Genomic DNA, 49,270 nt, shown 5'->3' with positions numbered 1-49,270 from the left:
CATGCCGAGGATCGTCGACCCACAGCGGTTCACCGCGCGCCAGACCGCGATCCTCGCTGCGGCCTACCGCTGTTTCGCGGCCGAGGGATATGAGACCACGTCGACGGCGGACATCTGCCGGGCGGCGGACATCTCCTCGGGGACCCTGTTCCACTACTTCCCCACCAAGCTCGACATCCTGGTCACCCTGTTGCGGGTGAGCGCCGCCTGGACCGAGGAGCAACTCCACCTCGCCGCACGGGCCGGGCCTGGGCGACCCGCCTTGGCCACCTACCTCGGCACACTCGACCGCCAGCGGGCTGCCGACCAGACGGCCGGTTTCGCTCGCGCGGTCCAGGGCATGGCGCACGTCCACGACGTGGCGGCCGTCCTCGACGTCGAGCGGGACATGGTCGACCGCTTCCTGCTCGACCACATCACCGAGGCGGTTCGCACCACCGCAGCCCGCTCCGACGCCACACCGGAGCAACTCGTCCGATGGGTGCGCTGGCTCATCGACGGCAGTGCTCTCCACGAGACGTCGGCGTCGCGCGAAACCGGTGTCAGTGTCGCCGTCCGGTCGTTGCTCCTCCTCGGATGACGGCTCAGGCCAGCGGGGTCGTCAGGCCGACGGAGCAGGTCGATCGGGGTCCTGGTCCCAGAGCGGCATCCCGAACTCGTTGACCGGGACGGCGGACTGCGCCGGGTCCGGAAGCCGCTCCCCCGTCGGGCAGGTCATGAAGTGATCGTGCCCGGAGGAACGGTCGAAGGTGTGCTCGGCGAGCGGATGGCCACAGACCGTGCACTGGCGGTCTTCGGTGTCCGACGTCTTCGTCTGCTCGTTCATGCGGGTCATGCTACGCCGACCGTCGGCGTCGACCACCCCGTTGCGCACGGGGCGCCGACCTGCTTCCGCCCCGAGCGCGACCCGTCAGACCTCTCCGAAGCCGGATTCGATGAGCGACGCCAGTGCCCCGATGGCATCCTCCGCATCCGGACCGTCCGCCTGCAGCTCCACGACCGCCCCTTTGACGAGGCCCAGTGACATGATCCCGAGCAGGCTCTTGGCGTCCTTCCCGTTCACGACCACCTTGGCCGCGAACGTGCTCGCCAGCTTCACGAACTCCGCAGCGGGTCGAGCGTGGAGCCCGTCCTTGTTCCGCAGGGTCACGGAGGCTGCGGCGTGGGGCGCCGTCGGGTCGTCGGACCCACCCGCCCGAGTCGCCTCGTCGGCGCCGTGCCGGGCAGGGTCACCGCCGGCTGCCGACCGCGCGGCGTCCACGACCTCGTCGAGCGTCGCGCCGGTCTGCGCGGCCACGGCTGCGGCGACCCCGCCTTCGACGAGCGGGGCGTCGACGATGCGTACCCGGCCTCGGACGTCGTCGTCGAGGAAGTCGAGTGCCGTCTCAGCGGTCAGGATCGCCGACCCCAGATCGCACAGCACCACCACCCCGGCCCCGGAGTCCACGGCTGCGATCCCGGCGGAGACCAGCTCGAAGCTCGTGCCGATCCCTCCGTCATCGGTACCACCGGCCGCGGCGAGGGCCGCGTCGGGCGCCATCTGCCGGGCCAGGGCGATGAGCCCCTCCGCGATCAGCGCGCTGTGCGAGACGAAGACGAGGCCGACGGCTCCCCCGCTCATGCAGCGCCCTCCTCAGCGGCCGCCGCCGCAGCTTGCAGGAGATAGGAGGTGGACTGCGCCCCAGGGTCGCGATGCCCGACGGCCCGTTCACCGAGGTAGCTGGCGCGACCCTTGCGGGCGACGAGCGGCTCGGTCGCCGCGGCGCCACCCCACGCGGCGTCTGCAGCGGCTGCCAGCACCCGTGCCGGCGACTCCCCCGCTGCCGCCGCAGCGGATGCAGCGTCGACGGCGGGCGTCCACGCGTCGACCATGGTCTTGTCGCCGACCTCGGCCTTGCCACGGAGCACGATCCCGTCGCGCGCCGCCGTCAGCAGGGCGACGACGCCATCGGCGTCGAGATCCTCCTGACCGGCCACGGCGATCGACGCCTTGAGCAGCGCGGTGCCGTACAACGGGCCGCTCGCTCCTCCGACGGTCGAGATGAGCGTCGTCGCGGCGAGCTTGAGGATGTCGGCGGGTGTCGCATCGTCAGGCTGCTCGTCGAGCTTCGGCAGGATCGCGGAGAACCCGCGGTCCAGGTTCTCGCCGTGGTCGCCGTCCCCGATGTCACGGTCGAGCCTGATCAGCTCCACGCGATGTTCCGCGACGACCGCCGCACTCCCCCGCATCCAGGCGATCGCCCAGGCTCCGTCCAACCCCATCCGTCTACCGTCCCCACCGGAGCGCCGCGGTCTGCACCGGGGCGTCCCACAATTCGATCAGTTCGTCGTCGAGTTTCAGGAGGGTGATCGACACACCCTGCATCTCGAGGCTGGTCGTGTAGTTCCCCACGAGCGACCGTGCCACCTCGATCCCGCGCTCCGCGAGCGCCTCGGCCACACGGCGGAAGACGATGAGCAACTCGACCTGCGGCGTCCCGCCCATCCCGTTCACCAGGACGAGGGCACGCTCGTCGGGTGCGTACGGAAGGTCCTCGAGGATGGCGGCGAGCAGCCGGTCGACGATCCGGTCGGCGGGCTCCAGGGGGATGCGTTCACGGCCGGGCTCACCGTGGATACCGATCCCGATCTCGATCTCGTCGTCGGCCAGGGTGAAACTCGGCTCGCCCGCGTGCGGGACGACGCACGGGGTGAGTGCCACGCCCATCGTGCGGGTGCGCTCGTTGACCTTCGTCGCGAGGTCGGCGACCTCGTCGAGGCCACCCCCGGCCTCGGCACGTGCGCCGGCGAGCTTCTCCACGAGGACGGTGCCGGCGACACCCCGACGCCCCGCCGTGTAGAGCGAATCCTTCACCGCGACGTCGTCGTCGACGATGACCGAGCGCACTTCGATGCCCTCGGCCAGCGCGAGATCGGCCGCGGTCTCGAAGTTGAGTACGTCGCCCGTGTAGTTCTTGACGATGTGCAGGACGCCGGCACCACCGTCGACGGCCTTCGTGGCGGCGAGGATGGGGTCCGGAGTCGGTGAGGTGAACACCGGGCCGGGTACGGCCGCGTCGAGCATGCCGAATCCGACGAACCCTCCGTGGAGCGGCTCGTGCCCGCTTCCGCCGCCGCTCACGATCCCCACCTTCCCTGCGACCGGCGCGTCCGCTCGGGCGATGAACACCGGGTCGAGCGACACGGTGACGAGGTCGGGGTGCGCGGCGCCGAATCCGGCCACCGCCTCGACGACGACGTCCTTGGGATCATTGATGAGCTTCTTCATTGAATCCTCCTGCAAGATCGGTTCGGGTCCGCCGACCGGGTACGCCGGCATCGGGTCTCAACCTACGCGCTGTGGCCCACCGCCGGTAGGGCCGGAGGACCCGGCCACCGCGCGGATCAGCGCGAGCCGAGCGCGCGGGTGGCGTCCACCCAGGCGTCGAGTGTCGCGGTCGCCGCACCCGAGTCGATGACGGCCGCGGCGGACACGAGCGCTGCGGCGAACCGCTCGAGGATCGGCCGCTGGGCCTGCGACGGATCCTCCGACAATTCGAACGCCACGATCCCGGCCGCCGCGTTCAGCAGGACGATGTCGCGGACTGGACCCTCCTCGCCGGCGAGCGTGGCGCGCACGACACCGGCATTGTGTTGGGCGTCACCGCCGATGAGATCGTCGATCGACGCACGTCGGATGCCGAGTTCCCGGGGATCCAGGTCGTGCTCGGTGACGGCTCCGCGGGTGATCTCCCAGAGGTGGCTGTGTCCAGTCGTCGTCAATTCGTCGAGTCCGTCGTCGCCCCGGAAGACGAGGGCGGTCGCCCCACGCGTCTGGAACACGCCCACGAACAGCGGGATGCGGTCGGCGTGCGCGACGCCGACCGCCGACGCCTCCGGGCGGGCCGGGTTGACGAGCGGACCGAGGAAGTTGAAGACCGTCGGCACGCCGAGCTCCGCGCGGACCGCTCCAGCGTGGCCGAAACCGGGGTGGAACGCCGCCGCGTACGCGAAGGTGATGCCCGTCGACGCCAACACCTCCCCCACCAGGTCCGTCGGCAGGGCGAGGTCGACGCCGAGCGCCGAGAGCACGTCACTCGATCCCGAGGCGGAGCTCGCCGCGCGATTGCCGTGCTTGATGACGGGGATGCCCGTCGCCGCCGCGACGATGGACGCGGTCGTCGAGATGTTGACGGTGCCGAAGCGGTCGCCGCCGGTGCCGACGATGTCGAGGGCCCGGGAGGGGGCGACGAGCGGCTTCGCGTGGTCGAGGATCGCATCGCGGAACCCGACGATCTCGTCGACCGTCTCCCCCTTGCGGCGCAACGCGATCAGGAAGCCGGCCAGCTGGGCGTCCGTCACCTGGCCGGTCATGATCCGTTCCATCGCCCACGTCGACTCCGACACACTGAGATCGGTTCCGGCGAGCAGGTCGCCGATGAGCGTCGGCCAGGTCGTGAGAGGCATGTCGACGATCTTACAAGCGCGACTCGCCGACGCCTCGAGCGGCCGGAGAAGGCGAAGATCACATGAATCCCGCAGCAGAACCGAAGATCCCGGTCAGGAAATAAGGCTAGCCTTACTGATCCGAGCGTGCTCGCCGCCGCCGAAATGCGAAAAACCGCTCCGGCTTTCGGCCATAATGGAGGGGTGACGAGCACCTCAATCAACCTTGCGCCGAGCGCGCCCCGGATCAACCGACCGAACACGGTCGCGGTTGGAACGATCGTCTGGCTGGGCAGCGAGGTCATGTTCTTCGCCGGCCTCTTCGCGATCTACTTCACGCTGCGATCGATGGCTCCCGAACTGTGGGCGGCCGAGGCCGGTCGCCTGAACGTCCCGTACTCGACGATCAACACGATCATCCTCGTGTCCTCGTCGTTCACGTGCCAGTTCGGCGTCTTCGCAGCGGAGCGCATGCAGCCCCGCATGACCGGCTGGAGCCCGCGCAAGTGGGGCATGGTCGAGTGGTTCTTCCTCACCTACGCCCTGGGTGCCGTGTTCGTCGCCGGGCAGATCCTCGAGTACGCGACGCTCGTCAGCGAGGGCATCTCCCTCAGCTCGAACGCGTACGGCTCGGCGTTCTACCTCACGACCGGCTTCCACGGCCTGCACGTGACCGGCGGCCTCATCGCCTTCCTCCTCGTGATCGGCCGTGCCTACGCCGTCAAACGATTCGGCCACAAGGAGGCGACGAGCGCCATCGTCGTCTCGTACTACTGGCACTTCGTCGACGTCGTGTGGATCGGCCTCTACTTCGTCATCTACATCCTGCGCTGACCCGGAATGACTGCCTCCATGAAGACTGACCCCACCCAGACGACGACCACCAAGGCGTCCAAGAAGGCCGCCCGTGCCACGCGCAAGAGCGGCCGCCGCAGCCCGTTCGCCTCGGCGGCACTGCTCGCGATCGGCCTCCTCGTGACCGGAGGCGCCTACGCAGCCGTCAGCGTCAGCACGGCCAGCGCCGAGCCCGTCGCCGCCGCCAAGTCGCAGGCCTCCGTCGACGAGGGCGAGAAGCTCTTCTCCGCGAACTGCGCCACCTGCCACGGCCTCGACATGCAGGGCACGACCGCCGGACCGAGCCTCCTCGGCGTCGGTGCCGCCGCCGTCGACTTCCAGGTCGGCACCGGCCGGATGCCGCTGCAGAACCAGGGCCCGCAGGCCCCGGAGAAGCCCGTGCAGTTCACCGAGGAGCAGATCTCCTCCCTCGCGGCCTACGTCGCCTCGGTCGCCCCCGGCCCGGAGATCCCCGAGGAGCAGTACCTCGACGGCGAGGGCGACGCCTCCAACGGCGCCCAGCTGTTCCGCATCAACTGCGCGATGTGCCACAACGTCGCAGCCGCCGGTGGCGCCCTGACCGAGGGCAAGTACGCTCCCTCGCTCGTCGGCGTCAGCGCCGCCCACATCTACGAGGCCATGATCACCGGCCCGCAGAACATGCCCGTCTTCAACGACATGAACCTCTCCCCCGAGGACAAGCGCGACATCATCACCGCGCTCAAGTTCATGGAGAAGAACCCGTCACCGGGCGGCAACGACCTCGGCTCGCTCGGCCCCGTCTCCGAGGGCCTGTTCCTCTGGATCTTCGGCCTCGGCTCGATCGTGGCCCTCACCGTCTGGATCACCGCGAAGTCGAACTGACCGACGCGGATCGACAACACGTAAGAAGGAGCACCATGGCTCACGACAACTCGAGCGGCTCGGGTCACCCAGCCGCCGACTCGTCTGCCGATCCGTCCGCCCACGGGCAGGAGCTGCAGGTCGCGACCGGTACCGGGGTCATCTCCCGCGATGCCGTCGTCGACCCCGGCCTGCCTCCGCACCGGAAGCGCGTCACGGACCTCGACCCCAAGAAGGACAAGCGGGCCGAGCGCGCCGTCTACACCCTCTTCTACCTGTCGATCGCCGGCAGCGTCTGGGCGGTCGCCGCCTACATGGCGTTCCCGATCGAGCCCGAGGACATCGCCTCGGTCCGTCTGAACAACCTGTTCATCGGTCTCGGCATGGCGTTGGCCCTGCTCGCGATCGGTATCGGTGCCGTGCACTGGGGCAAGGCCCTCATGCACGACGAGGAAGGCATCGACTACCGTCACAAGGTCGGCGGCAACCAGGTCAGCCGCGATCGCGCGGTGGAGATCATGCACCAGGCGAACGTCGAATCCGGCATCGGTCGACGCGCGCTCATCCGCAACAGCCTCATCGGTGCCCTCATCGTCTTCCCGCTCCCGGGCATCGCGCTGTTCCGCGGTCTCGCGCCCTACGACGAAGACCCCGTCGAGCTCATGCAGCACACGATGTGGAAGGAAGGCACGCGCCTCGCCCGTGACCCTTCCGGTACGCCCATCAAGGCGTCCGACGTGACGCTCGGCAGCGCGTTCCACGTGATCCCCGAGAACCTCCACGAGGCCGACCACGTCCTCAACGAGAAGGCGAAGGCGATCGTGCTGCTCATGCGGCTCAAGCCCGAAGACCTCGTCGAGGAGGAGTCCAAGAAGGACTGGTCCTACGACGGCATCGTCGCCTACTCCAAGGTGTGCACGCACGTCGGTTGCCCTGTCGCGCTCTACGAGCAGCAGACGCACCACCTCCTCTGCCCCTGCCACCAGTCGCAGTTCGACGTCACGAACCACTGCGCGGTCATCTTCGGACCGGCCGCCCGGCCGCTTCCGCAGCTGCCGATCACCGTCGACGACGAGGGCTACCTCGTCGCGCGGAGCGACTTCCACGAACCTGTCGGCCCGAGCTTCTGGGAGCGTCATTGAGCACCTCGACCGCAACACGCGCCCCTGAGCAGGCCAAGGCCGCTCCGGCGAAGAGCTCCGGTGGATTCACCGGCGCTGCAGCGAACTACCTCGAAGAGCGGACGTCCATCTCGGTCGCCGTCAAGGAGTTCGGCCGCAAGATCTTCCCCGACCACTGGTCGTTCCTCCTCGGCGAGGTCGCGCTCTACAGCTTCGTCATCATCCTGCTGTCGGGCTCCTTCCTCACCTTCTTCTTCCAGGCATCGATGGCGGAGGTCCACTACGACGGGTCCTTCGTCCCGCTGAAGAACATCGAGATGTCCGTCGCCATGGCGTCGACGCTCGACATCTCCTTCGACATCCGCGGCGGCCTCCTGATGCGTCAGGTGCACCACTGGGCTGCCCTGCTGTTCGTGGCGTCCATCGGCCTGCACATGCTGCGCATCTTCTTCACCGGTGCATTCCGCAAGCCGCGTGAGCTGAACTGGGTGATCGGTTTCGTCCTGTTCATCCTGGCCATGGCCGAGGGCTTCACCGGATACTCGCTGCCCGACGACCTGCTCTCCGGTAACGGTCTGCGGATCATCGACGGCATGGTCAAGGGTCTGCCCATCATCGGTACGTGGACGACCTTCCTGCTGTTCGGTGGAGAGTTCCCGGGCACCGACATCGTCGGCCGCCTCTACACGCTCCACATCCTGCTCCTGCCGGCGCTGGTGCTGCTCTTCATCGCCCTGCACCTGGTGTTCGTCGTCGTGCACAAGCACACGCAGTTCCCGGGCGCCGGTCGCACCGAGCAGAACGTGGTCGGATTCCCCGTCCTCCCCGTCTACGCGGCGAAGGCCGGTGGCTTCTTCTTCATCGTCTTCGGTGTCGTGATGCTCATCGCCTCGCTGTTCACGATCAACCCGATCTGGAACTACGGACCGTACGACCCCTCCCCGGTCTCGGCAGGTACGCAGCCTGACTGGTACATCGGGTTCGCCGACGGTGCGCTCCGGCTGGTTCCGCCACACCTCGAGTTCGTCCTCTGGGATCACACGTTCTCGTTCAACATCATCCTTCCCGTCCTCGTCCTGGGTCTGTTCATCGTCACGGTGTTCATCTACCCGTTCGTCGAGGCGTGGATCACGGGTGACAAGCGCGAGCACCACATCCTCGACCGTCCGCGCAACGCGCCGACCCGCACCGCGATCGGTGCTGCCGGTGTCACGTTCTACGCCGCCCTCTGGGCTGCTGCGAGCTCGGACATCATCGCCACCCACTTCAAGGTGACGATGGAGGGCGTGATCCACACGCTGCAGGCGATCCTCATCCTCGGACCGTTCATCGCCTACTTCATCGCGAAGCGCACCTGCCTGGCGCTGCAGAAGAAGGATCGCGAGATCCTCCTTCACGGCTACGAGACCGGGCGCATCGTCCGCCTCCCCGGTGGCGAGTTCATCGAGGTCCACGAGCCCGTCGACGAGTACGAGCGCTGGCGCCTCGCGAGCTACGACGACCACAAGCCGTTGATGATCCGTCCGAACGCCAAGGGCAAGATCACCGGTGTCCAGAAGGCTCGCGCCGCGATGTCCCGCTGGTTCTTCGAGGATCGGATCGCTCCCGTCACGAACACGGAGATCGAACGTTCCCACGGCGACCACCACTAGGCGGATCCCACTGGAAAGCCCCGCAGTCCTCACGGACTGCGGGGCTTTCGTCGTTCTCCGGCGGGGATCGTGGAACTGTGCTGCGACACGACGCGGCGACAATGGAGGTCCGTGCCGTCCCGCTCCCCCGCTCTCCGGGCGCGGAAGGCCGCTGCGGGCGGTATGAGCACGTCGACAAGCTTCGGAGACCTGTGATCGCTCACCGCGGTCCAGCGCCCTTCCTGCGCGACCGCAGACGATGTGAGCCTGTCGACCGGCTCCGGGTCCGACGTTCCCGTCCCAGGGTGATCGGGACCGTAGAGAGGAGACACCGGACGACGCCTGCCCTTCGACGGGCTCAGGACCGAGGGACGGCCTACGCCAGGTCTGTTCGCGCGCACGCTGAGTCCGCTGAGGGCGGCGTGTGCCTCTCGACAGCTTCAGGGACCGACGGGCGCTCGCCCGGTCTACAAGGCGTGAGGAGGTGTCACCTGAATACGGCTGCCACCGTGAAGTCTCGACGAAGCGAAGGGTGACGCTCATGACCTTCAGGGGCGGTCCCCGCACCTTGCCAGCTGCTTGTTCTCCACGTCTAGGCGCGCACAAGAACACGAAAGAGCCCCCGAGCGGTGGCTCGGGGGCTCTTCGATGACAGCTTGGGGGTCAGCCCAGCGGGAGGATCTTCTTGTAGAACTCCGCCGTCACGTTGTAGCCGAGACGACGGTAGAAGTCGCCGGCTCGAGAGGTGGACATCGTCAGCTGGCGCGCACCGCGCTCGACGGCATAGTGCTCGTTCGCCTCGACGAGGGCCGATCCGATGCCGGCGCCGCGGGCGGTCTCGTCGACGACGAGCTCCTGCAGGTGGGCGGTCAGGCCTGCCGCGTGCAGCAGCCGCGACACCGTCATCAGGGTGTATCCGACAACGCGGTTCGCCTCGTCGACCGCGACGTACAGCACGTTGGTCTCGTCTTCACGAGGGCGCATGACGTTGTTGTACGCGGCTATGAAGTCGTCCGCCGCAGGCGGGATGGACCCGGTGATCAGCTGGCCGGCCAGCGCGAAGACGGCTGAACGGTCGTCGGGCTGACCGCGACGGATGCTGAACGAGGCGACCATCAGCGTGCGAAGTATCCGCGGTAGTACTCGTAGTTCCAACCGACGACCGCGATGACGACCAGCGGGATGCCGATGATCGCGATCCAGAACCCGACCGCCAGACCGAGTACGAGCAGACCACACGCACCGGCGAGGATGATGGGCCACCAGCTCCACGGGCTGAAGTGCCCGATCTCCGGGTCGCCGTCGTCGATGTTCGCCGTCAGCGTGTCCTCGGGGAGCTCGGCGCCCTGGCTCTTGTGCACCCGGCTGAGATAGAAGCCGAGGAAGGCGCTCAGGATCGCGGCGAGAGCCAGGGTGACCGTGCCGACCCATTCGACCCGGCCGTGCAGCGGGTCGACGAGCGACCACACCGTGTAGACCCCACAGAGGAGGGCGCAGAACACCGTCAGGATCGTGAAGAGGATGATATTGGCGCGCATGGCGGCTACTTCACCTTTCCGGCGTCGATGTCGAGCGTGGGTGCGTCAGGTGCGTCCTTCGCGGGACCGACGCCGACCGGGATACCGACCTCGGGGTGGTGGAGGTCGAAGGCCGGGCGCTCCGAGCGGATGCGCGGAATGGAAACGAAGTTGTGACGCGGCGGGGGCGAGCTGGTCGCCCACTCGAGCGATCCACCGTACCCCCACGGGTCGTCCTCGGTGACTCGAGGAGCCTTCCGGATCGTGATGTACACGTTCAGGAAGAAGGGCAGCAGCGAGATGGCGAGGATGAACGAGCCCACGGTCGACAGCTGGTTCATCCAGGTGAAGCCGTCCTCAGGCGAGTACGTCGCGTAGCGGCGCGGGAACCCGATGACGCCCAGCCAGTGCTGGATGAGGAACGTCGTGTGGAAGCCGATGAAGAGCAGCCAGAAGTGCCAGTAGCCGAGCTTCTCGTTGAGCATCTTGCCCGTCCACTTCGGCCACCAGAAGTAGAAGCCGGCGAACATGGCGAACACGACCGTGCCGAACACGACGTAGTGGAAGTGCGCCACGACGAAGTAGGAGTCGGAGACGTGGAAGTCGAGCGGCGGCGAAGCGAGGATGACACCGGTGAGTCCACCGAAGACGAAGGTGATCAGGAAGCCGATCGACCAGAGCATCGGGGTCTCGAAGGTCACCGAACCGCGCCACATCGTGCCCAGCCAGTTGAAGATCTTCACGCCGGTCGGAACCGCGATGAGCATCGTCATGAGGGCGAAGAACGGCAGGAGCACCGATCCGGTGACGTACATGTGGTGTGCCCACACCGTCACGGAGAGGGCCGCGATCGCGATGGTCGCGTAGATCAGGGTCTTGTAGCCGAAGATCGGCTTGCGGCTGAACACCGGGAAGATCTCGGAGACGATGCCGAAGAACGGCAGCGCGATGATGTAGACCTCGGGGTGCCCGAAGAACCAGAACAGGTGCTGCCACAGGATGACGCCGCCGTTGGCCGCGTCGTAGATGTGGGCGTCGAACACGCGGTCCGCGGCAAGGCCGAAGAGGGCCGCTGCGAGCACCGGGAACGCCATCAGAACGAGGATGGACGTCACGAGGACGTTCCACGTGAAGATCGGCATGCGGAACATCGTCATGCCGGGGGCGCGCATCGTGATGATCGTGGTGATGAAGTTGACGCCACCGAGGATGGTGCCGAAGCCGCTGAGCGCCAGTCCGAGGACCCAGAGATTGCCTCCGAGCCCTGGCGAGAACGTCGTACTCGACAGTGGCGCATAGGCGAACCAGCCGAAGGCGGCTGCACCCTGCGGGGTGAGGAAGCCACCGACGGCAATGAGGCTACCGAAGGCGTAGAGCCAGAACGCGAAGGCGTTCAGTCGCGGGAAGGCGACGTCCGGTGCGCCGATCTGCAGCGGCATGAGCGCGTTCGCGAACCCTGCGAAGAGCGGCGTCGCGAACATGAGGAGCATGATCGTGCCGTGCATCGTGAAGAGCTGGTTGTACTGCTCCTTGGTCTCCACGATCGTGCCACCGGGCTCGAAGAGCTGGGCGCGGATGATGAGCGCCATCACGCCGCCGAGGCAGAAGAAGATGAACGAGGCGATCAGGTACATGTACCCGATGGTCTTGTGGTCGGTGGAGGTGATCCACTTGACCAGGATGTTGCCCTTGCGCTCGACCGAGGTGCGTCCGACGACGCTCGCCTGGCCTGCGGGAAGCGTGGTGGAGGTCATTCCCCGTCTCCGTGCTCTTCGAGACCTGCCGGCGCCTTGGTGCCGGGGAGGTTGCTGTTGCGGTCGTATGCCGTGCCGTAGTCGCCGATGTTGCCCGACTCGGCCAGGTCTTCGAGGTGCTTGTCGTACTCGGCCTGCGAGACGACCTTCACGTTGAAGAGCATGAGCGAGTGGTACTCGCCACAGAGCTCGGCGCACTTGCCGGCGTACGTGCCCTCGCGCTCAGGGGTGAAGGACATGTAGTTCGTCTTGCCCGGGATCATGTCCTTCTTGTAGAGGAAGTCGATGACCCAGAAGGAGTGGATGACGTCGCGCGACTGCAGCGCGATCTTCACCGTCTTGCCGACGGGCAGGTACAGCGTCGGGAGTGCGTCCTGGTCGATGACGCCACCGGGCTTCTCATCGGCCTGCACGCCTGCGGTCCAGACGTCCTGGCCGTCGACGGCCTCGTCGTACACGAAGTCCCACGCCCACTGCTTGGCGAAGACCTCGATGGCCACGTCGGGATCCTCGTACTGGGTCTCGATCGCGTTCTGGTCGCGCGCCGTGAAGGCGAAGAAGCCGAGCACCAGGATGAGCGGGACGATCGTGTAGAAGATCTCGATCGGCATGTTGTACCGCAGCTGGACCGGGAGACCGGTCTGCCCCTTGCGGCGTCGGTACACGATGACGGCCCAGATGATGAGCCCCCACGTGATGACGCCGACTGCGAGCAGCACCAGCCATGCCGTCACCCACAGGCCCGCGATGCGGTCCGTGTGGTTCGTGACGGGAGATTCGCCCTCGACGAATCCCGGCAGGTAACCATGCAGTTCCGCCTGCGTACAACCCGCCAGGACTATGGCGAGTGTGGCTGCGACCGGAATGGCAGCCCATCTGAGACGACGAGTCGAGCGCACCTCTGAAACCTTTCGAATACACACCTGTGGATCGCCCCCCAGTCTAGTGGGGATGGGCGGTGAACGCCGGACCATTCGCGTCCGCGGTGCGGGATCGTGACCGGAATGACGAAGGGGAAACCACCCGGGACCGGGCAATTTCCCCTTCAGGAAGAATCTGGCTCAGTGGAAGCTGTCGCCGCAGGCGCAGCTGCCCTCGGCGTTGGGGTTGTCGATGGTGAACCCCTGCTTCTGGATGGTGTCCTCGAAGTCGATCTTGGCGCCGTCGAGGTAGGGGACGCTCATCTTGTCGACGATGACCTCGACGCCGTCGAAGTCGACCGTGGCGTCGCCGTCGAGCATGCGCTCGTCGAAGTACAGCTGGTAGATGAGGCCCGAGCATCCACCCGGCTGCACGGCCACGCGGAGACGGAGGTCGTCGCGACCCTCCTGCTCGAGGAGGCTCTTGACCTTCTGCGCCGCCGTGTCGGACAGGCCGACGCCGTGAGCCGCGTCGATCTTGGTCTCGGTCAGGATGGTGTCGCTCATGATGCTCCTCGCGAGGTCTGGCGGCGCCGGGTCGACGCCTGTGTGAGATTCTACCGCCTGCCGCGACGGACGCACCCCTGGAAGTGCGGCGGCGCGTCCGTCGCGTCTACGCGTCCGAGGACGGACGGGGTGCGGCCGCCAGGCGAGCGAGGAGCACCGCCTCCGTGAGGATCGCCTTCTGGAAGACGCCGAGGTGCAGCGACTCGTTCGGACTGTGGGCGCGCGAGTGCGGGTCCTCGACACCGGTGACGAGGATCTGGGCGTCCGGGAAGACCCGGACCAGGTCGGCGATGAACGGGATCGATCCGCCGACACCCGTCTCCACGGGCTCGACCTCCCAGGCGTCGGCCATGGCGCGCTTCGCCTCGGCGACGGCCCAACCGCTCGTGTCCACGAGGAACGGGCTCCCCTGGTCGACCTCGTCGATCGTCAGCTGCGCGCCGAACGGGCTGTTGGCGAGGAGGTGGGCCTCGAGTGCACGGTAGGCCTCGGCCGGATCCTGCCCGGGGGCGATCCGCGCACTGATGCGAACCGACACCTCCGGGATGAGCGTGTTCGAGGCGTTGGCCACCGACGGTGCGTCGATGCCCGTGACGGTGATCGCGGGCTGCGACCAGATCCGGCTGAGGATCGAGCCGCGTCCGATCGGCGTGACCCCCTCGGACAGACCTGACTCGGCGCGGAGCTGTGCCTCGTCGAACTCCGGGGTGACGGCGTCGTGCGAGGTGAGTCCGGAGACCGCCACCGAACCGTCCGCGTCCCACAGTGTCGCGAGCAGGGTGACCGCGGCCAGCATCGCGTCCGGCACCGCTCCCCCGAGCATCCCGGAGTGGGAGGCGTGGTCGAGGGTCTTCACGCGCAGCCGGAACGTGACGTTGCCGCGCAGACCGATCGTCAGCGCCGGCGTCCGCTCGTCCCAGTTGTCGCTGTCGGCGACGACGATCACGTCCGCAGCGAGGGTGTCGCGGTGCTCCTCCAGGAAGGAACCGAAGGACCGCGAGCCGAACTCCTCCTCGCCCTCGATGAACAGCACGATACCGAGGTCGAGGTCGGAACCGAGGACCTCGGTGACGGCTCGGATCGCGGCGATGTGGGACATGACGCCGGCCTTGTCGTCAGCCGCGCCCCGTCCGTAGATGCGGCCGTCACGGACGGTCGGCTCGAACGGCGGCGAGTCCCACTTGTCGTCGCTTCCGGGGGGCTGGACGTCGTGGTGCGCGTAGAGCAGCACGGTCGGTCGGCCGTTCCGTGGTTCGCGGCGGGCCAGCACGGCGGGCTGCCCGAGCTCCGCTCCGCCGTCGATGGCGGACCGCCGCACCGAGACCTCGTCGAAGACACCGAGACCGCGTGCGAGCTCCGCGACCGCCTCGGCACTCCGCGCCACCTCGGCCGCGTCGAACGCCGACCACGACACCGAGGGGATACGGACGAGCGCCGACAGATCGGCGATCGACGACGGCAACGCACCGGCGACGGATTCGCGCAGTCGATCGAGGACTTCCTGGTCGTTGCGTGGGTCTTGGGTCGATTCCGTCGTGGTACCTGTCGTCATGCGAGTAATCTTAAGGGAATCCCCGAATCAAGGACGTTCCATCGTGGCCAAACAGCAGAGCACCCCGGCATCAGAGCCGATCGTCGAGACCGCAGCGCAGACGGCTGAGCGCCTCGCCCGCGGCGCCAAGGAGGCGAAGGGTCGACCGACCCCGTCCCGGGCGGAACGCGAGGCGCAGAACAAGCGTCCACTCGTCCCCTCCGACCGCAAGGAGGCCTCGAGGGCGGCGAAGGCGCAGCAGGCCGAGGCACGGAGGCGGGCGCAGGCCGGCATGGCCGCCGGCGACGACAAGTTCCTCCCGGCACGCGAGCGCGGCCCGCAGAAGAAGTTCGTCCGCGACTACGTCGACGCCCGGTTCAACATCGGTGAGTTCATGATCCCGGTGATGTTCCTCGTGATCATCCTCACCTTCATGCCGGTGCCCGAGATCCAGGTCTACGGCATGCTCACCCTCTGGGTGTTCTTCATCATCGCGATCGCCGACTGCTTCTTCCTCGGCTTCCGCGTCCGGAAGGCGCTGCGGGCGAAGTTCGGGCAGGACGAGCGGGGCGTGCGCTGGTACGCCGCCATGCGCGCGCTGCAGCTGCGCCCGCTCCGCCTGCCCAAGCCGCAGGTCAAGCGCGGCCAGTTCCCCAACAAGTAGTCCCACGAAACCGAACGCCCGCCGGTCCCAGACCGGCGGGCGTTCGTCGTCGACAGCGCGTGGTACCGCTCAGCGGCCGGTTCGAGCCAGTCGGTCGAGCCCGCGGTTGATGTGCCTCGCCCAGAGCGGCCCGCGGTAGAGGAACGCCGTGTACCCCTGCACCAGCGTGGCTCCCGCGGCCAGACGCTCCCGGACGTCTTCGGCGGTGTCGACGCCTCCGACCGAGATGACGCACAACTCCGGGGGCACGATGGCCCGGATGCGCCGCAGGACGACGAGCGAGCGGGCGGCCAGCGGTGCACCGGATAGTCCACCGGCCCCGGCCGCCTCGACGAGGGTGGGGTCGGTGGTCAGTCCGTCGCGCGAGATGGTCGTGTTCGTCGCGATGACGCCGTCCAGGCCGAGTTCCACGACCAGCTCCGCGATGCGGTCGACCTCCGCATCGCTGAGGTCGGGCGCGATCTTGACGAGCAACGGCGTCGAACCGGCGGCGGCGCGGACGGCCTCGAGCAGCGGCGCGAGCTGGTCGAGCTCCTGGAGGCCGCGGAGCCCAGGGGTGTTCGGCGAGCTGACGTTGACCACGAGGTAGTCGGCCACTGGCGCGAGGAGCGTCGCGCTCCGGACGTAGTCGGCCGTGGCGTCGGCGACGTCCACGACACGGCTCTTGCCGATGTTCACGCCGAGGACGGGTCGGCGGCTCACCCGCGCGGTCCGTTCGAGCCGACGCCTGGCCTGGTCGGCTCCCCCGTTGTTGAAGCCCATGCGGTTGACGACCGCCCGATCGGCGATGAGTCGGAACAGTCGGGGCTTGGGATTACCCGGCTGCGGGATCGCCGTGATCGTGCCCACCTCGACATGGCCGAACCCGAGCAGTCCGAGACCGAGGACGCCCTTGCCGTCCTTGTCGAAGCCGGCGGCGACACCGAACGGAGTCTCGAACCGCAGCCCCAGCGTCTCCACCGACTGGTCGAGTCGCGGCAGCGTCCAGCGCCTGATGGCGGGGCCGAGGCCGGTCGCGGGAAGCGCGCGGATGACGTCGAAAGCCAGGTGGTGTGCGCGTTCGGGATCGAGCTTGGACAGCACCTGGGCGAAGAGGAAGCGGTACACGGCTCAGAGCTCCTCGGACGGGACGGGGGCGGCGCCCGAAGCGTGCTCGACGCGCAGCAGCGCGATCGCGGACTCGAAGTCGTCGAGCGATTCGAAGGCCTGGTACACGCTAGCGAAGCGGAGGTACGCGACCTCGTCCAGCTCCCGCAGCGGTGCGAGGATCGCCAGTCCGATGTCGTTCGCGTCGATCTGCGACGCGCCGGTGGCGCGGATGGACTCCTCCACCCGCTGAGCCAGGACGGCGAGGTCCGAGTCCGTCACCGGGCGACCCTGGCAGGCCTTGCGGACACCGCTCACGACCTTCTCCCGGCTGAAGGGCTCAACCACGCCGGAACGCTTGATCACACCGAGACTCGAGGTCTCCATGGTGCTGAAGCGCCTCCCGCACTCGGGGCACTGCCGACGTCGGCGGATGGCGAGTCCGTCGTCGCTGGTGCGGGAGTCGATCACCCGGGAGTCCGGGTGGCGGCAGAACGGGCAGTACATCAGCGGGCTCCCTCGGGGGCGGTGGGGGCGGTGGTGTCGTCGGCCGCACGGATTTCGGCATCGACGAGCCCGAAGCGGGCCGTCACCGCCTCGCCGTGCGCCGGCAGGTCCTCCGAGCCCGAGAGGGCCACGATGTGGGCCGAGACCTGGCGGAGCGCCGGTTCGTCGTACCGGACGACCTGCTGCGGCCGGAGGAAGGTGAACGCTCCGAGGCCCGAGGAGAACCGCGCCTGGCCGCCCGTGGGGAGGACGTGGTTCGACCCGGCCAGGTAGTCTCCGAGGCTCACCGGGGTGTGATCACCGAGGAAGATCGCGCCGGCGTTCGTGATGGCGCCGAGAAGCGACTCCGGGTCGCGCGTCTGCACCTCGAGGTGCTCCGGCCCGTACGCGTTGCTGAACGCCACGGCCGCCTCCAAGTCGTCGACGAGCACGATCGCCGACTGCGGTCCGCCCAGGGCCTCGACGACGCGCGATCCGTGACGCGTGCCTGCGGCGTACCGCTGCAGCCACTCCTCCACCGCGGTCGCGAGCGGCGCGCTGTCGGTGACGAGCAGTGATGCCGCCGCCTCGTCGTGTTCCGCCTGGCTGACGAGGTCGGCCGCGACGAGCCGGGCATCGGCCCCGGCGTCCGCGATGACCAGGATCTCGGTCGTCCCGGCTTCGGCGTCGATCCCCACCTGCCCCTTCACGAGGCGCTTGGCGGCCGCCACGAAGATGTTGCCCGGGCCGGTCACGACATCGACCGGGTCGAGGGCGAGGTCGGGCACTCCGTAGGCGAACGCACCGATCGCTCCGGCGCCGCCCATGGCGTAGACCTCGGTCACCCCGAGCAGCCCGGCGGCGCCGAGGATCGTCGGGTGGACGCGCCCGCCGAACTCGCGCTGCGGGGGCGAAGCGAGCGCCACGGAGCCGACGCCGGCCTCCTGTGCCGGCACGACGTTCATGACGACGCTCGACGGGTAGACGGCCTTCCCACCCGGGACGTAGAGGCCGACACGGCCGACCGGGGCCCAGCGCTGCACGACAGTCGCGCCGTCGCCGAGCTCGGTCGTGCGCTCCGGCGGGACCTGCGCCCTGGTGGCCGTCCGGACCCGGTCGATGGCCTCGACGAGCGCGGCGCGCACGGCCGGCTCGAGTGCCGTAACGGCGGCGTCGATCTCGGCCTGTGGGACGCGGATCCGCTCGGGGCGTCCCCCGTCGAACCGGTCCGCCTGCGCCGAGAGGGCCTCGGACCCGTCCGCTCGGACGTCGTCGATCAGCGTCTGAGCGGCATGCGCTGCCGCGGTGATGTCGACGACGGGACGGGGCAGCATGTCCAGGAGCTCGGTGCGGCTCGGCCGCACTCCCCTGAGGTCAATGGTGGTGATCATGGCCGTCACAGCCTATCGTCCGCAGCGGACCGTCCCGGCTGCCGCCCGCGCCCGAGCGGGGTCAGCCGAGACAGTTCGGGCCGAGCAGGGACTTCAGCTCGCCGAAGAGTCCGGACGAGAGGCTGACGCGATGGGGCAGCTCGAACACCCGCGCGATCTCGCCTCGGATGAGCTTCAACCGGACCTCGGTCGACCCGGCGTGCCGCGTCAGGACGTCGCTGAGCGTGGTCACCGTCTCGGTCGTCGCCCGGGCGTCCGCCATCGACAGCTGGAGCATGCGGTCGGCACCGGCCTCTGGCAGTTCGGGCGAGAAGATGCTGTACGCGTGGAGGTTCATCCCGTCGTCTCGGACACTGACCCGCCCGCGGACCACCACGATCGAGTCGCCGACGAGTTCGGAGGCGAACTCCTGATACGCCTTGCCCATGAACATGGCGGTCATCTCGCCGCCGAAGTCCTCGACCTGGATCATGCCGTACTGGTTGCCGGAGGCCTTGGCGATCCGATGCTGGACACTCGTGACGAGCCCCGAGATCACGACGGTCTCGCCGTCCATGCCCTCGGAGGTCATGAGGTCGGTGATGGTCGTCGTGGCGTGCTTCGCTAACTCGATCTCGAGTCCGGCCAGCGGGTGGTCCGAGACGTACAGCCCCAGCATCTCCCGCTCGAAGTTGAGTTTGTCGCGCTTGCTCCAGTCGGGACGCGCGGGGACGCTCGCGAGCGGCACCTCGCCGACCTCGGCGAACAGGCTGTCGAAGTCGAAGCCGATGCTCCCGGACGCCTCGGCACGCTTGTCCTTCACGACCGAGTCGACGGCGTCCTCGTGGATCTCGTAGAGCGCACGTCTGCTGTCGCCCATGGAGTCGAACGCGCCGGCCTTGATGAGCGACTCGATGGTCCGCTTGTTCGCCACCGGCAGCGGCACCTTGCGGAGGAAGTCGTGGAAGGAGGTGAACCGGCCCTCGCGCTCGCGCGCCTGCCGGATGAGCTCCACGACGTTCGAACCGACGTTGCGCACGGCACCCAGACCGAACCGGATGTCCTCCCCGACTGCGGCGAAGAACCCGATGGACTCGTTGACGTCGGGTGGCAGGACCTGGATCCCCATGCGGCGGCACTCGTTGAGGTAGAGCGCCATCTTGTCCTTGGAGTCGCCGACACTCGTCAGCAGACCGGCCATGTACTCGGCCGGGTAGTGCGCCTTGAGGTACGCCGTCCAGTAGGAGATGACCCCGTAGGCGGCGGAGTGCGCTTTGTTGAAGGCGTAGTCCGAGAACGGGAGGAGGATCTCCCACAGCTTGTTGACGGCCTCCATCGAGAAGCCGTTCGCGACCATGCCGCCGGAGAAGCCCTCGAACTGCTTGTCCAGTTCGGACTTCTTCTTCTTGCCCATCGCACGACGGAGGATGTCGGCCTGTCCGAGGGAGAAGCCTGCGACCTTCTGCGCGATCGCCATCACCTGCTCCTGATAGATGATCAGGCCGTAGCTCGTCGACAGGATCTCGGAGAGCGGTTCCTCGAGCTGCGGATGGATCGGGGTGATCTCCTGCAGGCCGTTCTTCCGCAGCGCGTAGTTCGTGTGCGAGTTCGCGCCCATCGGCCCGGGCCGGTACAGGGCGATCAGCGCCGAGATGTCCTCGAAGTTGTCGGGCTTCATGAGGCGCAGCAGCGCGCGCATCGGTCCGCCGTCGAGTTGGAACACCCCGAGGGTGTCGCCTCGGGACAGGAGTTCGTAGGCGCCGCGGTCGTCGAGCTCGAGATCCTCGAGGACGAGGTCGAGATCGCGGTTGCTCTTGATGTTGTCGAGGGCGTCGTTGATGATCGTCAGGTTGCGCAACCCGAGGAAGTCCATCTTGATCAATCCGAGGGACTCGCACGCCGGGTAGTCGAACTGCGTGACGATCTGGCCGTCCTGCTCGCGCTTCATGATCGGGATGATGTCGATGAGCGGGTCGCTCGACATGATCACGCCGGCCGCGTGGACGCCCCACTGGCGCTTCAGGTTCTCGATGCCGAGCGCGGTCTCGAAGACGGTCCGCGCCTCCGGGTCGGTGTCGAGGATCCCACGGAGGTCGACCGCCTCCTTGTACCGCGGGTGCTTGGTGTCGAGGATGCCCTCGAGCGGGATGTCCTTGCCCATGACCGCCGGCGGCATGGCCTTCGTCAGCTTGTCGCCCATGCCGAACGGGAAGCCGAGGACGCGCGACGAGTCCTTGAGCGCCTGCTTGGCCTTGATGGTGCCGTACGTGACGATCTGCGCGACGCGCTCGTCGCCGTACTTCTCGGTGACGTACTTGATGACCTCGCCGCGGCGGCGGTCGTCGAAGTCGACGTCGAAGTCGGGCATCGAGACGCGGTCGGGGTTGAGGAACCGCTCGAAGATGAGCCCGTGGCGGAGTGGGTCGAGATCGGTGATCTGCATCGCGTACGCCGCCATGGAACCCGCACCGGAACCACGACCGGGCCCGACGCGGATGCCGTTGCGCTTCGACCACTGGATGAAGTCGGCGACGACGAGGAAGTACCCGGGGAAGCCCATCTGCACGATGACGCGCGTCTCGTAGTTCGCACGCTCGCGGACGTCGGCGGGGATCCCGTTCGGGTACCGCAGGTTCAGCCCGGTCTCGACCTCCTTGATGAACCAGCTCTCCTCGTTCTCCCCCTCCGGCACGGGGAAGCGCGGCATGTAGTTGGCCGAGGTGTCGAAGGCGACGTCGCATCGCTCGGCGATCGCGAGGGTGTTGTCGCACGCCTCGGGGTACTCACGGAACAGCCGGCGCATCTCGTCCGCGGACTTCAGGTAGAACTCGTCGGCGTCGAACTTGAAGCGGTTCGGGTCGTTGAGCGTGGAACCGGACTGCACGCAGAGGAGGGCGGCGTGCGCTTTGGCGTCCGCAGCGTGCGTGTAGTGGAGGTCGTTCGTCGCGAGGAGCGGGAGACCGAGGTCTTTCGACAGCCTGATGAGGTCGGCCATGATCCGGCGCTCGATCCCGAGCCCGTGGTCCATGATCTCGCAGAAGTAGTTCTCCGCGCCGAAGATGTCGCGGAAGTCCGCAGCGGCCTTGACCGCCTCGTCGTACTGGCCGAGACGGAGTCTCGTCTGCACCTCGCCACTCGGGCAGCCGGTCGTCGCGATGAGGCCGGCGCTGTACTGACTCAGGATCTCCCGGTCCATGCGCGGCTTGAAGTAGTACCCCTCGATCGACGCCTTCGACGAGAGCCGGAAGAGGTTGTGCATCCCCTCGGTCGTCTCCGAGAGCAAGGTCATGTGTGTGTAGGCGCCGGCGCCGGAGACGTCGTCTCCCCCGCCGTCGCCCCACTTGATCCGCGTCCGGTCACCGCGCGCGGTCCCCGGGGTGATGTACGCCTCGGTCCCGATGATCGGCTTGATCCCGGCATCGGTCGCCGTGCGCCAGAAGTCGAATGCGCCGAACATGTTGCCGTGGTCGGTCACGGCGACGGCGGGCATACCCTGCTCGACCGCGGCCTGGATGAGCGGCTTCACGCGGGCTGCTCCGTCGAGCATCGAATACTCGCTGTGGACGTGCAGATGGACGAACGAATCGGTGGACGTGGGCACGGACGGCGCCTCCGGGGATCGTGCTGTGGGGTTCGGCGCGGACGCCGAGGTGGTCTGTGATCCAGCCTAACCGTCACCGCTGACGGTCGACTCCTGCGACGTCGTCACGCATGGCGACGGGAGGGCTGGGCGTCGGCTCAGTCGAGTTCGAGCACGGACAGGGCGTGCTGGAGGTCCGCCGGATAGGCAGCCTCGAACCGCACGAACTCCCCCGTGGCCGGGTGGGCGAACCCGAGCTTCGTGGCGTGGAGCCACTGGCGGGTGAGCCCCAGCCGAGCTGAGAGCGCAGCGTCGGCTCCGTACATCGTGTCGCCGACGCAGGGGTGCCGCTGGGCCGCCATGTGCACGCGGATCTGGTGGGTGCGGCCGGTCTCCAGGTGCACCTCGAGCAGCGAGGCGTACGGGAACGCCTCGAGCGTCTCGTAGTGGGTGATCGACGGCTTGCCGTCGGCTGTCACGGCGAACCGCCAGTCGTGACGCGGATGGCGGCCGATCGGTCCGTCGATGGTGCCCGCGAGTGGATCGGGGTGCCCCTGCACCACAGCGCGGTAGATCTTCTCGACCTCGCGGTCGTGGAAGGCCCGCTTGAGCCAGGTGTAGGCCCGCTCGGTCTTCGCGACGACCATGAGGCCGCTCGTCCCGGCGTCCAGCCGATGGACGATGCCTGCGCGCTCGGCGGCTCCCGAGGTCGAGATGCGGAAGCCCGCCGCCGCGAGGGCACCGAGCACCGTCGGTCCCTCCCAACCGACCGAAGGATGCGCCGCGACGCCCGCAGGCTTGTCGACGACGACGATCTCGTCGTCGTCGTGGACGATGCCGAGGTCGGGGACGGCGATCGGGACGATCACGGCCTCCCGTCGAGGCGTCCATTCGATCTCGAGCCAGGCGCCGCCGAGCAGGCGGTCGGACTTGTCGACCGACTTCCCGTTCATGGCGACTCCGCCGGCCACGGCCACCTCGGCCGCGTAGCTGCGCGAGAAGCCCAGGAGCTTGGCGAGTCCGGCGTCGACGCGCTCGCCGTCGAGTCCGTCGGGGACGTACAGGCTGCGGGACTCGTTCACGGGCGACCTGCGTCCGGGTTCGCGTCGCCGGGCTCCGCGGGATCGAGGGGGTCCGTGTCTGCTGCAGCCTCACGGTCCTCCGCCTCCTGGGCTGCCCGCTCGCTCGCGCGCGTCGTGCGCGTGCCGTCGAGGTTGACACCGAAGAGCGTCAGGAGGATGAACAGCGCCATGCTGACCACGATGCAGATGTCGGCGACGTTGTAGATCGCGGGGAGCATCCAGGGCGTCGAGATGAAGTCGACGACGTGGCCGAGGCCGAAGGACGGCTCGCGGAAGAGGCGGTCGGTCAGGTTGCCGAGCACGCCGCCGAGGAGCAGACCGAAGACGATCGCCCACGCTCGCGAACGGATGCGGCGCGCGAACCAGACGATGACGACGACGACGACCGCGGCGAGGATCGAGAAGATCCAGGTGTAGCCGGCCCCCAGCGAGAAGGCGGCACCCGAATTCTTGACGAAGTACAGGACCAGCGCCTGCCCGAAGACGGGGACGGACTCACCGACCGTCAGGTTGGTGGTGACGAGGAACTTCGTGAACTGATCGGCCGAATAGGCCACGACGGCAACCAGCGCCAGGACTGCAAGAGTCCTGGCGCTGGCCTTCGACGGTGATGCGGGAGACAACCGGGTGTCTGCGCTAGACCGCTGCGCTGTCGGCGGTGACGCCGGACTTCGCATCGGGAGCGGAGCTCGACGACGAGGCGTCGAGGTCCTTCAGCTGACCCTCGATGTAGCTGCGGAGCTGCGAGCGGTACTCACGCTCGAAGTTGCGCAGCTCGTCGATCTTGTGCTCCAGCACGGAGCGTTCCTGCTCGAGGATCTGCATCTGTGCGCGCTGCTTGGCCTCGGCCTCGGCGACGACACGTGCTGCGGTCGCGTGACCTTCGGCGATGAGTGCGTCGCGACGCTGAGCGCCCTCTGCGACGTGCTCGTCGTGCAGGCGGCGCGCCAGCTGCAGGAGGTTGTTGGAGCTCTCGGCCGTGTTGTCGGTCGACTCTGCGGCAGGAGCCGCTGCGGGTGCGACGACCGGAGCCGGTGCGGGAGCGGGCTCAGCCTTCGCGAGCGCGGCGGGAGCGGAGGAACCGCCCTTCTGCAGCTCGGCGACCTTGGCCTCGGCCGCGGTCAGCTTCTGCTGGACCTCGTCCTTCTCCTGGATGAGGCGACGCAGTTCGACGACGACCTCGTCGAGGAAGTCGTCCACCTCGTCCTGGTCGTAGCCTTCGCGGAACTTGGTCTGCTGAAACCGCTTCTGGACCACGTCTTCGGGAGTGAGCGCCATAGCGAACCACCTTCACTGTCGAATCGAAAATCTGTGTACAACGCCCCCACGCTAGCAAAGTCTGACCCAGTGGGTGAGACATGTTGTCAGCGTCGGAGCTTCCCGTCAGGTGACGGGCGTTCTATCGTAGCCGCACAATCGTCGTGAACCCTGCGCGTGCACCGACGTCGGCGGCTACAGGAGCTGGACGAGCGTCATCGCGATGATGCAACACAGCATCGTCAGCGTCCAACCGAAGTCGAGCGCGACGGGACCGACCGCGACGCGCGGCAGGACGCGGCGGAAGAACCGGATCGGCGGGTCGGTGACCGTGAAACTCAGCTCGGCGAGGACCAGGCCGACGCCCGACGGTCGCCACTGCGGGCGGAGCACCCGAGCCAGGTCGAGGATGAACCGCGCCCAGAGGACGAAGAAGTACAGGAGCAGCGCGAGATAGAGGATCGTGCCGATCACGGAGATGAGAGAAGCCACCCCTCGATTATGACTGAGCGAAGAAGGTCGCCTCGGTCGCTTCCGGTGCACCCTGCCCGTTGTCGCCGGAAACGGCGACGTGCTCGGGCGAGAGCAGGAACACCTTGCTCGTCACTCGCTCGATCTTCCCGTAGAGGCCCTGTGAGAGGCCACTGGCGAAGTCGATGAGGCGTCGGGCGTCGCCGTCGCTCATCTGGGAGAGGTTGATGATGACCGGCACACCGTCGCGGAAGCTCTCGGCGATGATCTGAGCGTCGCGGTACTGCTTGGGGTGCACCGTGAGGATCTCGTTGAGGTCGGAGCTCGGGGCGACCGGCTGACGGACCGGGACCGGCTTGCGCAGCGGGGTCACGGGAGCGGCCTTCTCGACGCGCTCGACCCGCTCTGCGCGCTCAGGACGTTCTGCCCGGCGAGGCTCGGCCTGCTGCGTGGGCTCGGCCTGAGCAGCGTGCTGCTGCTCGTACTCGAGATCATCGTCGGCGAGCCCGAGGTACACCATGGTCTTCTTCAGTGGGTTCGACATCGTTTCCTCCGTGATCTGCGGTCCTTGCACCTTCGAGATTAACGTCACACCGGACGATTCCCGGTGATTGCCGTGCCGATGCGTAGGTGTGTCGCGCCCGCTTCGATCGCCTCGACGTAGTCGTGGCTCATCCCGATCGACAGACCGTCGGCCTGCGGAGCGAGGGATCGCACCCGCGCGGACGCCGCGACGACGCGCGCGAACGCATCGGCCGGCGGCTCGTCGAGCGGCGCGACGGCCATGACGCCCCGCAGGACGACACCCTCGGCCTCGAGCGTCTCCGTGGCGAGCGCTTCCAGCGCCGCATCGCCGACCACGCCACCCCGACCCGGGTCGTCGGTCAGGTTCACCTGGAGGAAGACCTCGAGGAGGCGGTCCGGTGATGAGAGCGCCCGCAGGAGTTCGGGTCGGTCCACCGAGTGCACGGCGTCGACGTATCGGCGCACCTGCTTGGCCTTGTTCGTCTGCAACTGGCCGACGAAGTGCCACCGCAACCCGAGTCCGGACGCAGCCTCGGCCTTGTCACGGGCCTCCGGGTGTCGGTTCTCCCCCACGTCGGTCACCCCGGCGGCCGCGAGCTGCTGCACGAGTGCGACCGGATGGAACTTCGTCACGACGATGAGCGTCGGCTCATCGGCTCGACCGGCTGCACGGGCGGCGTCTGCGACGCGGCCGCGGATCGCCGCGAGGCGATCGACCAGAGCCGGATCGGGCTCCGAAGAGCCCGATCCGGCCGGGGTGATCGAGTCGCCGCCCACTACTTCAGGAAGTCGGGGATGTCCAGCTCGCCCTCGTCGTCGAACGAGGGGTCGACGACGGCGGTCTCGACGACCGCTTCAGGCTGGCGGTGCGTCGCACCGGAGAAGGGCGAGGACGCGTTCTGCCTGGAGCCCCAGTCACCGCCGGAGGCGACCGGCGCCGCAGCAGGTGCCGAGCGGTGCTCGGACGACTCGGAGGCCGGATTGGCCGAGGTGCTGATCGGAGCACTGGGCGCCTCGTCAGAGGTGCTCATGACGCCGCCCGAGATGACCGCGTCGGCCGGCGAGGCCGCCGTCCTGGTGAGGGGCTCGCCACCGTCGAATCCGGCGGCGATGACGGTGACGCGCACCTCGTCGCCGAGGGTGTCGTCGACGACCGCACCGAAGATGATGTTCGCCTCGGGGTGCACGGCCTCCTGGACGAGCTTGGCTGCGTCGTTGATCTCGAAGATGCCGAGGTTCGAGCCACCCTGGATGGACAGCAGGACACCGTGGGCGCCCTCGATGCTCGCTTCGAGGAGCGGGGAGGCGACGGCGAGTTCAGCCGCCTTGATGGCACGGTCCGCGCCACGCGAGGAGCCGATACCCATGAGGGCGGAGCCGGCTCCCTGCATGACCGACTTGACGTCGGCGAAGTCGAGGTTGATGAGGCCGGGGGTGGTGATGAGGTCGGTGATGCCCTGGACACCGGCGAGGAGTACCTGGTCGGCGGTCGCGAACGCCTCGAGCATGCTGATGCCGCGGTCGCTGATCTCCAGCAGGCGGTCGTTCGGCACGACGATGAGCGTGTCGACCTCCTCCTTCAGGCGGGCGACGCCGAGCTCGGCCTGGGCCTGACGGCGACGACCCTCGAAGCCGAAGGGCTTCGTGACGACACCGATGGTCAGCGCACCGATCGACTTCGCGATCCGTGCCACGACGGGTGCGCCACCGGTTCCGGTGCCGCCACCCTCGCCGGCGGTGACGAACACCATGTCGGCGCCGGCGATCGCCTCTTCGATCTCCTCGGCGTGATCCTCCGCCGCACGGCGTCCGACCTCGGGGTCGGCACCGGCGCCGAGGCCGCGGGTGATCTCGCGGCCGACGTCGAGCTTGACGTCGGCATCGCTCATCAGCAGCGCTTGCGCGTCCGTGTTGATGGCGATGAATTCCACGCCTCGGAGGCCGAGCTCGATCATGCGGTTGACCGCGTTGACACCGCCGCCGCCGATACCGACGACCTTGATGACGGCGAGGTAGTTCTGGTTTGTAGTCACTTCAGGCCTCCGTGAGAACTCTCAACCTCTAGTTAAGGTTTAAAGTTATGCTGCGTATGCATTTTCTGTCCTGAGCACGACGTTAGGGCCCAGCCCCGACCGTGTCGGGACGCTTCCGGGCGTGTCGGCACATCGACGGGAATATCCCGGTGCGCTTCCTCAGCGGACGATGGCGGCGGACGGCGACGACACGTCGTACTGGTTCACCTGGGACGGGTCGGTGGCCGCCATCGTGGTCGCGAGGATCCGCGCTTTGAGGACCGAGTCCTCCGCACTCCCCCACACGACCTCGGCGGGCGAGTCCACGAGCGTGAGGGTGACGTCGTCCGCGGTCGACGCCGAAACGGACGCCACGCGGGCACGCAGATCCGTCGGCAACGCCCGGATCACCGCGGCCGCGGCGACGAAGCCTTTGGAGGTCGGGCCACCGGTGACCATGAGCGTCGGATACCCGGCGATCGGCTGGTCGCTGCGCTCGATCGTGACCCCGGCGGCGTCGACCAGGGTGTACACCGATCCGGACTGCAGCACGCCCACCGGCTCGCGTTCGACGATCCGCACGACGAGTGTGCTCGGAGGCTGGGATTCGAGGGAGTAACTCGCGATGAGCGGGTATCCGACGAGCACCGCCTTGACGGCTCCCGCGTCGACCAGTGCGAGTGGGCGACCCAGCTGGTCACTGAGCGCCTCGGTGATCTCGGCCTGGTTCACCCGGCTCGCGCCGACGACCTCGATGGACCGGACTGCCAGCAGCGGCGAATAGGCTCCGGCGACCGAGACGACGATCAGGACGCCGAGGATCGCGGCCGCGATCACCCAAGGACGGTGGCGGCCACGCTTGCGGGCCGTGAACCGACGGATCTCCTGGCGTTCGTGACGACGTCGCAGCTTGGCGGCCTCACGCGGGGTGAGGAAGGCATCGTCAGCAGGTTCGTCCGGGCGCTCCAGGGTCACCGTCGCGGAGGTGGAGGACGTCGCCGCCGGTTTCGCATCGACCTTCGACGACGGGGACGGCGTCGCTGAGGGTGAAGCCGACCTCGATGTCGACCTCGGGCCCGACGGCCGGGCGGATGCGCCGGCACCCGACCGCTTCGGCCGGAGCCGAGCGGCGTCGAGCTCGATGACGTCCGTCTCCTGATCGGCGACGGGCTCGGCGGTCACGCCGTCGCGGTCGACCGGGGCCGACACCGCCGGCCGTGTCTGACGCTCGGAGCGCGGACTGGCCGCGGGGTCGAAGCCGTCCGGGCGCTTCACCGGACGCCCATCAGACGGACTCGCGACCGGCGATGGCCTCGAGGAGCTGCGGAACGATCCGGTAGACGTCGCCGCATCCGAGCGTGATGACGAAGTCGCCTGGTCGCACGACCGTCGCCGTGTAGTCCGCGGCGCGCTGCCAGTCGTCGATGTACGCGACGCGGTCCGCGTCGGAGAACCGGGTCGACACGGTCGCACCGGTCACGCCGGGCTCGGGGTCCTCGCGCGCACCGTAGACCTCGAGCACGACCGTGTGGTCGGCGTACCGTTCGAGGGCGTCGGCGAACTCCTGGGCGAACAGTCGGGTCCGGCTGTACAGGTGCGGTTGGTGGACGGCGATGATGCGTCCGTCGCCGACCACGGTGCGCGCTGCGGCGAGGGCTGCGGCGACCTCGGTGGGGTGGTGCGCGTAGTCGTCGTAGACGCTCACACCGTCGACGACACCGTGCAGTTCGAATCGGCGCTGCGTCCCGCCGAAGGCGGTGATGCCTCGGAGCGCGTCCGCCGGGTCGAATCCGACACCGACGAGGACCGCGAAGGCGCCGGCCGCGTTGACGGCGTTGTGGCGCCCGGGCACGCGGAGGGTAGCCGCGTAGCTGGTGCCCTCGTAGCTGAGTTGGAAGGAGACCGGACCGGTGGAGCCGACGTCGTGCAGTCGGACGTCCGCGTCGGCGGCCTCTCCGAAGGTCAGCACACGCTTGCCGTCCGCGGCCTCGCGGAGCGCCGGGGTGATCCGGACCGCACCGGCGTCGTCCGAGGAGATGACGACGAGTTCGCGTGCCTGCTGGGCGAAGGTCACGAACGCCTGCTCGAACGCTTCGAGCGAGCCGTAGTGGTCCAAGTGGTCCGGGTCGATGTTCGTGATGAGCGCGACCGCCGTGTCGTAGAGCAGGAACGAACCGTCCGACTCGTCCGCCTCGACGACGAACAGCTCTCCGGCGCCTCTGGCCGAGCTCAGCCCGAGGGACTCGATCACGCCACCGTTGACGAAGCTGGGGTCGGCACCGAGCTCCAGGAGCGCCGTGATGATCATGCCGGTCGACGTCGTCTTCCCGTGGGCCCCCGCGACGGAGATGAGTCGCTTCCCTGAGGTCAGCCACGCGAGCGCCTGCGACCGGTGCAGGATCGTGAGACCCCGTTCCTTCGCGAGCAGGTACTCGGGATTGTCAGCCCAGAGCGCTCCGGTCACGACGAGGGTGTCAGCGTCGCCGACGTTCCGTGCATCGTGCCCGATGGCGACCGGGATGCCGAGCTCGCGCAGTGCGTCGATGTTCTTCGACTCGCGCACGTCCGAGCCGGTCACACGCGATCCGGCGCTCACGAACAACCGTGCGATGCCGCTCATCCCGCTGCCGCCGATGCCGACGAAGTGCACGACGCCGAGGTCGGCGGGGATCTCGACGGTGGGGTCTGGCTTGATCACGGTGTCACGCTTTCTGGGAAGACTGGATCACCGGCCGCGCACGCGCTGCACCGATGGTTGGAGCGCCTCATCGATGAGGGCGATGACGCGAGCCGTGCCGTCGGAGACACCGACGCTCTTGGATTGGGCGGCCAGGTCGTCGACCCGGTGCCGATCGCTCAGCAACGGGACGAGGTGCTCATGCACCCAGGCCGGCACGAACTGCGCGTCATCTACCATAACCGCTCCCCCGGCCCGCACGACGTCGGCGGCGTTGAAGCGCTGCTCACCGTTGCCGACCGGATAGGGCACGTAGACGGCCGGCAGCCCGACCGCACACAGCTCGCTGACCGTGGCGCTGCCCGCACGCGACACCGCGAAGTCGGCTGCGGCGATGGCGAGCTCCATCCGGGAGCAGTACTCGAGCAGGTGGTAGTGGTCGACACCCGGATCCGAGATCTCGCTCTTCGCACCCGTGATGTGGAGCACCTGCCAGCCTGCCGCGACGACGTCTTCGGCGCTCTGGCTCATCGTCGCGTTGATCCGTCTCGCGCCGAGCGAACCGCCGGTGACGAGCAGCAGCGGTCGGTCCGACACGAGGCCGAACTCGGCGAGGGCCGCCGACCGGAGCGTCTCGCGGTCCAACCCCTCGATCTCGCGACGCAGCGGCATGCCGACGAAGCGTGCGTTGCGGATGGGCGTGTGGTGGAAGGCGACACCGACGTAGGGCGTGTACCTCGCACCGAGTCGGTTCGCGAGGCCTGGACGCGCGTTCGCCTCGTGGATGACCAGCGGGACGCCGGCGCGCCTGGCCGCCGTGTACGCCGGCGCGGCCGCGTAGCCGCCGAAACCGATCACGACGTCCACGCGGTGCTCTCGGATCATCGCGACGACGGCTGCGACCGCCCGGCGGAGGCGACCGGGGAAGCGGAGTGCGTCGATGTTCGGACGGCGAGGGAAGGGCAGTTTGGGGATCGTGAGCAACTCGTAACCGCGTTCCGGGACGAGTCGAGCCTCGAGGCCCTCCGCCGTGCCGACGACGAGGATCGTCGCTTCAGGGTCTCTGGCGCGGAGTCCGTCGGCTACCGCCAACAGCGGATTGACATGGCCGGCGGTGCCGCCGCCGGCGAGGAGGTAGGTGGTCATCGGGTGACTCCGGAGGATTGGGGACGTCGAGCGGGTGACCGGCGGGACTGCTGGGGCGTGTGACGCCCCCGCTCCCGGGCGAACGACAGGACGATCCCGATCGCGACGAGCGTGGTGAGCAGCGCCGTGCCGCCCGAGGACAGGAGCGGTAACGGCACGCCGAGCACCGGGAGGACTCCGAGGACGACGCCGATGTTCACGAGTGCCTGGCCGATGATCCAGGCCATGATGGCGCCGGTGGTGATCCGGACGAAGGAGTCGTCGCTGGTATGGATCACCCGGATGAACATGACGGCGAGGAAGACGAACAGTCCGAGGACGAGGACGGCGCCGATGAGGCCCAGCTCCTCGCCGATCGCCGCGAAGATGAAGTCGTTCGAGATCGCCGGCAGCCACCCGTACTTCGCGCGCGAGTTGCCGAGACCGACGCCCCAGAGGCCGCCGTTCGCCAGGGCCCACGTGCCGTGGGTCGACTGCCAGTCGGCGTTCTCGTAGTCGCCCTTGCCGTCGCCGAAGAACGCCATGATGCGCTGCATGCGGTTGGCGCTCGTGACGGCCATGATGAGGAACAGCACGGCCCCGGCGACCACCGGGATCGCGATGTAGCGCAGTCGCACTCCCGCGAAGTACAGCGCCGAGAACACGATGAGTGCCATGATCACGACGGTACCGAGGTCGCCACCGAGCAGGACGAGGCCGATGGAGAGACCGGCGAAGGGGATGACCGGGATCAGGGCGTGCTTCCACTCGAGGAGACGCGGCTGCTTGATCGTCAGCACGAGCCCGAGCCACACGACCAGCGCGAGCTTGACCGCTTCCGAGGGCTGCGCGGTGAAGCCGCCGATCTCGATCCAGTTGCGGTTGCCGCCGATCTCGTAGCCGAGCGGTGTGAAGACGAGCAGTTGCAAGCCCATGGCGACGAGGAGGAACACCCACGCCCACTTCTTCCAGAACCGTGCCGGGAAGCGGCTCACGATCAGCATGAGCGGGACACCGATCATCGCGAACGTCGCCTGGCGCCAGAACAGCCCGAAATACCCGTCGCCGGCCTCGTAGGACTCGACGGAGGACGAGGACAGCACCATGACGAGCCCGAGCCCGACGAGGAAGAGGGTGACGCCCAGCAGGAGGAAGTAGTTCTTCGACTCCGGACGCAGCACCTTGCCCAGCGAGATCCGCGCACTCGACATGCCTCTCGGCGACGTCGGCGCGTCGGGTGTCCCACTGCCTGAGGCGGTCGCCGTCATCCGGGACGACGACGACCGCACGCGGCGCGGGTCAGCGCGAGGCGGATCGATCATCCGCCTCACCTCCCAGCTCTGCTTCGACGGCGGCCTGGAACAGGCGACCACGGTGCCCGTAGTCCGTGAACTGGTCCATCGAGGCGGCTGCAGGAGCGAGGAGCACGGTGTCCCCTGCCTGCGCGACCTCGGCGGCCCGGCGAACGGCCTCCGGCATGACGTGTTCAGTCTCCGCTGCGTCGACCTCGATGACGGTCAGCGTCGGCGCGTGTCGCGCGAATGCCGCGAGGACCTCCGAGCGGTCGGCGCCGATCACGACGGCCGCGCGCAGGTGGTCGGCGTGCCGCTCCACCAGACGATCGATCGAGACGCCCTTCAACAGGCCTCCGACGATCCACACCACCGAGCGGTAGGCGGCGAGCGAGGCGTCGGCGGCGTGCGGGTTGGTGGCCTTCGAGTCGTCGATCCAGTCCACCTCGAGCCTTCGCGCGATGAGCTGGATCCGGTGCGCGTCCAGGCCGAACGACAGCAGGGTGTCGCGCACCGCCTCGACCGTGATGCCGGCGGCCCGGGCGAGTGCCGCGGCCGCCAGGATGTTGGCGACGATGTGCGGAGCGGCGAGTCCGCGCTGGGCGAGCGCTTCGACCGTCGTGATCTCGAGGGCGCTCGTCCGACGGTCGTCGAGGAACGCGCGGTCGACCAGAATGCCGTCGACGACGCCGAAGTCGCTCGGTCCGGGGACGTCGAGGCCGAACCCGACGGCGCGCGCGCCGTCGACGACCTCGGCCTCCTCGACCATCGACATCGTCGCCGCGTCAGCGCGGTTGTAGACGCACGCGACCTTCGTGTTCTCGTACACCACGGCCTTCGCCGCCCGGTACGCCTCGGCGGAGCCGTGCCAGTCGAGGTGGTCGTCGGCGAGGTTCAGGCAGACGCTGGCGAGCGGTGAGACGATGCTCCGACCGCCCTGCAGGCCGAGGGTGTGCAACTGGTAACTCGAGAGCTCGACGACGAAGAAGTCGAAGCCCTGCGGATCACGGACGGCGTCCAGGACCGGGACACCGATGTTGCCGCAGGGCGCCGCGCGGAAACCCGCCTCGACGAGCATCGACGCCGTCAGCTGAACGGTGGTGGTCTTGCCGTTCGTGCCGGTGACGCAGATCCACTCGGCCGGCGTGCCGACCTTGTCTCGGACCCGCCAGGCGAGCTCGATGTCGCCCCAGACGGCGACCCCCGCCGCCTGCGCCCAGGTGACCACGGCGTGGTCGGGGTGGAATCCGGGTGAGACGACGACGAGCTCCGGAGCGAACTCCACGAGCTCGGACGGCACGGTCGACAGGTCCCGCTGGATGAGCCGCGCACCGATGACGCCGACGAGTTCGGCGCGTTCGTCCGCCGCCTCGCCTGCCAGGACCAGTACCTCCGAGCCGAGCTCGGCGAGGGTGTCAGCGACGGAGAACCCGGTCATCCCGAGTCCCAGGACGGCGACCCGCAGACCACGCCAGTCGGCGTGCCAGCTGCGGAGCCCGTCGAGGCGCTCAGCGCTCATCGGCTCAGCCACTCGAGGTAGAAGGAACCCACACCCGCGGCGACGAGCAGACCGCCGATGATCCAGAAGCGGACGACGACGGTGACCTCGGCCCAACCCTTGAGCTCGAAGTGATGGTGGATGGGGCTCATGAGGAAGATGCGCTTGCCGTGGGTCGCCTTGAAGTAGACCCGCTGGACGATCACGGAACCGGCCTCGATGACGAAGAGACCACCGACGAGCACCAGGAGGAGCTCGGTCTTGCTGAGGATGGCCAGAGCAGCGAGCGCTCCACCGAGCGCCAACGACCCGCTGTCACCCATGAAGATCTGCGCCGGCGAGGTGTTCCACCAGAGGAACCCGATGAGCGCACCCACGATCGCCGCTGCGACCACGGCGAGGTCGAGTGGGTCCCTGACGTCGTAACACTTGTAGGCGACGTCGGAGGCGAGCGAGGAGCTGAAGCACGACTGGTTGAACTGCCAGAAGCCGATGATGATGTACGAGCCGATCGCGAGGATCGAGGCGCCGGTGGCGAGCCCGTCGAGCCCGTCGGTGACGTTCACGCCGTTCGACGTCGCGGCCACGATCACCGAGGTCCAGAGGATGTACAGCAGGATGCCGATCACCGGGATGCCGATCGCCATGAAGTTGATCGGGATGTCGCGGATGATCGAGATGTTCGTCGACGCCGGGGTGAACCCCTCGGTGTTCGGGAAGTTGATCGCGAGGACGGCGAAGACCGTCGCGACGATGAGTTGCCCGGCGACCTTCGCCCACCCGCCGAGGCCGAGGCTCTGCTTCTTCCGGACCTTCAGGAAGTCGTCGATGAATCCGACGATGCCGAGGCCGACCATCATGAGCAGGACCAGGAGCGCCGAGACGCCGACCTGCTCCTGGAAGATCAGATAGCTCGCGAAGAAACCGACGAGGGTGCCGACGATGATGATGACGCCGCCCATCGTCGCGGTCCCGCGCTTCGTGTGGTGGCTCTGCGGCCCGTCGTCACGGATGAACTGGCCCCAGGCCAGCTTGCGGAACGCTCTGATGAACAGCGGGGTCAGGAAGAGGGAGAACGCCAGCGAGATCGCTCCCGCAGCCAACAGGACTCTCATGCGTACAACTCCCCCAGTCGATCGCCCAACAACCGGAGTCCGGCCGCGTTGGACGATTTGACGAGCACGGTGTCGCCCGGGGCGATCTCCGCGCTCAAGTACGCGAACGCCTCGTCCGCGGTCGCGAAGTACACCGACTCCCCGTCCCAGGACCCTTCGTTGATCGCGGTGATGTGCATGCGGCGGGCCTCGGGGCCGACCACGACGAGGCGGCCGATACCGAGCCGGACGACCTGGAGCCCGATCCGGTCGTGTTCCTCGCCCGCCCAGTCGCCCAGTTCGCTCATGGCGCCGAGGACCGCGATGGTCCGGCCACGTTCAGCACCGATCTGGGCGAGGGTCCGGATGGCGGCCGACATCGAGTCGGGGCTGGCGTTGTAGGCGTCGTTGATGATGGACACGTCGTCGCGTCCGCCGAGGGGCTCCATCCGCCAGCGCTCCGCCCGGCTCACGCTCTCGAGGGCGTCGACGATGAGGTCGATCTCCACACCGAGTTCGTGGGCGGCTGCGGCCGCGGCGAGGGCGTTCATGACGTGGTGCTCACCGAGCACCTTGAACCGGACGGGCGCAGAGGAACCGTCGGGTAGGTGCAGCGTGAACGCGGTTCCGGACGCCGTCGCGATGATGTCGCTCGCGCGAACGGCGGCGCGGTCGTCGAGGCCGAACCACAGCACGCGTGCCTGGGTGGCATGCGCCATACCGGCCACCCGTGGATCGTCGAGGTTGAGGACGGCGACGTCCTCCGGGAGCAGCTCGGACACCATCTCGGTCTTCGCCGTGACGGTGGCCTCGATCCCGCCGAACTCCCCCGCGTGCGCGAGTCCGACCTTGAGGACCACGCCGATGTCGGGCTTCGCCATGCGGATGAGTCTGGCGATCTCGCCGATGCCGCTGGCACCCATCTCCGCGACGAGGAACCGCGTCTCGTTCGTCACGCGCAGCATGGTGATCGGCGCTCCGACCTCGTTGTTGAAGGAGGCCTTGGGGCTGACCGTCTCCCCGACGCGCTCGAGGACCGCGGCGAGGAGGTTCTTGGTCGTGGTCTTGCCGTTGGAGCCGGTGATACCGACGATCCGGAGTCGTCCGAGCGCGCGCACCCTCGTGATGACCTCGGTGGCGAGGGCACCGAGCGCGGTCACGGAGTTCTCGACGACGACCTGCGGCACGGCGACGGCCAGCTCCCGTTCGACGATGAGCAGGGCGGCGCCGTTGGCGACCGCCGCATCTGCGAACAGGTGTCCATCGGTCTCCTCGCCGGGCTTCGCGACGAAGATGTCGCCGGGCGTGATGAGTCGGGAGTCGGTGTCGGCGACGCCGGACACGACGAGGCCGGGGTCCGCCGGACCGGGGATCAGTCGGCCGTCGGTCGCCGCGGCGATCTCGGTGAGGGTCAGGTCGATCATCAGAGCCACCCTGCCTCACGCAGCGCGTCGCGCGAGTCGTCGCGCGCCGAGTACGGGAGCTTCACGCCGGCCACCTCGTGGTAGTCCTCGTGCCCGGGTCCGGCGTAGAGGATGGTGTCGCCCTGACCGGCCAGCGCCAGCGCCGTGCGGAACGCGGTCGCCGGGTCGGCGACCTCGTGCAGCTCGCCGTCCGGTGCGGCTTCGCGGGCGGCCTCGAGGAGCACGCGTCGGATCGACGCCGGGTCCTCGCTCCGGGGATGGAAGTCGGTGACCACCACGACGTCGGCACCCCGGGCCGCGATCGCGCCCATGTCGCGACGCTTCGTCGTGTCGCGGTCTCCGTCGGCGCCGAACACCATGATGACGCGGCCCGGCGTGACGGCGCGGATGGCCGCGAGGGTGTTGAGGAACGCGTCGGGGCTGTGCCCGTAGTCGATGTACACGACCGGGCCGCGGTCGCCGCTGATCCGCTCGGCACGCCCGGGGATGTAGGCGTCGATCCCACCGTCCCGTTCGAGGGCCTGGGCGATCATGTCGAACTCCACACCGGACTCGACGAGCATCACGATCGCGAGCGCGGCGTTCGCCGCCATGAACCAGCCGAGCAGCGGCACGCTCGTCACGAGCACCTGGTCGCCGGGGCCATCGAGGCGGAACGTCGTGGAACCGGCGGTCTCCTCGAGGATCGTCATGCGCCAGTCGGCGTCGACCTCCGGGCGGGTCGTCAGGGTCGTCACCGGGATCCGGCTCTGCTCGACGAGTCGGCCGCCCCACTCGGGATCGATCGTGACGACACCACGTCGTGCGCGATCGGGTTCGAACAGCTCCCGCTTGGCCGCGAAGTACTCGTCGAAGTCGCCGTAGTCGTCGAAGTGGTCGTGACTGAGGTTGGTGAAGCCGACGACGTCGAAGACGATGCCGTCGACGCGGTGCCTGGTCAGCGCCTGGGCGGAGACCTCGATGGCGACCGCGCGCACTTCGGACTCGCGCATGCGTGCGAGTAGCGCGTGCAGCTCACTGGCCTCCGGCGTGGTGAGGGAGCTCGTCACCGCGAGGTCGCCGATGCGCCGCTCCGCAGTGGAGCTCAGCCCGGCGACGATCCCGAGTTGCGCGAGCATGCCGCTCAGGAGGTAGACCACGCTCGTCTTGCCGTTGGTGCCGGTCACGCCGAACAGCGTCGGCGGCTCCTCGGCGGTGCGGTAGACCCAGGCTGCGAGGTGCCCGAGCGCGGCACGCGGCTCGGGCACGACGATGATCGGCAAGCCGGCCGCTGCGGCCAGGTCTCGTCCGGTGTCGTCGGTGAGCACGGCGACCGCGCCGCGTTCCTTCGCCTGCTCGGCGTATGCGGCACCGTGGGCGCGGACACCCGGCATGCCGATGTAGAGGTCACCGGGCTCGACGGCACCGGAGCTCAGACTGACACCGCTGATCTCCACGCCGTCGGCTGATCCGTGCAGGTCGAGGTCGAATTCGGTCACCAGCTGCGAGAGCGCCCGCCGTTGCGGATGTTCCGGCCTGAGGCTGATCGGGCCCTGATTGTTCACGCTGAGCCCATCCTTCATGAGGTCGTTCAAAAACTGAGCGGCAGGTTCGGTGCCGGCTCCGTGGACGGCTGCACTCCCCTGCTCTTCAGCACCTGGGTGGTCACATCCCGGAAGATGGGAGCGACTGCAGCCGATGAATTCATCTTAACCGGGTCGGCCAGGTTCACCGAAACGACGAACTGCGGCGCCTCTGCTGGAGCGAAACCGGCCATCGAGACGAGGTAGCTCGAGCTGTAGCCACCGTCGCCGTCGGGCTGCTGTGCGGTACCGGTCTTCATGGCCACCCGGTAGCCGGGGACGTCGACGTTCTTGGCGACCCAGCTCTCCTGGTCGACCATCTCGAGCATGTCGCTGACCTGCTTCGCCGCGTCGGCGGAGACGACCTGGGTTCCGGTCGCGTCGGGGACCTCGGTCATGGTGCCGTCGGCGTTCCGGCACCCCTCGACCAACTGGACGGGCATGCGGACACCGCCGTTCGCGATCGTCTGGTACAGGCTGGCGCCCTGGATCGCGGTCGTCGAGAAGCCCTGGCCGAACATGGTCGCGTAATCGGTCTGGTTGTCCCAGTCCGCGGCGTCCGCCATGAGTCCACCGGACTCGCTCGGGAAGCCGACCTCGGTCTTCTGCAGCTGACCGAACTTCTGGAAGTACGCGTAGCGGGTGTCGGCGCTCATCTTCTCGCCGAACTGCGAGATCCCCGTGTTCGACGACTGCACCATGACGCCCGCGAGCGTGAGGTTCATGTCCTCGTGGAACTCGCTGTCGTTGATGTCGGCACCGTTCGAGGGCTTGTACCGGAACGGAGCGACCACCTGCGAGTTGGGGCTCGCGACACCCTGGTCGATGAGCGCCGCGGCGGTCAGCGACTTGTACGTCGATCCCGGTTCGAACGGCGCGGCGAAGGCCCGTGAGCCTCGGTCTTCGGACGGCGTCGCGCTGACGTTGCCGGGGTCGACGGCCGGGTACTCGGCGACGGCGAGGAGCTTGCCGGTCTTGACCTCCATCACCGTGACGACGCCCCAGCTCGCACCGACCGCTTCGGCCTGCGCGGCGAGCGACTGCTGCGAGAACCACTGGATGTCCTTGTCGAGCGTGAGCACGACGTCGCCGCCGTCCTTCGCCGGCTTCGTCACCGTGGTGCCGGGGAGCGGGAGACCGCCACTGCCCTTCTCGTACGTCGTGCGACCGTCCTTGCCGGCGAGGCAGGAGTTCTCCATGAGTTCGACGCCCGCCTGGGCCTCGCCCTCCTCGCCCACGAAGCCGACGATGTTGCCGGCGACAGCACCGTTCGGGTACACCCGGTACGGCTCCTCCTTGAAGGTCGTCCACGGGATCTCCAGCGCCTTGAGCGCTCGGAGCTGGTCGAGGGTGAGCTTCTTCGCGATGAGGGCGTAGAGCGAGTCCTTGTCCGCGGCGAGGGCGTCCGTGATGAGCGCGAGGACCTCCGGACCGGGCTTGCCGATGATCGCGCCGATCTCGTTCGTCGCCTGCTCGAGGGTGATCGTCTGCTCGGCGCCGTCGACGTCGCGTTCGAACGGACCGGCGTCCTTCGGAGATGCCGCCATGCTGTACCGCATGACCGCTTCGGCGAGCACCGAACCGTCGGAGGCGAGGATGTTGCCGCGGGTGGCGAGGATCGTGTCGCCCGTCTCGGTCTTCTCGAGGGATTCGGCGCTCAAGGCACTCGCGCGGACCACCTGGATGTCGACCAGACGGAGGACGAAGAGCGTCATCACGATGGAGACCGCGACGATGGTGAACGCGAGGCGTCGGCGCGTGGTCTTCGTGTGTCTCACCATGATGCCCGTACCGCGTCCTCTCCCGACGTCGCACCTCCGAGCAAGGCGTCGTCCTCCACCGTGAGCCGTCCGGTCATCGTGTGGTCGGCGACGGCAGCCCGTCCTGCAACGGTACGGGCGGGGTGACCGCTTCCTGGCTCGACGCGCCGTCCGCGGCGGCGGCGTTCTGCCCGCCGACGAGCGGGAGCGTCGCGGCCTGTGCGTTCGGCACGAGGGCGGCGTTGAAGATCGGACTCGTGCTCGCCGACGCCGGCGTGGGCGTCCCCAGCACGGCACCGTCGGAGAGTCGGAGGTAGGTCGGGAGCGAGTTGCCCACCATGCCGAGTGCCTGCGCGTTCACGGCGAGGTACTGGGGCGAGGCCAGGCGGTCGAGGTCCTCGGCCAGCGCGGCCGAGGTGCGGCCGAGTTCGACCTGCTTCCCCTCGAGCTGCTGGATCTGGTACGCGCCCTGGCTCAACCCGACGCTGAGGAGCAACTGACCGACGACGATGGCGACGACCGCACCGACGACGACGACCGCGTACATCGGCCGTGGTCGGAGCTTCGAGCGCGCCCCGGTCGTGACCGCACGGATGTGCTGCCGTTCGGGGGCCGTCCGGGTCGGCTGCGGCCGAGCGCGTCCGAGCCGTTCTGGTGCGAGATCGAGTGCTGCGGTCGCTCCGCTCATGCTGGCCTCCTCAGCCGTTCGGCCGCGCGGAGTCGCACGGGTTTCGCTCTGGGGTTCTCGTCGATCTCGGCCTCGGTGGCGAGTTCGGCGCCCTTGACAAGGAGCTTCAGCTCCGCACTGTGTTCCGGGAGTTCGACGGGCAGGCCCGCCGGAGTTGTCGACTTCGCCCGGGCCTGGAGCTCGCGCTTGACGATCCGGTCCTCGAGCGACTGGTAGGACAGGAACACGATCCGTCCTCCGACCCGAAGCAGGTCGAGCGCGCGGGGCACGGCGGACTCGAGGACCGACAGCTCCGCGTTGACCTCGATGCGCAGCGCCTGGAAGACCCGCTTGGCCGGATGGCCAGTGCGACGTGCGGCCGCCGGTGTGGCCCGATCGATGAGCTCGACGAGCTGACCGGAACTCGTCAGGGGTCGCTGCTGGCGTTCCTCGACGATGCGGCGTGCGTAGCGCTGCGCCAACTTCTCGTCTCCGTACTCCCAGAAGATCTTCCGAAGCGCGACCTCGTCGTAGGTGGCGAGGATCGTCTCCGCCGTCAGCTCGCTCGAGGCGTCCATCCGCATGTCGAGAGGAGCGTCCTGCGAATACGAGAAGCCGCGTTCGGTCCGATCGAGTTGCAGCGAGGAGACACCGAGGTCGAACAGGATGCCGTCCACCTGTGGGAAGCCGAGCTCCTCGGCGGCCTCGTCGATGTCGTCGTAGACGGCTTTGACGAACCGGGCTCGCGACCCGAAGCGCTCGAGCCGCTCCTGAGCGATGTCGAGAGCATCGAGGTCGCGGTCGAGCCCGATGAGGGTCAACTGCGGGAACCGCTCGAGCATCGCTTCGGCGTGCCCCGCCATGCCGAGCGTGGCGTCGATGAGGACCGCGCCCTCGTGTGACACGGCGGGGGCGAGCAACTCGATGCATCGCTCGAGGAGGACCGGTGTGTGGATGTCGTCGATGGCCATATGCGTAATCCGGACGGTCCCTGACCCCTGATCCCCATCCGTTCCGACCTGGCACCGGGGAAGTGTGTCAGGGCGGGCTCCGACCTGGCACCGGGGAAGTGTGTCAGGGCGGGACGGCTGGGAGTCAGGGGGCAGGGCACTAGAAGAGTCCGGGGATCACCTCCTCGGCGGTCTCGGAGAAGACGCTCTCCTGTTCGGCGAGGTAGGACTCCCATGCCTCGGCGTCCCAGATCTCCGCGCGGCTGCCGGCGCCGATGACCACGAGGTCGCGGCTGAGCCCGGCGTACTGACGGAGGTTGGACGGAATGGTCACGCGGTGCTGCTTGTCGGGGGTCTCGGCGCTCGCTCCGGACAGGAACACGCGCAGGTAGTCGCGGGCCTGCTTGCTGGTGACCGGAGCCTGGCGGATCTTCTCGTGGAGCGCCTCGAACTCCCGCGTGCTGAAGACGTAGATGCAGTGCTCCTGGCCTCGGGTCATGACGACCCCGCCGGAGAGCTCATCGCGGAACTTCGCCGGCAGGATGATGCGGCCTTTTTCGTCGAGTTTGGGGGCGTGACTACCGAGGAACATACGCCCCCGCCCCCAATCGTTCTGGCCAACATCTTGGTTGGTCTCCACTTTACTCCACTTTGCCCCACCAATGCAGCACATTCCTCCACATTGGCTCGGTTACCCACGAAAAAACCCCGCAAAGTCAGGACTTTGCGGGGTGGAGGGAAATGGAGGGACTTCGCCCTATCCGGGACGGTCAGGGAGGGCCTGAAACGACGAAACGGGGCCGATCCGAAGATCGGCCCCGTTCGGAGTCGTGGTGCGGCGGCGCCGCGAGGGAGGGAAGTGGAGTCAGGCGGCCGGACGCGGAGCGACCGGGAGGCGCGGCACCTTTACTGCTCGTCGCCAGACTGACGCTTGTCCCAGCGGTCGTTGAAGCGGTCCATCAGACGGGACGACTTCTGACCGGCCGGAGCAGCCTGACGAGGCCGCGGCTGTTCGAGTGGAGCCCGGGTCGGTTTGGTCGCCACGAGCACGCCCGTGAGCATGATCGCGAACCCCAGCAGACCGACGATGGGCTGCTGGATCACGACTCCGAGCACGAGGCCGATCGCCCCGACCACCGCGATGAGGGAGCCGAGCGCGATTCCGCGGTAACTCGGTTTGCCCGCTCCAGCGCTGACCTTGGAGACGAAATCGGCATCGCTGCGGTAGAGGTGGCGTTCCATCTCATCGAGGAGCCGTTGCTCCTGCTCTGAAAGTGGCATCTGATTCCCCTCAAGGTCACACGACGCGACGTTGTTGATCGAGTCTAGCCACCGAAGCATGACTAGGCTAGGTGCGTGATCGAAAGCAATGAACTCGCCACCCTGGTGGGCCGCGGGCTCTCCGACTTTCTCTCCTCGCGAAGCTCCATTGTCGCGCAGATCGGCCCGGAGCTCTCCCCGTTCCTCGACTTCTCCCGGGAATTTCTCAGCGGTGGGAAGCGGTTCCGAGCACAGTTCTGCTTCCGGGGCTGGCAGGCCGTCTCCACCGGCAGGCACGCCAGCGGTCAGGGCGGCCTCGAGACCGTCATCGCGACCTGTGGAGCACTCGAACTGTTCCATGCCGCAGCGCTCGTCCACGACGACATCATCGACAACTCCGACACCCGCCGTGGCGCACCGTCGGCTCACGTCTCCTTCGCGGAGTTGCACCGCCGCAGCAGATGGGACGGCGACCCGACCACCTTCGGTACCGGAGCCGCCACGCTCCTCGGCGACCTGCTCCTCGGCTGGAGTGACGAACTCCTCGACGACGGACTCGACCAGCTGGACGACCGCACCGCCGCTCGCGCAGCGCGGGCCGAGTTCAACCGGATGCGGACCGAGGTCACGGCCGGCCAGTACCTCGACATCCTCGAGGAGCGCGCCTGGCGCGACGCCGCCGACGACGAACAGCGCCGCCGGGCCGAGCGCGTCCTCATCTTCAAATCGGCCAAGTACAGCATCGAGTCCCCGCTCGCGCTCGGGGCGCTCCTCGGCGGCGGGAACGAGCAGCAGCTCGCGTCGCTCCGCGGGTACGGCCTCCCCCTCGGCATCGCCTTCCAGCTGCGCGACGACCTCCTCGGCGTCTACGGCGATCCCGCTGTGACCGGCAAGCCGAGTGGCGACGACCTCCGCGAGGGTAAGCGGACCATCCTCATCGCGCTCACGAGGGAGGCCCTCCAGCCGGGCGCGCGCGCCATCCTCGACGAGATGCTCGGGGATCCCGAACTCGACGACGACCAGATCGGCCTGCTCCAGGCGACCATCCGCGACAGCGGGGCCGTCGACCAGGTGGAGAAGCTCATCCAGGACCACGTCGCACGGGCACTCTCCGCACTGGGCGAGGCTCCGATCAACGACGACGCCCGGGCCCACCTGCGCGGCCTCGCGGTCGCGGTCGCACGCCGCGACACCTGAGCCGTCCGGCTCGGACGGCACGGGATCAGGCGAGCGCCTGAGCCACCCGGCGCACCTCGGACCGACGTCCCTCGCGGAGGGCCTGGATCGGCGAGGTCCCGATCGCGTCGTCGTCCTCAAGCATCCAGACCATCGCGGCCTCGTCGTCGAAGCCGTTGTCGGACAGCAGCGTGAGCGTGCCGCGCAGGTTGTGCACCGGCCCGCCGTCCGCGATGAAGAACGACGGCACCTGCAGCACGCCGTCACGCCGGACGGCGAGGAGGTCGCGCTCCTCGAGGTACTGGCGGATGCGTCGGATCGGCAGCCCGAGTTCGGTCGCCAGATCGGGAAGGGTGAACCACACGAGTTCGGAATTCTGCTCAGTCACGCACAGCAGTCTGCCACGACCGCGCTCCGCTCGGCGCCGTCGGATCGCGTTCGGGTAACGATCCAGGCGCCTCGCCGCCCTCCCGGGGTGTTGACAGCTCTTCGCGCCCGACGTTCCATACACTCGACTGGTGAGTAGCAACCAGCAGACCGATCCGATGATCGGCCGTCTCCTCGACGGGAGATATCAGGTGCGCTCACGCATCGCCCGGGGCGGCATGGCGACGGTGTACCTCGCCACCGATCTCCGGCTGGAACGGCGCGTCGCGATCAAGGTCATGCACGGCCATCTCTCGGACGACACGACGTTCAAGAACCGTTTCATCCAGGAGGCGCGCTCCGCCGCCCGGCTCGCGAACCCGCACGTCGTCAGCGTGTTCGACCAGGGCCAGGACTCCGACATGGCCTACCTCGTCATGGAGCACCTGCCGGGGATCACCCTCCGCGACCTCATCCGCGACAACGGCACGCTCACCCCTCGGCAGGCCGCCGACATCCTCGACGCCGTGCTGTCCGGTCTCGCCGCCGCGCACCGCGCCGGCATCGTCCACCGCGACGTCAAGCCGGAGAACGTCCTGCTCGCCGACGACGGGCGCATCAAGATCGGCGACTTCGGCCTCGCGAGAGCCGCGAGCGCGAACACGGCCACCGGCCAGGCTCTCCTCGGGACGATCGCCTACCTCTCCCCCGAACTCGTCACCCGTGGACAGGCCGACGCGCGGAGCGACATCTACGCGCTCGGGATCATGCTCTACGAGATGCTCACCGGCGAGCAGCCCTACAAGGGCGAGCAGCCGATGCAGATCGCCTACCAGCACGCCAACGAGTCGGTCCCGGCACCGAGCGCCAAGAACCCCGCCGTCCCGAAGGAACTCGACGACCTCGTCTTCTGGGCCACCGAGCGCGAACCCGACGATCGTCCGTCGAACGCCGGCGAGATGCTCGAGCGCCTGCGGTCGATCGAGTCCAGTCTCGGGTTCACCTCGGTCGCCACCGGGGCGCAGCCCACGATCGTCATGCCGGCCTCCTACTCGAGCGAGCACGCCGACGACGTCACCCAGGTCATCGGCCGCAACACCAAACCGCAGCAGGTCCCGGTGCGCGCCGACGCGACCGACGGTCCGGGCAAGCTCGCCACGAAGGCGCGCAAGCGCAGCCGCGTGGGCGTCGCGCTGTTCACGATCGTCCTCATGCTCGCCGCGCTCGCCGGCGGGACCGGATGGTACTTCGGCCAGGGCCCCGGCTCGCTCGTCGAGGTCCCGAACGTCGCCGACGGGAGTTTCGACCAGGCGTCCGCCAAACTCGTGGAGCTGGGCTTCGTGCCCGTCGAAGGCGCGACGTTCAGCCTCACCGTCCCGGCCGGCACGGTCGCCGGCAGCGATCCGCCGTCCGGCTCGAAGATCGACAAGGGCAGCTCCGTCACGGTCCTCGTCTCCCAAGGACCGCAGCCGGTGGACATCCCGGTCCTCGCCGGGCTCGCACAGTCCGACGCCGAACAGCAGTTGGACGCGCTCGGCGTCGCCGTCGGCACCGTGAACCGGCAGTTCGACCCGAGCATCGCGAAGGACATCGTGCTGGCGGCGACCGACGCGACCTCGGGAGCCGACTACAGCCAGGGTGGGCCGTCCTTCCAAGGCTCCACGGTGACGCTGCTCGTGTCGGCCGGACAGGTGCCCTCGGTCTCGGGGATGACGCCGGATCAGGCGCGCGACGCCCTCGAATCCGTCGGGCTCGGCGTGGGCACCTCCGACGAGGCGTTCGACGACACGATCCCCGCTGGGCAGGTCATCGGCATCCAGGCCAAGACCGATGCGGACGGGAACGAGACGGCGTTCATCCCGGGCGACGACGTGACCTTGATCGTGTCCAAGGGCGTCGAGTTGGTCGCCGTCCCCGACACCACCGGCCAGACGATCAATCAGGCCATCACGACACTCCAAGACGCCGGATTCACCGTCGGTGACATCGCCGTGGCAGAGGCCTTCCGCGACATCTTCAAGGTGAAGAAGACCGATCCCCCGGCGGGCAAGTCCGTCAAGAAGGGCTCGACCGTCAACATCACCGACTTCGGTCTGTAGCCACGGCGACACGTGCTCGACCCACACGGCTGTCACACGACGAAGCACCCATGCCGGATCCGGCACGGGCGCTTCGTCGTGTGAGACCTACTTCGCGGCGGCGAGTTCCTCCGCCACGAGGAAGGCGAGCTCCAGCGACTGCATGTGGTTGAGGCGAGGATCGCACAGCGACTCGTACCGCGTCGCCAGGGTGGCCTCGTCGATCTGCTCCGAGCCGCCCAGGCACTCGGTGACGTCGTCGCCGGTGAGCTCGACGTGGATGCCGCCGGGGTGCGTCCCTGCGGCGCGGTGGGCTTCGAAGAACCCCTTGACCTCGTCCACGACGTCGTCGAAGCGACGCGTCTTGTAGCCGGTGGGCGTCGTGAGCCCGTTGCCGTGCATCGGATCGGTCACCCAGAGCGGCGTCGCGTCGGCACCCTTGATCGCCTCGAGCAGCGGAGGCAGGGCGTCCCTGATCTTGCCCGCACCCATCCGCGTGATGAACGTCAGGCGCCCGGGCTCGCGCTCGGGGTCGAGCTTGTCGATGAGACGCAGCATGTCGTCGGCCGAGGTGGTGGGGCCGAGCTTCACGCCGATCGGGTTGCGGACGCGCGACAGGAAGTCGACGTGCGCGCCGTCGAGCTCGCGGGTCCGCTCCCCGATCCACACGAAGTGGGCGGAGGTGTTGTACGGCGTGCCGGTCCGCGAGTCGATCCGCGTCATCGGTCGCTCGTAGTCCATGAGCAGCGCCTCGTGGCTCGAGTAGAACTCGACACCCCGCAGCTGGTCGAAGTCGGCTCCGGCCGCCTCCATGAACTTGATCGCACGATCGATGTCGCGAGCCAGTCCCTCGTAGCGGTGGTTCACCGGGTTGGCGGCGAACCCCTTGTTCCAGCTGTGGACCTCGCGGAGGTCGGCGAACCCGCCCTGGGTGAACGCCCGGATGAGGTTCAGCGTCGATGCGGAGGTGTGGTACCCCTTGACGAGCCGAGCGGGGTCGGCCGTGCGCGACTCCGGGGTGAAGTCGTAGCCGTTGACGATGTCGCCGCGGTAGGCGGGCAGGGTGACGTCGCCCCGCGTCTCGGAGTCGTTGGAGCGCGGCTTGGCGAACTGCCCGGCCATCCGGCCCATCTTGACGACCGGCATCGACGCACCGTACGTGAGCACGACGGCCATCTGCAGGACCGTCTTCACGCGGTTGCGGATCTGCTCGGCCGTCGCGCCGGCGAAGGTCTCGGCGCAGTCGCCGCCCTGGAGCAGGAACGCGTTGCCGCTCGCCGCCCTGGCCAAGCGGTCGCGCAGGATGTCGACCTCGCCGGCGAACACCAGCGGAGGGAGGGTCGCGAGTTCGGCGGAGGCACGCGCGACGGCGGCCTGGTCCGGCCATGACGGCTGCTGCTTGATCGGCAGCTCACGCCAATAGTCCAGTCCGGCGATCACCGAGGGTTCGGCCATGACGACTGGTTCTGTAGCGTGGGACACGGATTTCCTGTTTCTCTTCGACCGGACGCGCTCCGGAGCCCGCCCGGAAGGGGGAACGGACCGCGATCGCGGCCCGGTTTTTCAGCTTAGCGTCACGCCGACGCGGCGCGCTCCTTGACGCTCGTGGCGTAGACGTCGCGATAGTCCTGGCCCGAGAGCTTGCGGAGCTCGACCATCAACTCGTCCGTGACGCTGCGGAGGATGAAGCGGTCCCCCTCCATGCCCTCGAACCGCGAGAAGTCGAGCGGCTTGCCGATGACGATCCCGATCCGACGGATCCGGGGCAGCTTCGTGCCGATGGGCATGACCTTCTCGGTGTCGATCATCGCGACGGGGACGATGGGGACCCCTGCCTCGAGCACCATCCGCGCGACGCCGGTGCGGCCGCGGTACATCGTCCCGTCGGGACTGCGGGTGCCCTCCGGATAGATACCCAGCAGGTGACCGCCACCGAGGACCGCGAGCCCGGTGTTGAGCGAGGCCTCGGAGGCCTTGCCGCCCGACCGGTCGATCGGGAGCTGCCCTGTGCCGAGCATGAAGGTCTTCGTGGCCCAGCCGCCGAAACCCTTGCCGCGGAAGTACTCGCTCTTGGCCAGGAAGGAGATCCGCCGGTCGACGCACAGCGGGAGGATCACCGAGTCGATGAAGGACAGGTGGTTGCTGGCGATGATCGCGCCGCCGTGCTCCGGGATGTTCTCGGCGCCGATCACCCACGGCCGGAAGATCGACTTGAGGATCGGGCCGGCGACCAGGTACTTCATGAACCAGTAGAACATCGTGCTCCTCCGTCTTGCCGTCGTCGTCAGCCGAGGACGAGGGCGCTCCTGGCGAGATCGCCGGCGCCGATGACCCCGGCGTCGTTCACGAGCTGCGCGATGCTGAAGGACGGCTCCGGGTGGAACCCGCGCGCCGGGAGGTGTGTCAGGAACGCCTCACGAACGGGGTCCAGGAGGAGGTCGCCGGCCTGGGCGACGCCGCCGCCGATCACGAAGATGTTGGGGTCGAGGATGGCCGACATGCTCGCGAGGGCCTGCCCCAGCAGATCGGCGAGCTCGTTGAGGCATCGGAGGGCGCCGGGATCACCGGACTCGAGCAGGGCGGAGACGTGGTGTCCGTTCAGCAGTCCGCCGGCCGCGGCCCGGGCCCGGGCGAGGGCGGCACCGTCGCCACCGGCGTCCGCGGCCTCGTTCGCGAGCCGGAGCAACGCGTTCCCCGAACAGTACTGCTCGACGCAGCCACGCGC

At 68.3% G+C, this 49,270-nt stretch carries 47 protein-coding genes (1 of these 47 running past the window's edge); 8 read left to right on the top strand and 39 right to left on the bottom strand.

Annotated features, from left to right (window positions below; genetic code table 11):
- A partial coding sequence (locus RWN05_RS13120; protein ID WP_071260255.1) for a TetR/AcrR family transcriptional regulator occupies positions 1 to 580 on the top strand: 580 nt, incomplete at its 5' end.
- Between the two features lie 21 nt (positions 581 to 601).
- Here the strand turns inward: RWN05_RS13120 and RWN05_RS13115 are convergent.
- The 5 genes from RWN05_RS13115 to trpD form a co-directional block, all read right to left on the bottom strand.
- Positions 602 to 826 (bottom strand): hypothetical protein, encoded by a 225-nt coding sequence (locus RWN05_RS13115; protein WP_133059937.1) that lies wholly within the window; start codon positions 824 to 826, stop codon positions 602 to 604.
- An 84-nt stretch (positions 827 to 910) separates the two neighbouring features.
- Positions 911 to 1,621 (bottom strand): dihydroxyacetone kinase phosphoryl donor subunit DhaM, encoded by a 711-nt coding sequence (gene dhaM / locus RWN05_RS13110; protein ID WP_079002550.1) that lies wholly within the window; start codon positions 1,619 to 1,621, stop codon positions 911 to 913.
- Positions 1,618 to 2,262: a dihydroxyacetone kinase subunit DhaL gene (gene dhaL / locus RWN05_RS13105; RefSeq protein ID WP_314139802.1), complete on the bottom strand. Its 645-nt coding sequence runs from the start codon at positions 2,260 to 2,262 to the stop codon at positions 1,618 to 1,620. The genes dhaM and dhaL overlap by 4 nt, the downstream gene beginning before the upstream one ends.
- 4 nt (positions 2,263 to 2,266) lie before the next feature.
- The gene (gene dhaK, locus RWN05_RS13100; protein WP_079003935.1) at positions 2,267 to 3,268 is read right to left on the bottom strand and encodes a dihydroxyacetone kinase subunit DhaK; all 1,002 of its coding nucleotides are present in this window, start codon (positions 3,266 to 3,268) and stop codon (positions 2,267 to 2,269) included.
- A 116-nt stretch (positions 3,269 to 3,384) separates the two neighbouring features.
- Positions 3,385 to 4,446, bottom strand: a complete 1,062-nt coding sequence (gene trpD / locus RWN05_RS13095; protein ID WP_079002552.1) for an anthranilate phosphoribosyltransferase — start codon at positions 4,444 to 4,446, stop codon at positions 3,385 to 3,387.
- A 144-nt stretch (positions 4,447 to 4,590) separates the two neighbouring features.
- Between trpD and RWN05_RS13090 the strand changes: the two genes are divergently transcribed.
- From RWN05_RS13090 to RWN05_RS13075, 4 genes are read left to right on the top strand one after another with little or no spacing between them, the layout of a single operon-like run.
- Positions 4,591 to 5,259, top strand: a complete 669-nt coding sequence (locus RWN05_RS13090; protein WP_079003936.1) for a heme-copper oxidase subunit III — start codon at positions 4,591 to 4,593, stop codon at positions 5,257 to 5,259.
- An 18-nt stretch (positions 5,260 to 5,277) separates the two neighbouring features.
- The gene (locus RWN05_RS13085; protein ID WP_064296976.1) at positions 5,278 to 6,123 is read left to right on the top strand and encodes a cytochrome c; all 846 of its coding nucleotides are present in this window, start codon (positions 5,278 to 5,280) and stop codon (positions 6,121 to 6,123) included.
- 35 nt (positions 6,124 to 6,158) lie between these two features.
- Positions 6,159 to 7,244, top strand: coding sequence for a ubiquinol-cytochrome c reductase iron-sulfur subunit (locus RWN05_RS13080; protein WP_079002553.1), 1,086 nt, complete (start codon positions 6,159 to 6,161; stop codon positions 7,242 to 7,244).
- Positions 7,241 to 8,875, top strand: a complete 1,635-nt coding sequence (locus RWN05_RS13075) for a ubiquinol-cytochrome c reductase cytochrome b subunit (protein ID WP_064296978.1) — start codon at positions 7,241 to 7,243, stop codon at positions 8,873 to 8,875. The genes RWN05_RS13080 and RWN05_RS13075 overlap by 4 nt, the downstream gene beginning before the upstream one ends.
- Positions 8,876 to 9,517: 642 nt before the next feature.
- Here RWN05_RS13075 and RWN05_RS13070 read toward each other — a convergent pair.
- The 6 genes from RWN05_RS13070 to RWN05_RS13045 form a co-directional block, all read right to left on the bottom strand.
- Positions 9,518 to 9,970 (bottom strand): GNAT family N-acetyltransferase, encoded by a 453-nt coding sequence (locus tag RWN05_RS13070; protein ID WP_079002554.1) that lies wholly within the window; start codon positions 9,968 to 9,970, stop codon positions 9,518 to 9,520.
- Positions 9,970 to 10,392 carry a cytochrome c oxidase subunit 4 gene (locus RWN05_RS13065; RefSeq protein WP_079002555.1) on the bottom strand — a complete coding sequence of 141 codons (423 nt, stop codon included), beginning with the start codon at positions 10,390 to 10,392 and terminating at the stop codon, positions 9,970 to 9,972. Before RWN05_RS13065 ends, RWN05_RS13070 begins: the two co-directional genes overlap by 1 nt.
- A 5-nt stretch (positions 10,393 to 10,397) precedes the next feature.
- The gene (gene ctaD, locus RWN05_RS13060) at positions 10,398 to 12,125 is read right to left on the bottom strand and encodes a cytochrome c oxidase subunit I (RefSeq protein WP_064296981.1); all 1,728 of its coding nucleotides are present in this window, start codon (positions 12,123 to 12,125) and stop codon (positions 10,398 to 10,400) included.
- On the bottom strand, positions 12,122 to 13,024 hold the full coding sequence (gene coxB / locus RWN05_RS13055) for a cytochrome c oxidase subunit II (RefSeq protein ID WP_064296982.1): 903 nt from the start codon (positions 13,022 to 13,024) through the stop codon (positions 12,122 to 12,124). The genes ctaD and coxB overlap by 4 nt, the downstream gene beginning before the upstream one ends.
- Positions 13,025 to 13,186: 162 nt before the next feature.
- Positions 13,187 to 13,552, bottom strand: a complete 366-nt coding sequence (erpA, locus tag RWN05_RS13050) for an iron-sulfur cluster insertion protein ErpA (RefSeq protein WP_064296983.1) — start codon at positions 13,550 to 13,552, stop codon at positions 13,187 to 13,189.
- A gap of 106 nt (positions 13,553 to 13,658) precedes the next feature.
- Positions 13,659 to 15,104 (bottom strand): dipeptidase, encoded by a 1,446-nt coding sequence (locus tag RWN05_RS13045; RefSeq protein WP_079002556.1) that lies wholly within the window; start codon positions 15,102 to 15,104, stop codon positions 13,659 to 13,661.
- Positions 15,105 to 15,147: 43 nt separating this feature from the next.
- Here RWN05_RS13045 and RWN05_RS13040 point away from each other — a divergent pair, with 43 nt between their 5' ends.
- On the top strand, positions 15,148 to 15,747 hold the full coding sequence (locus tag RWN05_RS13040; protein ID WP_079002557.1) for a DUF3043 domain-containing protein: 600 nt from the start codon (positions 15,148 to 15,150) through the stop codon (positions 15,745 to 15,747).
- 69 nt (positions 15,748 to 15,816) lie between these two features.
- Here RWN05_RS13040 and RWN05_RS13035 read toward each other — a convergent pair whose 3' ends face one another.
- The 24 genes from RWN05_RS13035 to RWN05_RS12920 all read right to left on the bottom strand — a co-directional run bounded on the left by RWN05_RS13035 (position 15,817) and on the right by RWN05_RS12920 (position 42,946).
- On the bottom strand, positions 15,817 to 16,854 hold the full coding sequence (locus tag RWN05_RS13035; RefSeq protein WP_079002558.1) for a quinone-dependent dihydroorotate dehydrogenase: 1,038 nt from the start codon (positions 16,852 to 16,854) through the stop codon (positions 15,817 to 15,819).
- A 3-nt stretch (positions 16,855 to 16,857) separates the two neighbouring features.
- Entirely contained in the window at positions 16,858 to 17,340 is a 483-nt protein-coding gene (gene nrdR, locus RWN05_RS13030; protein WP_064296987.1) for a transcriptional regulator NrdR, read from the bottom strand.
- Positions 17,340 to 18,710, bottom strand: a complete 1,371-nt coding sequence (gene hisD, locus RWN05_RS13025) for a histidinol dehydrogenase (RefSeq protein ID WP_079002559.1) — start codon at positions 18,708 to 18,710, stop codon at positions 17,340 to 17,342. The genes nrdR and hisD overlap by 1 nt, the downstream gene beginning before the upstream one ends.
- Before the next feature lie 61 nt (positions 18,711 to 18,771).
- The gene (gene dnaE / locus RWN05_RS13020) at positions 18,772 to 22,236 is read right to left on the bottom strand and encodes a DNA polymerase III subunit alpha (RefSeq protein ID WP_064297037.1); all 3,465 of its coding nucleotides are present in this window, start codon (positions 22,234 to 22,236) and stop codon (positions 18,772 to 18,774) included.
- 191 nt (positions 22,237 to 22,427) lie between these two features.
- Complete coding sequence (locus RWN05_RS13015; protein WP_064296988.1) at positions 22,428 to 23,351, bottom strand: RluA family pseudouridine synthase; 924 nt, start codon at positions 23,349 to 23,351, stop codon at positions 22,428 to 22,430.
- Complete coding sequence (gene lspA, locus RWN05_RS13010) at positions 23,348 to 24,028, bottom strand: signal peptidase II (protein ID WP_314139796.1); 681 nt, start codon at positions 24,026 to 24,028, stop codon at positions 23,348 to 23,350. The genes RWN05_RS13015 and lspA overlap by 4 nt, the downstream gene beginning before the upstream one ends.
- A complete protein-coding gene (locus tag RWN05_RS13005; protein WP_064296990.1) occupies positions 23,988 to 24,629 on the bottom strand; it encodes a DivIVA domain-containing protein in 642 nt (213 codons plus the stop codon). The genes lspA and RWN05_RS13005 overlap by 41 nt, the downstream gene beginning before the upstream one ends.
- Positions 24,630 to 24,803: 174 nt before the next feature.
- On the bottom strand, positions 24,804 to 25,100 hold the full coding sequence (locus RWN05_RS13000; RefSeq protein WP_064296991.1) for a YggT family protein: 297 nt from the start codon (positions 25,098 to 25,100) through the stop codon (positions 24,804 to 24,806).
- Positions 25,101 to 25,107: 7 nt separating this feature from the next.
- Entirely contained in the window at positions 25,108 to 25,623 is a 516-nt protein-coding gene (locus RWN05_RS12995; RefSeq protein WP_064296992.1) for a cell division protein SepF, read from the bottom strand.
- A 44-nt stretch (positions 25,624 to 25,667) separates the two neighbouring features.
- Positions 25,668 to 26,381, bottom strand: a complete 714-nt coding sequence (locus tag RWN05_RS12990; protein WP_240555461.1) for a YggS family pyridoxal phosphate-dependent enzyme — start codon at positions 26,379 to 26,381, stop codon at positions 25,668 to 25,670.
- Positions 26,381 to 27,637, bottom strand: a complete 1,257-nt coding sequence (gene ftsZ, locus RWN05_RS12985; RefSeq protein ID WP_079002562.1) for a cell division protein FtsZ — start codon at positions 27,635 to 27,637, stop codon at positions 26,381 to 26,383. Before ftsZ ends, RWN05_RS12990 begins: the two co-directional genes overlap by 1 nt.
- Before the next feature lie 159 nt (positions 27,638 to 27,796).
- Entirely contained in the window at positions 27,797 to 28,891 is a 1,095-nt protein-coding gene (locus RWN05_RS12980; protein ID WP_153303436.1) for an FtsQ-type POTRA domain-containing protein, read from the bottom strand.
- Between the two features lie 10 nt (positions 28,892 to 28,901).
- Positions 28,902 to 30,314: a UDP-N-acetylmuramate--L-alanine ligase gene (gene murC / locus RWN05_RS12975; RefSeq protein ID WP_079002563.1), complete on the bottom strand. Its 1,413-nt coding sequence runs from the start codon at positions 30,312 to 30,314 to the stop codon at positions 28,902 to 28,904.
- A gap of 27 nt (positions 30,315 to 30,341) precedes the next feature.
- Entirely contained in the window at positions 30,342 to 31,439 is a 1,098-nt protein-coding gene (locus RWN05_RS12970) for a glycosyltransferase (protein WP_079002564.1), read from the bottom strand.
- A complete protein-coding gene (gene ftsW, locus RWN05_RS12965; protein WP_314139794.1) occupies positions 31,436 to 32,629 on the bottom strand; it encodes a putative lipid II flippase FtsW in 1,194 nt (397 codons plus the stop codon). Before ftsW ends, RWN05_RS12970 begins: the two co-directional genes overlap by 4 nt.
- A gap of 88 nt (positions 32,630 to 32,717) precedes the next feature.
- Positions 32,718 to 34,229, bottom strand: coding sequence for a UDP-N-acetylmuramoyl-L-alanine--D-glutamate ligase (gene murD, locus RWN05_RS12960; protein ID WP_079002566.1), 1,512 nt, complete (start codon positions 34,227 to 34,229; stop codon positions 32,718 to 32,720).
- On the bottom strand, positions 34,226 to 35,323 hold the full coding sequence (gene mraY, locus RWN05_RS12955; RefSeq protein ID WP_064296998.1) for a phospho-N-acetylmuramoyl-pentapeptide-transferase: 1,098 nt from the start codon (positions 35,321 to 35,323) through the stop codon (positions 34,226 to 34,228). The genes murD and mraY overlap by 4 nt, the downstream gene beginning before the upstream one ends.
- Positions 35,320 to 36,726 carry a UDP-N-acetylmuramoyl-tripeptide--D-alanyl-D-alanine ligase gene (gene murF / locus RWN05_RS12950; RefSeq protein WP_079002567.1) on the bottom strand — a complete coding sequence of 469 codons (1,407 nt, stop codon included), beginning with the start codon at positions 36,724 to 36,726 and terminating at the stop codon, positions 35,320 to 35,322. The genes mraY and murF overlap by 4 nt, the downstream gene beginning before the upstream one ends.
- Positions 36,726 to 38,270 carry a UDP-N-acetylmuramoyl-L-alanyl-D-glutamate--2,6-diaminopimelate ligase gene (locus RWN05_RS12945; RefSeq protein WP_314139792.1) on the bottom strand — a complete coding sequence of 515 codons (1,545 nt, stop codon included), beginning with the start codon at positions 38,268 to 38,270 and terminating at the stop codon, positions 36,726 to 36,728. Before RWN05_RS12945 ends, murF begins: the two co-directional genes overlap by 1 nt.
- 26 nt (positions 38,271 to 38,296) lie before the next feature.
- Positions 38,297 to 40,069, bottom strand: coding sequence for a penicillin-binding protein 2 (locus tag RWN05_RS12940; protein WP_079002569.1), 1,773 nt, complete (start codon positions 40,067 to 40,069; stop codon positions 38,297 to 38,299).
- A 73-nt stretch (positions 40,070 to 40,142) separates the two neighbouring features.
- Complete coding sequence (locus RWN05_RS12935) at positions 40,143 to 40,736, bottom strand: hypothetical protein (protein ID WP_191941137.1); 594 nt, start codon at positions 40,734 to 40,736, stop codon at positions 40,143 to 40,145.
- Positions 40,733 to 41,686 (bottom strand): 16S rRNA (cytosine(1402)-N(4))-methyltransferase RsmH, encoded by a 954-nt coding sequence (gene rsmH / locus RWN05_RS12930; RefSeq protein ID WP_121290567.1) that lies wholly within the window; start codon positions 41,684 to 41,686, stop codon positions 40,733 to 40,735. Before rsmH ends, RWN05_RS12935 begins: the two co-directional genes overlap by 4 nt.
- A gap of 139 nt (positions 41,687 to 41,825) precedes the next feature.
- Positions 41,826 to 42,257, bottom strand: a complete 432-nt coding sequence (mraZ, locus tag RWN05_RS12925) for a division/cell wall cluster transcriptional repressor MraZ (protein WP_064297003.1) — start codon at positions 42,255 to 42,257, stop codon at positions 41,826 to 41,828.
- Positions 42,258 to 42,571: 314 nt separating this feature from the next.
- Positions 42,572 to 42,946: a DUF3040 domain-containing protein gene (locus RWN05_RS12920; protein ID WP_079002572.1), complete on the bottom strand. Its 375-nt coding sequence runs from the start codon at positions 42,944 to 42,946 to the stop codon at positions 42,572 to 42,574.
- 75 nt (positions 42,947 to 43,021) lie between these two features.
- Here RWN05_RS12920 and RWN05_RS12915 point away from each other — a divergent pair, with 75 nt between their 5' ends.
- Entirely contained in the window at positions 43,022 to 44,122 is a 1,101-nt protein-coding gene (locus RWN05_RS12915; protein ID WP_314139789.1) for a polyprenyl synthetase family protein, read from the top strand.
- Positions 44,123 to 44,147: 25 nt separating this feature from the next.
- Here RWN05_RS12915 and RWN05_RS12910 read toward each other — a convergent pair whose 3' ends face one another.
- A complete protein-coding gene (locus RWN05_RS12910; RefSeq protein WP_079002574.1) occupies positions 44,148 to 44,489 on the bottom strand; it encodes an Rv2175c family DNA-binding protein in 342 nt (113 codons plus the stop codon).
- Between the two features lie 130 nt (positions 44,490 to 44,619).
- Between RWN05_RS12910 and pknB the strand changes: the two genes are divergently transcribed.
- Positions 44,620 to 46,566, top strand: a complete 1,947-nt coding sequence (gene pknB / locus RWN05_RS12905) for a Stk1 family PASTA domain-containing Ser/Thr kinase (protein ID WP_079002575.1) — start codon at positions 44,620 to 44,622, stop codon at positions 46,564 to 46,566.
- Positions 46,567 to 46,653: 87 nt separating this feature from the next.
- Here pknB and RWN05_RS12900 read toward each other — a convergent pair whose 3' ends face one another.
- The 3 genes from RWN05_RS12900 to RWN05_RS12890 form a co-directional block, all read right to left on the bottom strand.
- Complete coding sequence (locus RWN05_RS12900; protein ID WP_056005400.1) at positions 46,654 to 48,000, bottom strand: class II 3-deoxy-7-phosphoheptulonate synthase; 1,347 nt, start codon at positions 47,998 to 48,000, stop codon at positions 46,654 to 46,656.
- Positions 48,001 to 48,119: 119 nt separating this feature from the next.
- Entirely contained in the window at positions 48,120 to 48,803 is a 684-nt protein-coding gene (locus tag RWN05_RS12895) for a 1-acyl-sn-glycerol-3-phosphate acyltransferase (RefSeq protein WP_064297009.1), read from the bottom strand.
- A gap of 26 nt (positions 48,804 to 48,829) precedes the next feature.
- On the bottom strand, positions 48,830 to 49,270 hold the 3' end of the coding sequence (locus tag RWN05_RS12890; RefSeq protein WP_064297010.1) for an ROK family glucokinase. It continues 513 nt past the right edge of the window; only the last 441 of its 954 coding nucleotides appear in the window; the start codon falls outside the window, past its right edge — the gene reads right to left on this strand; the stop codon is at positions 48,830 to 48,832.

The organism is uncultured Plantibacter sp., assembly GCF_963518075.1.
Lineage (GTDB): Bacteria > Actinomycetota > Actinomycetes > Actinomycetales > Microbacteriaceae > Plantibacter > Plantibacter flavus_A.
Note: the sequence above shows the minus strand (reverse complement) of the source record. Positions and strands in the feature narration are given on the sequence as shown.

Bases quoted from the DNA above. Each gene is read 5' to 3' on its own strand.
- RWN05_RS13115 (WP_133059937.1), bottom strand. From the start codon at position 826: ATGAACGAGCAGACGAAGACGTCGGACACCGAAGACCGCCAGTGCACG.
- dhaM (WP_079002550.1), bottom strand. From the start codon at position 1,621: ATGAGCGGGGGAGCCGTCGGCCTCGTCTTCGTCTCGCACAGCGCGCTG.
- dhaL (WP_314139802.1), bottom strand. From the start codon at position 2,262: ATGGGGTTGGACGGAGCCTGGGCGATCGCCTGGATGCGGGGGAGTGCG.
- dhaK (WP_079003935.1), bottom strand. From the start codon at position 3,268: ATGAAGAAGCTCATCAATGATCCCAAGGACGTCGTCGTCGAGGCGGTG.
- trpD (WP_079002552.1), bottom strand. From the start codon at position 4,446: ATGCCTCTCACGACCTGGCCGACGCTCATCGGCGACCTGCTCGCCGGA.
- RWN05_RS13090 (WP_079003936.1), top strand. From the start codon at position 4,591: ATGCGAAAAACCGCTCCGGCTTTCGGCCATAATGGAGGGGTGACGAGC.
- RWN05_RS13085 (WP_064296976.1), top strand. From the start codon at position 5,278: ATGAAGACTGACCCCACCCAGACGACGACCACCAAGGCGTCCAAGAAG.
- RWN05_RS13080 (WP_079002553.1), top strand. From the start codon at position 6,159: ATGGCTCACGACAACTCGAGCGGCTCGGGTCACCCAGCCGCCGACTCG.
- RWN05_RS13070 (WP_079002554.1), bottom strand. From the start codon at position 9,970: ATGGTCGCCTCGTTCAGCATCCGTCGCGGTCAGCCCGACGACCGTTCA.
- RWN05_RS13065 (WP_079002555.1), bottom strand. From the start codon at position 10,392: ATGCGCGCCAATATCATCCTCTTCACGATCCTGACGGTGTTCTGCGCC.
- ctaD (WP_064296981.1), bottom strand. From the start codon at position 12,125: ATGACCTCCACCACGCTTCCCGCAGGCCAGGCGAGCGTCGTCGGACGC.
- erpA (WP_064296983.1), bottom strand. From the start codon at position 13,552: ATGAGCGACACCATCCTGACCGAGACCAAGATCGACGCGGCTCACGGC.
- RWN05_RS13045 (WP_079002556.1), bottom strand. From the start codon at position 15,104: ATGACGACAGGTACCACGACGGAATCGACCCAAGACCCACGCAACGAC.
- nrdR (WP_064296987.1), bottom strand. From the start codon at position 17,340: ATGTACTGCCCGTTCTGCCGCCACCCGGACTCCCGGGTGATCGACTCC.
- hisD (WP_079002559.1), bottom strand. From the start codon at position 18,710: ATGATCACCACCATTGACCTCAGGGGAGTGCGGCCGAGCCGCACCGAG.
- dnaE (WP_064297037.1), bottom strand. From the start codon at position 22,236: ATGCTCGACGGAGCAGCCCGCGTGAAGCCGCTCATCCAGGCCGCGGTC.
- lspA (WP_314139796.1), bottom strand. From the start codon at position 24,028: ATGCGAAGTCCGGCGTCACCGCCGACAGCGCAGCGGTCTAGCGCAGAC.
- RWN05_RS13005 (WP_064296990.1), bottom strand. From the start codon at position 24,629: ATGGCGCTCACTCCCGAAGACGTGGTCCAGAAGCGGTTTCAGCAGACC.
- RWN05_RS12995 (WP_064296992.1), bottom strand. From the start codon at position 25,623: ATGTCGAACCCACTGAAGAAGACCATGGTGTACCTCGGGCTCGCCGAC.
- RWN05_RS12970 (WP_079002564.1), bottom strand. From the start codon at position 31,439: ATGACCACCTACCTCCTCGCCGGCGGCGGCACCGCCGGCCATGTCAAT.
- ftsW (WP_314139794.1), bottom strand. From the start codon at position 32,629: ATGTCGAGTGCGCGGATCTCGCTGGGCAAGGTGCTGCGTCCGGAGTCG.
- murD (WP_079002566.1), bottom strand. From the start codon at position 34,229: ATGAGCGCTGAGCGCCTCGACGGGCTCCGCAGCTGGCACGCCGACTGG.
- mraY (WP_064296998.1), bottom strand. From the start codon at position 35,323: ATGAGAGTCCTGTTGGCTGCGGGAGCGATCTCGCTGGCGTTCTCCCTC.
- murF (WP_079002567.1), bottom strand. From the start codon at position 36,726: ATGATCGACCTGACCCTCACCGAGATCGCCGCGGCGACCGACGGCCGA.
- RWN05_RS12940 (WP_079002569.1), bottom strand. From the start codon at position 40,069: ATGGTGAGACACACGAAGACCACGCGCCGACGCCTCGCGTTCACCATC.
- RWN05_RS12935 (WP_191941137.1), bottom strand. From the start codon at position 40,736: ATGAGCGGAGCGACCGCAGCACTCGATCTCGCACCAGAACGGCTCGGA.
- rsmH (WP_121290567.1), bottom strand. From the start codon at position 41,686: ATGGCCATCGACGACATCCACACACCGGTCCTCCTCGAGCGATGCATC.
- mraZ (WP_064297003.1), bottom strand. From the start codon at position 42,257: ATGTTCCTCGGTAGTCACGCCCCCAAACTCGACGAAAAAGGCCGCATC.
- RWN05_RS12920 (WP_079002572.1), bottom strand. From the start codon at position 42,946: ATGCCACTTTCAGAGCAGGAGCAACGGCTCCTCGATGAGATGGAACGC.
- RWN05_RS12900 (WP_056005400.1), bottom strand. From the start codon at position 48,000: ATGGCCGAACCCTCGGTGATCGCCGGACTGGACTATTGGCGTGAGCTG.
- RWN05_RS12895 (WP_064297009.1), bottom strand. From the start codon at position 48,803: ATGTTCTACTGGTTCATGAAGTACCTGGTCGCCGGCCCGATCCTCAAG.